Here is a 56907-nt window from a genome sequence, read left to right on the forward strand (position 1 = left end):
AGCCGACCGAGCCGTCCTCAAACAGGACCTGCATGTGGCCGTAGTTGTACATGTCCTGCGCGACCTCATCGGTCATGCGCAGTCCCATGCCGCGCACCTCGACGGCCCTGGCGTCGGTGATCTGGCACCAAACGTCGACATAATGCACGCCGCAATCGACGATCGGCGGGGTCGTCTGCATCAGCGCCTTGTGGACCTCCCATTTGTCGCCGGAGGACTGCTGGTTGAGGTTCATGCGGAACACGTAGGGCGGACCAAGCTTGCGGGCTTCGGCGATCAGCTGCATCCAGGACGGATGATGGCGGAGTATATAGCCGACCACCAGCTTGCGGTCATGCTTCCTGGCGGCCGCGACGACGCGCTCGGCATCGGCGACGGTGGTCGCCAGCGGCTTTTCGACGAAGACGTGGCAGCCAGCCTCGAAAGCCATGACGGCATAGTCCGCGTGGCTGTCGGAATAGGTGTTGATCGAGCAGAGTTCCGGCTTCGTCTGCCGCAATGCCTGCTCGAAATCCGAAAAGAGCGGATAGGCGTCGAGTTCGGAAGGCAGGTCGCGTTTGGTGCGATTGACGAGGCCGACTATCTCGAAGCCCGGATTGTCGTGATAGGCCAGCGCATGGCTCCGACCCATATTGCCGAGGCCGGCGACGAGGACACGGATGGGACGAATGGACGGGTTCACTTGACGGCTCCGGAGGTAATGCCGCGGATCAATTGCCGCGAGAAGATGACGTAGAGAACCATGACCGGAAGGATGGCGAGCGACAGCGCCGAGAGCACCGCATTCCAGTTGGTGACGAACTGGCCGATGAACATCTGGGCGCCAAGCGTGACCGTCTTGGTGCTTTCGCCGGGGGCGAGGATCAACGGGAACCAGAGGTCGTTCCAGATCGGGATCATGGTGAAAACTGCGACCGTCGCCATGGCGGGGCGCACCAGCGGCAGGACAAGGCGGAAGAAGATCGCGTATTCCGAAAGCCCGTCTATGCGGCCGGCATTCTTCAGATCGTCCGAGACGGTGCGCATGAATTCCGACAGGATGAAGATCGCCAGCGGCAGGCCCTGCGCCGTGTAGACGAGGATGAGCGATGTCAACGTGTTGACGAGGCCGGCCGCCACCATGCCCTGCAGGATCGCCACCGTACCTAGGCGGATCGGGATCATGATGCCGAGCGCCAGGTAAAGCCCCATCAGCGTATTGCCGCGGAAGCGATATTCGGACAGCGCGAAGGCGGCCATGGCGCCGGTGAGCAGAACCAGCGCGATCGACACGACCGTGACGATCAGGCTGTTCTGGAAATACCCGACGAAGTCGCCCTGGTTCAGCACGGTCTGGTAGCCGATCAGGCTGAAGGTCGACGGTGTCGGCAGCGCCATCGGCTCGCGGAAGATGGCATTGCGACTCTTGAACGAATTGACCAGAGTCAGGAAGACCGGGAACAGTGCCACCAGCGTATAGGCGATCAGCGCCAGGTGGATGAGCGCGGTGCGCAGCGGGGCGGAGCGGGCTTTCGACATGTCCGTCTCCTCAGAACTGGTAGCGGCGCATGCGCCGCTGGATGACGAAGAGATAGAGCGAGACGCCGGCGAGGATGATGAGGAACATCACGGCAGCGATAGTGGCGCCCATCGAGCGGTCGCCCATCTGGTTCTGGAACCCGAAGAAGGTGCGGTAGAGCAGCGTGCCCAGGATATCCGTCGAGCCGTTCGGGCCGGCGAGTGCCCCCTGCACCGTGTAGATCAGGTCGAAGGCGTTGAAATTGCCGACGAAGGTCAGTACCGAGACGATGCCGATCGAAGGCAGGATGAGCGGCAGCTTGATCTTCCAGAACTGGCCCCAGCCGGTAATGCCGTCGCACTCGGCGGCTTCCAGCACCTCGTCGGGAATATTCAGCAGCGCCGCATAGATCAGCATCATCGGAATGCCGACATATTGCCAAACCGAGATCAGCGAGACGGTGACGAGCGCCGTTTCCGGCTTGCCGAGCCAGGGCGCGAAGGCCCATTTCAAGCCCACCCAATCCATCATGCCGGGCGCAATGCCCCAGATCGGCGAGAGGATGAGCTTCCAGATGAAGCCGACGATGACGAAGGAGAGCAGCGTCGGCACAAAGATCGCCGAACGGTAGAAGGCGGCGAAGCGCAGGTTCGGCACCGACAGCATGGCGGCGATGGCAATGCCGACCGGGTTCTGCACGAGCATATGGATGATGAAGAAGATGACGTTGTTGCCAAGCGCGTTCCAGAAATCGGCGGAGAGCCTCGGATCGCTGAAGAGGACCCGGAAATTGTTGAAGCCGACGAAGGCAAGCTGGCCTTCGATCATGTTGAAGAGCGAGAGCCTCAGCGTTTCGATGAGCGGCAGGATCATCACCGCCGTATAAACGAGGAAGGCCGGCGCCAGGAAGACGAGGATATGCCAGCGGGCGGGCCGCTTCACCGCAACGATCTCGGTATCGGTCATGTCGGTATCGCTCATGGCGCGGGTTCCGGTCTTTAGTTACGGCGTGTTCAGGATGTTACGGCAATGCCCCTCATCCGGCTACCGCCACCTTCTCCCCGTTTTGACGGGGAGAAGGAATATGCCGCAACGGTTTCCTCCATCTCGAAGGTCGAGCGAGGCAGGTCCCCTCTCCCCGCAAGCGGGGAGAGGGTTAGGGTGAGGGGCAGATGGTGGGCGGGAGGCGCTTACTTCGCCGGCTTGTACCAGCTGTCGAGCCCCTTCTGGGTCTCTTCCGCCGCTTGCTCAGGCGTTTGCGTGCCGTTGATGACGTTGGCCGAAACGCGCCACATCTCGAGGTCGAGGTTCGGCTGGCCGCGGCCAACGATCGCCGCGCTCGGGCGGATCGTCGTCTTGCAGTTCTCGCGCCAGGAAACGAATTCCTGGGCAAGATCATCCGTCATTTTCACCGGCGTCGAGTTCAGGCTGAAGAAGCCGGGAAGCGCATTGGCGTAAAGCTCGGCGAATTCCGGCGAGGCGACCCAAGCGAGGAATTTCTTCGCCGCTTCCGGATTCTTGCCCTTGGCGTTGAGGCCGAGACCGATGTCGTTGTGGTCGGAGATGTAGCAGGTGTCACCTGCCTTCTTCACCGGCGGCGGGAAGGCGCCCATTTCGAAATCGGCCTGAGCCTTGAACGGCGCGATTTCCCACGAACCGGCCGGATAGATCGCGGCGCGGCCAAGCGTGAAGAGATTCTGGCTGTCCGGATAGGTCTGAGCCTCGAAACCATCGCCGAGATAGGGCTTCCACTTGGCGAGCGTCGCATAGGGCTCGACCCATTGCGGATCGGTGAGCTTCTCGGTGCCGGCGATCAGCGCCTTGCGGCCCTCCTCGCCCTTCCAGTAATTCGGGCCGATGTTGTAGTAGCCCATCGTGGCCGCTTCCCACTGGTCCTTGGTGCCCATGGCGAGCGGGATGTAATTGCCATCCTTCTTGAACTTCTCGAGCACGGCGAAGAATTCATCCTCGGTCTTCGGAACCTCAACGCCGGCTTCTTCGAAAGCCTTCTTGTTGTAGATGAAACCGTGAATGACCGATGCCATCGGCACGCAGAAGGTGGTCTTGCCGTCATCGGTGGTCCAGGCGGACTTGGCGACGTCGGAGAAGTTCGAAATGCCGGGCAGGTCGTTCAGCGAGGCGAGCTGGCCCTTCTGGAACATGGCGAGCGACAGGTCGAACGGACGGCAGGTGATGAGGTCTCCGGCCGTGCCTGCCTCCAGCTTGGCGTTGACGGCGGAATTGTATTCAGTCGGCGCCATCGGCGCAAAGGTTACCTTGATATCGGGGTTCTTCGCTTCGAAGGCCGGAATGATCTTCTCCTGCCAGATCGGCAGGTCATCGTTGCGCCAGCTCTCGATGGTGAGCTGGGCCGTCTGCGCAGACGCCATGCCCGCAGGCGCGAGCACGGTCGTTGCGAAAAGCATGCCTTTCAAAATGCGGGTCATGATGTTCTCCCTCTTTTTGCGCCGTCAAGCGCGCTTCATGGAACTTTTGCCTGCGTGCAGCTCATCAAGCGCGACACGCAGCACCTCGCCGGACCTGGCCAGCAGCGCGGTTGCCGCTTCCGGATCGGCCGCACCGGCCGCAAGCAGAACCGCCACCTTCACCGAGCCATCGGCAGCGCCAAACCAGGCGCGCGCTTCCTCGAACCCGATCCCTGCGATCTCCGCCACCATGCGGGCGGCACGGGCCTGCAGCTTGTCGTTATCGGCGCGCAGGTTGACCATGTGGCCGTCATGCACGTGGCCAAGCTTCACCGCCACCAGTGTCGAGAGCATATTGAACGCCATTTTCTGCGCCGTGCCGGCCCCCATGCGGGTGGAGCCCGCCACCACTTCCGGCGGCGTTTCAAGCAGGATCGACACATCGGCGCCATCGAACAGTCTTGCGCCGGCATTGTTGGCGATCGCCACCAGTTTCGCGCCGCGTGCCCTGGCCACTTCGGCGACAGCGACCGTATAGGGCGTCGAACCGCTGGCGGAGACGCAGAGGACGCAGTCTTCTCCTGAGATGACATCCGCATCGTGCCGCCCGAGTGCCGGATCATCTTCCGGTCCGCCGGGCAGATCGGTGACCGGGGAAAGTCCGCCGGCGAACAGGACAACCAGCTTCTCCGGCGCGATCCCGTAAGTTCCGGGCAATTCAAGAGCATCGGTCATGGCGACCAGACCGGCGCTGCCGGCACCGACGTAAACGAGCTTGCCGCCAGACTTCAACGTTGCAGCCATAAGACCAGCGGCTTCAGCGATAGCCGGAATGGCGTGGTCGACCGCTTTCGCGGCCTCCTGCTGAGCCGTCGCCAAAAGCCAAAGGATTTCGGCGGGCTCACGCATATCGAGCCCTTCCGCTTCCCCATGTCTTGTTTCGGTGGCGTTATTGCTCATCCGATTTCTCCCTCTAACCAAAATAATGCCAAAAAAATACCAATTGTCCAGAAAGAAAATTAACTTTTGTCACCAAATCAATAACGTTGTCTCGGAAAAAAGGAAATAATCTATCTATTTCAGAGTGATATCACATGACATTTCAGAAATCCGAAATCGTACTTGGTTATTGGTATTTTTTTGGTATTATCAATTTTCGGAGGTATCCATGATCGATTATTTTATCGGAATCGATGGCGGGGGAACCAGCTGCCGCGCGGCATTGGCTGACGGAGATGGTACTATTCTCGGTCGCGGCAAGAGCGGCGCGTCCAATATCCTTACCGATCCGGACACCGCGTTGAAACATATCGCCGAGGCGGCACAGCGCGCTTTCGAAGAGGCCGGGATCGAACCCGATCTCTCATCCGCATCCGCCATCCTCGGCCTTGCCGGCAACAATGTCGGAGACGCCGTGAGCTATGTGAAGGCGCGCTTGCCCTTCAAGCAGTCGGAGATCGTCTCCGACGGAGTGATCGCACTTCAGGGCGCGATCGGCGACGAGGACGGTGCGATCGGCATCGTCGGCACGGGAACCGTCTATATTGCGCGGCACGACGGAGAACTTCATTCGGTCGCCGGCTGGGGATTCCAGGTGAGCGATCTCGGCAGCGGCGCGCGGCTCGGCCAGCTTGCGCTGCAGGAAAGCCTGCTCGCCTACGACAACATCCGTCCGATGACCGGGCTCTCGAAAGCCATCCTTGCCGAATTCGGGAACAATCCGGAGAATGTGGTCGACTTCGCCCGGCTGGCGAAACCGGGTGACTATGGCCGCTACACGCCGAAGGTTTTCGAATACGCCCGGCATGGCGACCAAGCGGCGATCCGCATCCTGAAAACCGGCGCGGCCGGCATCGACGAGGCCCTCGACGCAGTGAACGCCGTCACTAGGGGTAAAGGCCGGCTCTGCCTGCTCGGGGGTCTCGCAGTGCTCTATCCCGAATACCTTGCCGAACGGCATCGCAGCCGGCTTTCCGAGCCGCTTGCCGACGCGCTGACGGGTGCCGTGGCGCTCGCGGTCAAGGCCTATGGCTCACCTTCGGAGGCGCGTGCATGAACGAGACGCTTGCCGCCATCCTTCCCCTCGACGGTCTGCAAAATGCCGGCACCGGGCCGCTTTACAGGAAATTGCGCCAGAGCCTGGAAGACGCGATCCGCACCGGCAAGCTCGGCCACGGCGACGCGCTGCCGGCCGAACGCGACCTTGCGGATTACGCCAATGTCAGCCGGGTGACGGTGCGCAAGGCGGTCGACGATCTCGTCAAGGATGGCCTGCTCACCCGCAGGCACGGTTCCGGCACATTCGTGGTCAAGCCGCTGTCACGTGTCGAGCAGCCGCTGACCCGGCTCACGTCCTTTACCGAGGACATGGCGCGGCGCGGGCTGGTGACCAAGTCCGAATGGCTGGAACGGGGCCTGTTCCACCCCTCCCCGGAAGAAATGATGATGCTGGGGCTTGCACCGGGAACGAAGGTGGCCCGCCTCGGACGCCTGCGCATCGCCAATGACATGCCGCTTGCCATCGAACGCGCCAGCATTTCCGCCGAATTCCTGCCGGACCCTTCCGCTGTCACCAATTCGCTCTACGCGGAACTGGAAAAAAAAGATGCCCGGCCCGTGCGCGCCATACAACGGATATCCGCCTGCAATATGAAGAACCCGGATGCCGGATTGCTGGCAGTGCCCGTGGGCTCCGCCGGGCTTTCGATCGAACGCGTATCCTATCTGGCATCCGGTCGCGTGGTGGAACTCACCCGCTCACTCTATCGCGGCGACGCCTATGATTTCGTGGCCGAGCTCTCGCTCGGCGAAAACTGACAAGGACTGAACCATGCAAACCCATATGCGGCAAGAGATCAACGAGATACCGGAGGCGACGGCCCGGTTGCTTGACAGGTCGGCAGCGGAGATCATTGCCGCCGGCCGGGCGCTCCGGGAGAAGGATCCCGCGTTCCTCATCACCATCGCCCGCGGCTCCTCCGACCATGCGGCGACCTTCATCAAATACGCGATCGAGCTTACCGCCGGTCGCCCCGTCGCTTCGCTCGGCCCCTCGCTTGCTTCGATCTACGGCGCGAAGCTGAAGCTTAAGGGCGGCGCGGCGATCGCGATTTCCCAATCCGGCAAAAGCCCGGACATCGTCGCCATGGCGGAAGCCGCAACCAGATCCGGCGCTGTCACGATCGCGCTCACCAATACGCTACCGTCGCCGATTGCCAGCGCTTCGAACCATGCGATCAACATCAATGCCGGACCGGAACTTGCGGTCGCGGCAACGAAATCCTTCGTCAATTCGATTGTCGCGGGCCTTGCGCTGCTTTCCGAGTGGGTGGACGACGAAGACCTCAAAGCTGCCATCCGCAACCTGCCGTCACATTTCGAAAAGGCGGTCAAGCTCGACTGGAACGAACTCGCCAAAGAGCTCGGCGACGCGGAATCTCTCTACATGCTTGGTCGCGGGCCGGCGCTCTCGATCGCCAGCGAAGCGGCGTTGAAATTCAAGGAAACCTCGAACATGCATGCGGAAGCCTATTCAGCTGCGGAAGTGCTGCACGGCCCCGTGGCGCTGGTGGAAAAGCGGTTTCCGGTCGTCACCTTCGCAGCGCGCGACGCAGCCGAGACCTCGGCCGTCGAGATTGCCGAGAACCTCGCCGCCAAGGGGGCGCTTGCCTTCGCCACCTCCGACAAGGTCAAGGCCGCTCGAAAGCTGCCTTTCGTCGCGACCGGCCATCCACTCACCGACGCGCTGGCGCTCATCCTGCCCTTCTATGGCTTCGTGGAAGCCTGGTCGCGCGCCAAGGGCTTCAACCCGGATGCGCCAGTCGCACTCAAGAAGGTGACCGAAACATTATGAGTACAGCCAAGGCCATCATCGGCGCCCGCATCTTCGACGGCGCTTCCTGGCATGAGAACGCCGCGCTCGTTTTCGGCAATGGCCGGGTCGAGGCGATTCGGCCTGTCGCAAATCTACCGGAAGGCATGGAGACGATCGATGCCGACAGCAGTCTGATCGTGCCCGGCTTCATCGACCTGCAGGTGAACGGCGGCGGCGGCGTGCTGCTCAACGAGGAGCCGACCGTCGCAGGGCTCAAGCAGATCTGCGCGGCGCACGCCAAGTTCGGCACGACCGGCCTGTTGCCGACCCTCATCACCGACACGTTCGAGATCACCGCCAGGACCGTCGAGGCAGGCAGGCAGGCCAAAGCGCAGAATGTGCCGGGCTTCCTTGGCCTGCATCTCGAAGGTCCGCATCTTTCCATCGCCCGCAAGGGGGCACATGACCCGAAGCTGATCCGGCCGATGGAGGAGAAGGACATCGAACTCACGCTCTCCTGCAGGGGCATATTCGATGCGATGATGGTCACCGTCGCGCCGGAGAACGTCACCCCGGAGCGGGCGAAGCGGCTTGCGGAGGCCGGCTTCATGGTGAGCCTCGGCCACACCGACACGACCTATGAAACAGCCAGGGCCTATGCCGAGGCGGGCGTGCGCACCGTCACGCATCTCTTCAATGCCATGAGCCCGCTCGGCCATCGCCAGCCGGGCGTCGTCGGTGCGGCGCTGGACATCGGCTCGCTCTACGCCGGGCTGATCGCCGACGGCATCCATGTCCATCCCGCCGCGATGGACATTGCTCTCCGGGCAAAAAACGGGCCGGGCAAGATCTTCATCGTCACCGATGCCATGTCGCCGATTGGTACGGACATGAAGAGCTTTACGCTAAACGGCCGCGAAATCCTGCGCCGGGACGGCCGGCTGACGCTTGCCGACGGTACGCTTGCAGGGGCCGACATCGACATGATCTCGTCGGTGCGCTTCGTGCATCAGACGCTCGGCCTGCCGATCGAAGAGGCATTGCGGATGGCCTCGACCTATCCGGCGGAAGCGGCATGGCTCTCCGACCGCAAGGGCGCACTGAAACCCGGCTTCGATGCGGATTTCGTTATCCTCACCGAGGATCTCGGCATGAAGAGCACCTGGATCGGCGGCACCATGGCTCATCAGGAATAAATTAGCCGGCTACCGGAAAGCGGATTTCCACCGTCAGCCCTCTGCCCTCGCGGCCGTCCGCGAGGGTCATTGCCGCGCCGTGGAGGCGGGCAATCTCCTCGATGATCGGCAGGCCGAGACCGCTGCCCGCCTTGTCCGTTTGCTCGCCACGCTCGAAGCGCTTCAATACGGAAGCCCGTTTCTCCGGCGGAATGCCGGGACCATTGTCCTCGACTTCCAGCACGGCCGTATCGCCTTCCTGTTTCACGCGGACAGTCACCTCCGCGCCGTTCCCCGCATAAAGCAGAGCATTGCCAATCAGGTTCTTCAGGAGCTCGCCGATCAGGAGCGGCTCCGCAAAGATCGCAACTCCGGACCCACCTTCGAACCCGAGATCGATGCCGGCTTCGGCGGCAAGCGGCACATGGTCCGCCGTCGCGCCCTGCACGAGGGTCGCCAGATCGACCTTCTGCATCGAGGCGGAGCGCTTCGCCGCATCAATCTTCGCCATCAGCAGGAGCTGGGCCAGGATGCGTTCCGCATCGGCAACCGCCTCATCCGCCTTGCGGACCGCTTCCTTCGCCCCGTCCAGTCCTGTAGCGCGGCCGGCCAGCGCAAGCTGCGTGCGGATGATGGCGAGCGGCGTTCGGAGCTGATGGCTGGCATTGCCGGTGAAATGCCTGAGAGCCTCCAGTGCCCCCTCGAGCCGCACCATGAAGGAGTTGACCGTATCGACAAGGCCCTGGACCTCGCTCGGCACCCGTTCGCTGATCGGATGCAGGTCGTCCGGGCTGCGCTCGGCGATCGCTTCACTGAAGCGGTAGAGCGGGCGGAGCGACAGGCTGACAGCAACCCAGACGATGACCGCTGCACCGGCGATCATGAAAAGCAGGCGCAATGCCGACCGGATCAGAATGGTCCTGGTCAATTGCTGGCGGGCGATCGTGGTTTCCGCCACGGTGACGATGAAGGGCACCGAGTTGATGCCGGTCGAGGCCGACCGGGCGAGTGCCGCCACACGGATCGGCTCACCCCGAAAAATGGCGTTCTCGAACGCCGCCGCCTGGCCCTCCCGGCGGGGAATCGAGGGCAGGTTCTGATAACCGGTGATGAAGGTTCCCGGCGGGCCATCCACCCGATAGAAGACGCGATCCTGCGCGGCCGACGTCAGCATCTCCAGCGCCACATAGGGGATATCAACTTCCAGCGAGCCGTCTTCGGCGACGATCACGCGCTCCGCGATCGCCAGCGCCGAGCCGGCCAGAACGCGATCGGAAACCTCGTTCGCCGTATCGACGGCCTCGTCCCAGGTGTCGACCATAGCGACGGTGCCGATCACCGCCGTCGAGATGAGAAGCCAGGCGAGCAGCCGCCGACGCAGCGAGTAGGCGGCCGTTGGCGTCATTGGCGGCGTCATGGTACGGGCGCCACGGTATCGAGATAGTAACCGATACCGCGGGCAGTCTTCACCGTCAGCCCATGCGGCGCAAGACGACGGCGCAGTCGACTGACATATTGCTCGATCGCATTGGCCGAAAGATCGTCGTCGAAGCCAGTCAGCGAGCGCATGATCGCGTCCTTGGAGACGACCTTGCCAGCGCGCAGGAACAGGAGTTCCAGGAGCGCCACTTCGCGTGCGGGAATATCGAGCGGAGCGCCATGGCTGGAGAATGTCCGGGAATTCAGGTCGAAGGTGACGCCGCCATAATTGACGATCGAGCTTCTCAAGCCCGCATGGCGGCGCAGGAGCACGCGGATACGCGCCTCGAATTCCGAGATGTCGAAAGGCTTGATCATGTAGTCATCGGCGCCGAGATCGAGACCCTTCACCCGCTCCTCCGGCGTGCCGCGAGCCGTCAGGATCATGACGGCAGCCTTGTTCTGCCTGGCCCGCATGGCGCGCAGCACGTCGAGCCCATCCATCTCGGGCAAATTCAGGTCGAGGATGACGAGGTCATATGTCTCCGCAGCGGCGACCGCTTCCGCAGAAGCACCGTCCGCCACCGCATCGACGGCATAGCCGCTGCCGCGCAGGATCGTCGACAGCCCTTCGGCCAACGCCTGATTGTCCTCGACCAGAAGGATACGCAACCGTTGTTCCCCTTTTTCTTCCAGTTTACAGGCGTAGGAAAGGGAAGTCACGGATGCGCTGGGAGCATGGTTATTGGCTCCGGCCGATATAGTCCATCTTGCCGATCGGCACGCCCTTGTGGCGCAGGATCGCGTAGGCTGTTGTGACGTGGAAATAGAAATTCGGGATGGCAAAGCCCAGGACATAATTACGGCCGGTGAAGGTCGTCGATCCGCTGCGGGTCTTCAACACCACCTCGGCCTCTTCACGGTCGGCCATCATGGCGGGATCGACACTTTTAAGAAAAGTCACGGTCTTTTCGATGCGGGCATGCAGGTCGGCGAAAGTCGCTTCGTTGTCGTCCATCGGCACGTTTTCGACCTGTCCGAGCCGGACGGGCACGAACTTGGCCGCGTCGCTGGCGCGCTGGATCTGCGCGATCAGCGGATACATGTCTTCGATCAGCCGGGCATTGAGAAGCTCCTTGTGCTCCAGGCCCTTTTCGTCGGCATAGGCCTCACCCTTCTTCAGGATTTCGGTGAGATTGCCGAAGGCGCGGATGAAGACCGGTACGGTGATATCGTAGAGCGAAAGTGACATGGTTCTGACCTCTGTTTGCAGCAAGGCGCCGGATCTTCCGGTGTGAAAAGAACCGCCCTCAGGTAATGAGGCCTGTGGGGAAAACAAGCCGGGTAAAAGCTGCAATCGGTGACCGTGACGCGAATGCCACGCGGCCACCGGTCTACTTGTCCCTGGAATCTCTGTAAGGCATTGTGGTCGTATGAAAAGATTCCTTCTCGCTTCGCTCTGCCTTGTCCTTTCGCCGGGTCTTGCGGCTGCCGGCACAACGTTGTTTCCCGCCCTTTCCGGCCGCAGCGACGCCCGGGTGCTGAGCGTCTATTCCTCCCTGGACGAACCGCTCGCCAAGCCGATGATTACCGGTTTCCAGCAGGCAAACCCGGATGTGGCGGTGCGCTACGAGGACATGCTGACCGGTGAAATCTACGACCGGATCGTCCGCGAGACGGATGCCGGCCAGAAAACCGCCGATTTCGCATTCTCTTCCGCCATGGACCTGCAGGTGAAGCTCGCCAATGACGGGTACGCGCAGCCGAGCGACCTGCCCATGAGCGGCCAGTGGCCGACCTGGGCGAACTGGCGCAACACGGCCTACGCGCTGACCTTCGAACCTGCCGTCTTCGTCTACCACAAGCCGAGCTTCAAGGATGCTCCACCCCCGTCGACCCGGGCGGAATTCGTGGAGTTCCTGCACAAGCAGGGCGACTCCGTCTACGGAAGGATCGGCACCTATGACATCGAGCGTTCCGGCGTCGGCTTCCTGTTCATGGCGCGCGACCAGGAACAGTTCGGCGATATCTGGTCGGTGATCCAGGCCATGGGTGCGGCAGGCGTCAAGCTCTACTCCACGAGCCAGGCGATCCTGGAGCGCATCGCGGACGGCCGCTTCCTGCTTGGCTACAACATCCTCGGCTCCTATGCCGCTGACTGGGCCTCGCGCCATCCCGACGTCGGCATCGTGTTACCGAAGGACTATACTGTCGTCATGTCACGGATCGGCCTCGTGCCGCAGGCCGCCACCGCGCCGGATCTCGGAAAGCGATATCTGCAATTCTTCATGTCGAAGGAAGGCCAGACGATCATGGCCCGCGAACTGCAGATCCCGGCCGTCAGCCCCGAAGTCGCCGGCAACAATACCGCAACCACATTGCGGGAGATGCTGGGCGGGCAGTTGAAGCCCGTTCCTGTCAGCCTCGGGTTGATGGTCTATCTGGACCAGGTGAAGCGGGCGCGACTGATTTCCCGCTGGAACGAGGCTCTCAGGCTGCAATAGCCACAAAATTCGACGGCGCACGGCCGATACCCCTTGCCAAACGTCAAACCCGCGAAAAATGTCAGGTAGATGTCAGCTTGATATGCTGGCTTATGTCTAATCGGCCCCCGTTTGGAGGCGGGGCTCCGATCAACGACGGGAGGGCGTCGGTAGCGGTTCTTGCTCACCGTCCCATCTTTTCGTTTCGACAGAAGAAACATTTGCGTCCGCTTCGGGCGCCAACGGAGGATCAACCCTTGAAACATTTCTTTCTCGCTTCCATTCTCGCGGGCGCGCTTGCCTTGCCGGCCGCAGCCGCCGATTACACGATCATGGCTCCAGCCGCACCGGGCGGCGGATGGGACCAGACGGCCCGCACCATGCAGACGGCGCTCCAGCAGGAAAAGATCGCCGGCAACGTGCAGGTCGTCAATGTACCGGGCGCCGGCGGAACGATCGGCATCGCCCAGTTCGCCAGCCAGCAGAAGGGCAACCCGAATGCACTCCTGGTCGGCGGCTATGTCATGGTCGGCGCGATCCTGACCAACAAATCGCCCGTCACGCTCAAGGACGTCACCCCGATCGCCCGCCTCACCGGCGAATATGAAGCAATCGTCGTTCCGGCCTCTTCCGACATCAAGACGATCGGTGATCTCGTCGCCAAGCTGAAGGAAAATCCCGGAGCCGTTTCCTGGGGTGGCGGTTCGGCAGGCGGCACCGACCATATCCTCGTCGGCCTGCTTGCCAAGGCGGCCGGCGTCGACCCGACCAAGATCAATTACATCGCGTTTTCCGGCGGCGGTGAAGCCCTTGCCGCCATTCTCGGCAGCCAGGTGACTGCCGGCGTTTCGTCCTACGGCGAGTTCGAATCGCAGATCAAGGCCGGCACGTTGCGCCTCTTGGCCGTTTCCTCCGACAAGAAGATCGAAGGCGCCGACGCCCCGACGCTGAAGGAATCCGGCTTCGACGTGGTTGTCCAGAACTGGCGCATGGTCGCCGCCGCTCCCGGCCTTTCCGACGAGCAGAAGAAGGCCGTGGCAGCCGACATCGAGAAGCTCGCCCAGTCCAAGACCTGGCAGGAAGCCCTGAAGACCAAGGGCTGGACCGATACCTATCTCGCCGGCTCGGCCTTCGATGAACAGCTCGCCAAGGACATTTCCGCCACAGACTTGGTCCTCAAGGACATCGGGCTGGTCAAATGAGCCCCGACCGCAACAAGACCGAGCAGCGCCGCCCCGATTGGGCGGCGCTTGCCGTTGCCGTAGTCCTGGCGGCAATCGCCGCCGTGATTTTCATCGATGTGTCGCGCTTGAAGGGTACGGGCGGCTATTCGCAGGTCGGTCCGGCGACGGTGCCCGACTGGATCGGCTTTGCGCTGATCGGACTTGCGATCTGGACGGTGATCGAGGCTTTCCGCGGCGATTTTCCGACGCGCGACAAACAGGAGATCGGTCCGGTCGTGTGGATCGTCGCGGGACTTGTCGCGCAGATGCTGCTTCTTCGCGTTGCCGGCTTCTCGATCGCGACCGGTATCCTGTTCGGCCTCACTGCCGCGGGCTTCGGCAAACGCAAACTGTGGATCACGATCCCGCTTGGCATCGTCGTCTGTCTCTTCATCTGGCTGATCTTCGCAGGCCTCCTGCAGCTTGCGCTGCCCGCAGGCCCGCTGGAACGGCTTTTTTGGTGATCGGGCCCGGAAAGTAGGACCATGAGCACATTCGAATTCCTCCTGCAGGGGCTTGCCTCCGCAGCGCAACCCATCAACCTGCTTTATGCGCTGATCGGCGTGACGCTCGGCACCGCAGTCGGTGTTCTGCCCGGCATCGGGCCGGCGCTGACCGTCGCACTGCTTCTGCCCGTCACATATCGTCTTGATCCGACCGGTTCGCTGATCATGTTCGCAGGCATCTATTACGGCGGCATGTATGGCGGATCGACCACCTCGATCCTGCTCAACACACCGGGAGAAAGCGCTTCGATCGTCACCGCGCTCGAAGGCAACAAGATGGCCCGGGCGGGACGTGGCGGACCGGCGCTTGCGACTTCTGCGATCGGCTCCTTCGTGGCCGGCCTGATCGCGACGCTGGCGCTCGCCTTCATCGCGCCTTACATCGTCAAGCTGGCGCTGGTCTTTGGCCCTCGCGAATATTTTGCCCTGATGGTGCTCGCCTTCGTGACGGTGTCCTCGGCCTTCGGAGATTCCACATTGCGCGGCCTCACCTCGCTGTTCATCGGGCTTGCGTTCTCCGTCGTCGGCATCGACCAGTTGACAGGCCAGAACCGGCTGTCCTTCGGCATCCCCGACCTTCTCGACGGGATCGAAGTCACGACCATGGCGGTCGCCATGTTCGCGATCGGGGAGACCCTGTTCATCGCCGCCCAGGGAAACAAGGGGCCGGAAACGGTGGAAGCCGTCAAGGGCTCCGTCTGGATGAGCGCCCAGGATTGGGCGCGGTCCTGGAAAGCCTGGCTGCGCGGCACCGCCATCGGCTTCCCTATCGGCGCCATGCCGGCGGGCGGAGCCGAAATCGGCACCTTCCTCTCCTACGCAACCGAAAAGCGCCTCAGCAAGCATCCGGAAGAATTCGGCAATGGCGCGATCGAAGGGGTTGCCGGCCCGGAAGCTGCCAACAATGCGTCTGCCGCCGGCACGCTTGTGCCGTTGCTGACGCTCGGCCTGCCGACGTCCGCGACCGCGGCGATCATGCTTGCCGGCTTCCAGCAATACGGTCTGCAGCCGGGCCCGCTGCTCTTCGTGACCAATCCGCAGCTCGTCTGGGGCCTGATCGCGTCGCTGCTCATCGCCAACCTGATGCTGCTGGTCCTCAACCTGCCGCTCGTCGGCCTTTGGGTGAAGCTGCTGACCATCCCGAAGCCATGGCTTTATGCCGGCATCCTGCTGTTTGCGACGCTCGGCACTATCGGTGCCAATCCGTCGGTTTTCGAACTCGGCATGCTTCTGACCTTCGGATTCCTCGGCTATGTCATGCGTGTGCTGGGTTACCCGATCGCGCCGGTCGTCGTCGGCTTGATCCTGGGGCCACTTGCCGAACAGCAGCTCCGCCGCGCGCTGGCGATCAGCCAGGGCGATGTCACGACACTGGTCCAGTCGCCGATTGCGGCCGTTCTGCTCATCCTGGCAGCGCTGGCTTTCATCATACCGCTGATCCTGCGCATACGCGGACGCGGCGAAGTGCTCTCGCAGATGGCAGCCAGCGAGGACTGATCACAACACGCTGCCGCTACATTCAACCCGGCTTCGGCCGGGTTTTTTATGCCGTATGCGGGATCAATGGCCGAAGACCGACCAGCCCGTGCGGGTCGTCAGCATTTCCAAAGCCAGCGAACCAAGAAGCGAATTGCCATTGTGATTGAGCCCCGGCGACCAGACGGCAACCGAGGCCCTGCCCGGTGCGACCGCGAGAATGCCGCCGCCGACCCCACTCTTGCCCGGCAGGCCCACCCGATAGGCAAAATCTCCTGAACCGTCGTAATGCCCGCAGGTGAGCATGAGCGCATTGATGCGCCTTGCCCGCTGTTTGGAGACGACCGTGTGTCCCGTCAGCGGATTGCGGCCGGAAGCAGCGAGAAAAAGACCGGACTTCGCAAGCTGCGTGCAGGTCATGGCGAGTGCGCAGTGATGGAAATAAACGCCGAGCACATGCTCGACCGGATGGTCCAGCTTGCCGAAGGAGCGCATGAAATTGGCAAGCGCGAAATTGCGGTAGCCTGTCGCCTGTTCCGACTTCGCCACGGTAGGGTCAATAGCGATCGAATCGTCATCGGCGAGATAACGCACGAAACGGACAATTTCCCCGATCGCCTCGCGCGGCGTGTGCCCCGCAAGCACCAGGTCGCTGACGGCGATCGCGCCCGCGTTGATAAATGGATTACGTGGCTTACCCTCTTCGTGCTCCAGCTGGACGATCGAATTGAAGGCAGAGCCCGACGGCTCGCGTCCGACACGGTTCCAGGTCGTCTCGCCATGCTTGCCGAGCGCCAGCGTCAGCGTAAAGACCTTGGAAATGCTCTGGATCGAGAAGGGGACATCGGCATCGCCAACTTTGAAGATCTCCCCATCCACCGTCACGATCGCCATGCCGAATTTCTTCGGATCGACATGGGCAAGCTGCGGAATATAGTCGGCGACCTTGCCCTCGCCGAGACGCGGCGCCAGCTTGTCGTGAATCTCGTCGACGATCGCCTGGAGGTCTGCCATCTATCACCCCGAATTCGTTACCAGCACCGGGTCTACTGATCGAAAGCGCTGCTGGAAAGGTGATTGCTGGCAGAAGTTTTCACGGCCCCAATCTCCGACCACAGCGATGCGATCGTGGCCGGAGCGACATCTGCCATGATGTCCCGCAGCCAGCCTTCATGGGCGGCAGCCATGGCAACGAAAAGCTTCGTACCCTCCGGCGTCAACCTGGCGACCGTAACGCGTCGGTCACCGTCCGGCGTTACACGCTGGACGAGGCCATCGGCCTCCAGACGTTCGACAAGACCGGTCACGTTGCCATTCGTCACCATCGTTCGCTTCGAAAGCTCGCCTAGGCGCAGGCCGTCGCTTTCGCGATAGAGCTGGGCCATGAGGTCGAATTGCGGCAGCGTCGCACCGAATTCGGTCCTGAGCCGTCGGCGGATTTCGTTGGTGATCAGCTTTGTGGTGGAAAGCATACGCAGCCAGAGCCGCGTCTCCGGCTTGTTGCGCCCATGCGGACCGTGGGCGATCAGTTCCAGATCGGCGCTTCCCGCTTCACCATCCATCGCTTACACTCCGAGATATCGATCCTGCAGTTCCGTCGTCAGTTCCTCAGCCTTACCGCTCCAGGCGCTTCTCCCGTTTTCCAGGATGACACAGCGATCCGCAACCGGCAAAAGCTCGGAAAGCGTCTTATCCACCACAAGGATGGAAAGCCCCTCCGCCTTCAGCCTCCGTATGGCTCTCCAGATATCCTGGCGTATGACCGGAGCAAGCCCCTCCGTCGCCTCATCGAGGATCAGGATGCGCGGATTGGTCATCAGAGCCCTGCCGATCGCCAGCATCTGCTGCTCACCGCCGGAGAGCGACCGCGCCATCTGGGCATACCGTTCCTGTAGGCGGGGAAAAAGCGCATTGACCTCGTCCAATGTCCATCTGCCCGGCCGAGCAGCAGCGACCAGGTTCTCATGCACTGTCAGGTTCGGAAAGCAGCGGCGGCCTTCCGGCACGAGGCCGATGCCGAGCTTCGCGACATGGTGCGGTCGCCTGCCCTTGAGGTCAGCGCCGCCGAGCCGGACCGCGCCGGCGCGAGGCGGATTGAGGTTGCATATGGCACGTATGGTCGTGGTCTTGCCCATGCCGTTGCGACCCATCAGCGCCACGGCCTCGCCCTCCGCCACAGACAGGTCAACGCCGAACAGCGCCTGGCTCGCGCCATAAAATGCTTCGATCCGGGAGACGTCCAGCAGCATCAGGCGTGATCTCCGAGATAGGCCGTGCGCACGGCCGGGTCGCGACGGATTTCCTCGACCGTGCCGGTGGCAATAATGCGGCCGTAGACGAGTACCGAAATGCGGTCGGCGAGTGCAAATACTGCATCCATATCATGCTCGACCAGCAGGATCGGCGCTTCCTGCCTGAGTGTGTCGAGGAACCGTGTCAACGATTTGGAGCCTTCCGGTCCCATGCCGGCCATGGGCTCGTCAAGCAGGAAGGCCCTGGAGCGAAGTGCCAGCGCCATGGCGATTTCGAGCTGCCGGCGTTCACCATGCGAGAGCTCGGCAGCGGGGATGCGGGCACGCGCCGTCAGGCCGACACGTTCCAGCATGGCCATAGCCGCGTCGATCAGCGACCCGTCACGCATTACCGGTTTAAGAAAGCGGAAGCTCGTACCCTCCCTCGCCTGCACCGCCAGCATGACATTACGGAGCGCGGAGAATTCCGGTGCCAGCGAAGAGACTTGAAAGGTACGCCCCAGGCCCAACCGGGCACGGCCTGCAACACCCAGGCCGCCAATATCCTGCCCGGCGAAGCGGATCGTGCCGCTATCCTGCCGGAGCGTGCCGCAGATCTGGTGAATGAGCGTCGACTTGCCGGCGCCATTCGGGCCGATCAGCGCATGGATTTCGCCCGGCCTGAGATCGAGCGTGACGCCGTCGGTCGCACGCAGTGCTCCGAAATTCTTGACCAGGTCGAAGATTTCGAGGACCGGCTCAACCATGTCTGGCCTTTCCGGCGAGAAGCCCCAGCAGACCGCCGCGGGCGAAGAGTACCACGACGAGCAGAATAAGACCGAGGAAGAACTGCCAGCGTTCCGTGATGCCCCCGAGCGCATATTCGAAGGCGACATAAAGCGCCGCACCCGCCAGCGGACCGAACAGCCGGCCAGTTCCTCCGAGCACGATCAGCACGATCAACTCCCCCGACATGTGCCAGGAGAGCATGGAGGGGCTGACAAAACGGTTGAGATCGGCAAACAGCGCGCCGGCAAGTCCGGTCATCATTGCCGAAATGGCAAAGCCTGTCAGTCGGATTCGATATGGCTGGATCCCGACCGTCGCGACACGCACCTCGTTCTGCCGCGCCGCCTGCAATGCGTTGCCAAAACGCGAGGCGCGGATCAACGCGAAAAGACCTATTCCGACCAGCAGCACCACGTAGCAGATCAGGAAGAAACCGAGCGGCCGCATCGTCATCACGCCCGGAAACTGGTTGCGGACAAGGATCGACAACCCGTCCTCCCCACCATAGGCCGGCCAGGAGACCGCGAAATAATAGACCATCTGCGCAAAGGCGAGCGTGATCATGATGAAGTAGACGCCTGATGTCCTGAGGCTGATCGCGCCGATCGCAAGGCCCAGAAGACCCGCGAGCAGGACCGCGACGATCCAGATCACCCACATCTGATTGGTGCCCGACAGACCGAAGAGCAGAGGCTCACCTGAGAAGCTATGCGTCGCCAGAATGCCGGCAACATAGCCTCCGATACCGAAGAAGGCCGCATGACCGAAGGAGACGAGGCCGCCCAGGCCCAATGCCAGATTGAGGCCGGTCGCGGCAAGAGCAAGAATCGCGACACGGGTTGCCAGCGTGACATAGAAAGGCTGGCCGGCCATGTTGGCCGCAAACGGCACGGCAAGCAACAGCACAGCAAGGATGAAGTTGACGAGGTTTTCGCGGTTCACGATACCGACCTCACGCATGCGCTGCCGGAAAGAGCCCGCGCGGCTTCACCGCGAGGATCACCGCCATGACGATATAGATGAGCATCGAGGCCACGGCGCCGCCAATCATGCCCGCCTGGGCCGGCGGCGCGAAGAATGCGAATATCTGTGGCAGCAGGAAACGGCCCATCGTGTCCGTGACGCCGACCAGAAGCGCGCCCAAGAGCGCCCCCTTGATCGAGCCGATGCCGCCGATGACGATCACCACGAAGGCCAGGATCAGCACCGGCTCGCCCATGCCCACCTGCACCGATTGCAAGGCGCCGACCATGGCACCGGCGAACCCGGCCAGTGCCGCACCAAGGGCGAAGACGACCGTATAGAGCGTGCGTATATCGACACCGAGCGCCCCGATCATCTCCCGGTCGCTTTCGCCGGCCCGGATGCGCATGCCGAGCCGCGTCTTCGAGATCAGCATGTAAAGCCCTATGGCGACGATCGCGCCGGCGGCGATAATGGCCAGCCGATAGACCGGGTATTGCGTGCCGCCGGGCAGTGTCACCGCCCCCTGCAGGAGCGGCGGAATATCGAGATAAAGCGGAAACGAGCCGAAGAGCCAGCGCGTGCCTTCGGAGAACATCAGGATCAGCGCGAAGGTGGCAAGCACCTGATCAAGATGGTCGCGATCGTAAAGCCTGCGGATCACCACGAGCTCGACGATCGCACCGGCCGCCGCCGCGGCGACGAGGCTGGCGATGAGCCCGATCCAGAACGAGCCGGTCCAGGCCGCCACGGCGGCGCAGGCGAATGCGCCGACCATGTAGAGCGAGCCGTGAGCAAGATTGATCAGGCCCATGACGCCGAAGATCAGCGTCAGCCCGGCGGCCATCAGGAACAGCATGACGCCGAGCTGCAGGCCGTTCAGCAACTGCTCGAGAGCAAGCGCAACGGTCACGGGGAAACCTTAGATCTTGCAGTCTTTAGCATAGGCGTCCTTATGATCGGTGAAGATCTTTTCCACCGTCTTGTTGGTGAGGACGCCATCCTGCTTCACCACTTCCGTGAGGTAGATGTCCTGGATCGGATGCTGGTTCGTGTTGAACTTGAAGTTGCCGCGCGGCGACTGGATATCCGCCTTCAGAAGTTCGGCGCGGAAAGCATCCGCATCCGTCACATCCGCCTTCGCAGCAGCCGACAGGATGAGCTGCGCGGCGTCATAGGCCTGAACTGCATAGATCGACGGCAGGCGGTTATATTCTTTCTGGAAGTCGGCGAGGAACTTCTTGCTGGCTTCGTTGTCGAAGTCCGGAGCCCACTGGCCGGACGCCTTGGCGCCCAGCGCCGCATCACCGATTGCCGGAAGCACGTCCTGGCTGAAAGAGAAGCCCGGCCCCATGACCGGAATCTTCACGCCCGACTGAGCAAATTGCTTCATGAAAGCAATGCCCATGCCGCCGGGAAGGAAGACGAAGATACCATCAGCGCCAGAAGCGCGCATCTGGGCAATTTCGGCGGCATAGTCGGTCTGGCCGACCTGGGTGTAGACTTCCGCGGCGAGCTCGCCCTTGTAATAGCGCTTGAAGCCAGTCAGCGAATCCTTGCCGGCCGGATAATTCGGGGCAAGGATGAACATCTTCTTGTAGCCCTTGTTGGCATATTCGCCCATCGCCTCATGAAGATTGTCATTCTGGTAGGCCGCGTTGAAATAGAGCTTGTTGCAGTTGGCGCCGGCCAGTGCCGCGGGAGCGGCATTCGTGGAGACGTAGAACTTGCCTTGCGCAACAGCACTCGGAGCAACCGCCATCAGGAGGTTCGACCAGACGATGCCGGTCAAAATATCCACCTGGTCACTCTGGATCATCTTGTCGGCGATCTGCACTGCGAGTTCCGGCTTCTGTGCATCGTCCTCGGTGACGACGGTAATGTCCTTGTTGCCGGAATTCTTGATCGCCAGCATGAAGCCGTCGCGTGTATCGATGCCGAGACCGGCGCCGCCGCCCGAAAGCGTGGTGATCATGCCGATCTTCAACGGCTCGGCAAAAGCAAGGCCCGAGGCGCTCAGGCTCAGGGTCAGCGTGGCTGCGGCAAGCAGTTTCTTCATGTGACGAACTCCCGTTTGTTGTTGTATGTCGTTCCCAGATTTTCCGGCAGCGGGGCAGCAGCCCGCCGAACGTTTCATTACCTTCCACATTTGCGTGGAAACTTCCACTCTGCATGCGCAGCGAAACGCAACCACCACGAAGTACGGTTAAGCTGAAAGTTTCCGCTTCAGCCGGAAGCGCTGGATCTTGCCGGATTCGGTCTTCGGCAGCGTGTCGGTGAAAACGATCGAACGCGGATATTTGTAAGGCGCAATGACGCTCTTCACATGCTCCTGCAGCAGCTTCACCATCGCATCGCAAGCCTCACTGCCGGGAACAAGCACGACATGCGCCTCGACGATCATGCCACGTCCGTCGTCCGGCACGCCGATCACGGCGCATTCCAGCACTGCCTCGTGCTTCAGGAGAGCCGCCTCCACTTCCGGGCCGGCGATATTGTAGCCGGCCGAGATGATCATATCGTCCGAACGTGCGGCGAAATGGAAATAGCCGTCCTCGTCCTGTACGAAAGAATCGCCGGTGAGGTTCCAGCCGTTGCGGACATAATCCTTCTGCCGATCGTCGGCGAGGTAACGGCAGCCGATCGGGCCCCTCACCGCCAGCCGGCCGATCGTGCCGCGCGGCACCTCGCTCATCTCGTCGTCGACAACGATCGCTTCATAGCCGGCGAGCGGCTTGCCCGTGCAGGCCGGCCTGGCATCGCCCAAGTGGTTCGAGATGAAGATATGCAGCATCTCGGTCGCACCGATGCCGTCCAGAATGGGTTTACCCGTCTTTCTCACCCATTCTTCGAAAACGGGGCCTGGCAAGGTCTCGCCGGCCGAAACGGCGATGCGCAGAGAAGAAAGGTCCGCACCTTCGTCCATCGCGGCCAGCATGGCGCGGTAGGCGGTGGGCGCGGTGAAGCTTATCGTCGCCTTGTAGGTCTCGATGATCTCGATCATCTTCGGCGGCGTCGCCTGCTCCAAGAGGGTAGCAGAGGCGCCGAAGCGCAATGGAAAGACCGCAAGTCCACCGAGGCCGAAGGTGAAGGCAAGCGGTGGAGAACCGACGAAAACATCGTCCGGCGTGACGTCCAGCACCTCCTTGGCATAGGCATCGGCGATGATCAGGAGATCGCGATGGAAATGCATGGTAGCCTTCGGTACGCCGGTGGAACCGGAGGTGAAACCGAGCAGGGCCACATCGTCCCGACCTGTCTTCACCGCATCATAGAGCACCGGCTTGTTCAGCGCCGCGCGATCGAGTTCCGCATCATGGTTGGCAGTGCCATCAAAACCGATCACCTGCTTGAGGAACCGGCTTTCCTTGGCGCAAGCGACCAGCTCGTCCATCAGGCGCGTATCGCAGAGCGCCAGGGAAATCTCCGCCTTGTCTATGATCTTGGCGAGCTCGCCGGCACGCAGCATCGGCATCGTGTTGACCACGACGGCACCGGCCTTAGTCGCCGCCAGCCAGCAGGCGACCATGGCTGGATTATTTGCAGAGCGGATCAGCACCCGATTTCCGGGTTTCAGGCCGTAGTCTTCAGTCAGCGCCAGGGCGATGCGGTTCGTCCAGTCGGAAAGTTCCTTGTAGGTGCGACGGCGGCCGTTGCCGATCAGAGCAGTATGATCGCCAAAACCCTTTTCCACCATACGGTCGGTAAGCTCAACCGCTGCGTTCATCCATTCCGGATACTCAAAGCCGTCGAGCTTGATTTCCGGCCAAAGATCCGGCGGTGGAAGGTTGTCGCGGGCAAACGTATCCAGATGGCCTGACGGTCCCAGCATTTTTCAGTTCCCAAGTTTCTTATCTATGCGGCTTTTTGCCTTTTGTTCAGAATTGCACCGCTTCCTTCCGGTTGCAAGAGAGAAATTTTAAGTTTGTAATAATTTTCCCGGCTGCCATTTTCCGCTCCGGACGGGTTCCAAGCATGCGATGGCGATGCCAATATGCGGCTGGGGATCATAACCGCATTGAGGGGAGAAAACGAAGATGCGCCACCGGATCAGCGACTGGGACAATGCCTATGCCAACGGCATCAACATTCCCCAGGGCGACCGCTGGCCGGCGGCATGGGTGGAGCCTGCACAGCAATATCGTGAAGCGCTTTCCGCCGAAGGGCGTGCCAAACTCGGCCTTGTCTATGGCGGAAAGCCCCGCAACCGCTTCGATCTTTTCCTGCCAGAGTCCAGGCCTGCCGGCCTGATGGTCTTTGTCCATGGCGGCTTCTGGATCGGGCTCGACAATAGCTACTGGTCGCATTTCGCCAAGGGCGCGGTGGAACGCGGTTATGCCGTCGCCATGCCGTCCTACACACTTGCCCCCGAAAGCCGCATCGCCGACATCACGATTGAAATCGGCAGGGCGATCGAAGCCGCTGCCGAAGAGGTCGAGGGACCGATCCGACTGATCGGCCACTCCGCCGGAGGCCAATTGGTGACGAGAATGATCACGATCACCTCCCCATTGCCGGAAGCAATACGCAGTCGCATTGCGAATGTCGTCTCGCTCTCCGGCGTGCACGATCTGCGCCCGCTCATGAACACGAAGATGAACGACAAGCAGCGGATCGACCGGGAAGAAGCCTATCGCGAAAGCCCTGCCCTTCTGGAGCCGATACCAAACGCAAGGGTAACCTGCTGGGTGGGCGCTGCGGAACGTTATGAATTCGTCCGCCAGAATGCACTGCTCGCAAGCATATGGAAGGGCCTGGGCGCTGAGACCGAAGCCGTCGAGGAACCAGACAAGCACCATTTCAACGTGCTAGACGGGATGACGGATCCCAATCATCCGTTGATGGAAGCGCTTTTCTCCTAGAGGGATGCGGCGGCGCGAGCCGCCTGATCGTAGTGTCCGGAAAGCGCACGAAGGCGGGCTGCCACTTCCGAAAGCGATTCCGCCGAGACTTCCGTGGCGAGCACCGAACGGACCAGCAGGCTTTCGCGCATCGCCTTGTAGCGGGCGCAGGCCTCGGCACCTGCTTCCGTCGCCATGACCAGCTTTTCCTTGCCGCGGCGCCCGGATTTGATCAGCTTGAGCCGCTCAAGCTTCTTTAACGCGTAAGTGACGACATGCGTATCCTCGATGTTGAGGACCAGTGCGATGTCGGCCAGTGTCTTAGGCTTGTTGCGGCTGTTGATGTTGTGCAACACGAGGATGTCGATCGGGGAAAGATCCGGCACGCCGGCTGCCGCCATGCAGCGAACCATCCAGCGATTGAAGGCATGGTTCAGCATGATCATGCCGAACTCGATCTCGGAAAGCGCCGGCAGGGCGCCGCTCGCCAGATGCCCGGAGGAAACGATCGGGCCCAAATAGTCCTTTTCCAATGACATGACTTCTCCTCCCGGCAAATGAAAACGCCGCAAGCGACTGCTTGCGGCGCCCTCAAATCACATCTTCTTGTAGGCGTCCAGAATGGCGGCGCCGTCGGCGCCTGCCTTCTTCGACCAGTCCTCGGTCAGCTTGGCGCCGACATCGGCAAGACCCTTCTTGAGCTCGTCGCTGGGTTCGACCACCTGCATGCCGTTCTGCTTGAGTGCGTCCATGTAGCTCTTTGTTTTCTCGGCTGCGAGGGACCAGCCACGGGTTTCGGCCGCCGCCGCCGCATCGGCAACCGCCTTCTGAACAGCCGGGTCCAGCGCTTCGAACGCGGCCTTGTTGACGAAGATGACGTTCTTCGGAATCCAGGCCTGGGTGTCGTAATAATGGGTGAGCGATTCCCAGATCTTTGAATCGACGCCGGTGGCGCTCGACGTCATCAGGCCGTCGACGACGCCGGTGGCGAGCGCCTGTGGCAATTCGGCGGCCTGGACGGTGACCGGCTGGGCGCCGACGAGCTCGGCGATGCGCGACGTGCCGACATTGTAGGCGCGCCACTTCAAACCCTTGAGGTCGGCAACGCTGTTGACGTCCTTCTTGGTGTAGATGCCCTGCGGCGGCCATGGCGTCGAATAGAGAAGCTTCAGCCCTTGCGCATCGAGTGCCTTTTCGACGGTCGGCCTGGAAGCCTCCCAGAGCTTCTTCGCCTGATCGAAACTGGTGGCCAGGAACGGCACGACGTCGATGCCGAAGACCGGATTCTCGTTCTCGTGCAGGGAGATCAGCACTTCGCCGGCCTGGGCCTGACCGGTCTGAACCGCGCGCTTGATGTCCGGAGCCTTGAAGAGTGAGGCACTCGGATGAACGGTGATCTTCAGCGCGCCGTTGGTTGCCGTTTCCACGTCCTTGGAAAACTGCATCAGGTTTTCGACGTGGTAATTGGCCGGCGGATAGGCCGAGGGCAGGACCCAGGCAGTCTGGGCCAGAGCCGAGCTGACACCGGCGATGAGGGCGGCAGCCGTGAGGCCGACGCGGGTAATGGCTTTGAAGTGCACTGTCATGTTTTCATTCCCCTTTTTAAGAAATTAACCCGGAAAAGCCATTTTCGGCAGGACCAGCACGATATCCGGGAAGATCGTGAGGATGGCGACCGTCGCCAAAAGCAGGAAGAAGAACGGCAATGCGGCGCGCGCAACCGTCAGGCTGTCTCTACCGCTCATCGTCTGGAGCACGAAGAGATTGAAGCCGACCGGCGGGGTGATCTGAGCCATTTCCACCATCAGGACCAGAAAGACGCCGAACCAGATCAGATCGAAGCCGGCCTGCTGGATCATGGGCAACACCACCACAGTCGTCAGGACGATCATCGACAGGCCGTCGATCGCGCAGCCGAGCAGCACATACATGACGGTGAGCACCGCAATCAGCGCATAAGGACTCAGGTGGAAGCTATCGACCCAGGAGGCCAGCGCATTCGGAATCCCGGTATAGCCCATGGCAATCGACATGTATCCCGCACCCGTCAGAATCAGCATGATCATCGCCGTCATACGTGCAGCACCCATCACGCTTTCCCAAAAACTCTTCCAGGAGAGCGCACGTTGCCAGAGCGCGATCGCGAGAGAACCGAGCACGCCCCAGGCCGCACATTCGGTGGCTGTCGCCCAGCCAAGAACCAGCGTTGCGAAGATCACGACGATCAAAAGCGCCAGCGGAATGAGGTTGAGCGTCTGCTTCAGCTTGTCGAGAAAGCCGAGGGTCGGTGCCGGGGGCGGAGATTTGTCGGGGTTCATCAGCGACCAGATGACGATCGCTCCCATATAGAGCGCCATGACGATGACCGCCGGGAGCAGGCCGGCCAGGAACATCTGGATGATGGAAACATTCGCAGCGACGGCGTAGACGATCATGGTGATCGACGGCGGCACGAGAAAGCCGAGCGTACCGGCGCCTGCCAGCGAACCGAGGCAGATCATCTCGTCGTAGCCGCGCTTCTTCAATTCCGGCAGGGTGATCTTCGCGACCATGGCTGTCGTTGCGGCGGACGACCCGGAGACTGCGCCGAAAAGCCCGCAGCCGAGAACATTGACATGCACCAACCTTCCCGGAATGCGGTTCAGCCAAGGAGAAAGCCCCCTAAACATTTCATCGGACAATCTCGTCCTGTAGAGGATCTCCCCCATCCAGACGAAAAGCGGCAGGGCGGCGAGAGACCAGGAGGAGCTGCCCGCCCAGGCGTTGGTCGCAAGCGCCGCGCCGATCTGTATTCCCGCCGGAGCGAACTGCATGGCGATGAAACCGCAGATCAGCAGCGAAATCCCGATCCAGACGCCACCGACGAGGAAGAGCAGCAGGGCGCCGAGGATGAGCGCCGATATTTCGACAAGGTTCGAGGCGTCCATGATCAGGCCCCGCTTTCCATGATCCGCTCGATCATCTCTTCCTCGGATTTCGGAGCCGGTTTCTCGTAGCGCGGTACGCCACCAAAAAGCAGATGGATCAACTCGTCCACGAAAGCGATTGCGAGGACGACCATCCCGATGGCCATGCCGAGCTGCGGTATCCATAACTGCACGGCGATGACGCCCTGAGAGATGTCGTTGAATTTCCAGGACGTCCAGACCATATCCACCGCGTACCAGGCGAAATAGAGCATGGCGGCTGCGCCGATCGCCGTGCAGGCGATCTCGATGACCTTGCGCGCGACACCGCTGAACCTGTCGATGAGAAGGCCCATGCGAATGAGCTCTCCGGAGCGAAACGTGTGGGCAAGGCCCAGGAAGGCCGTGGCCGCCATGCACCAGGAGGCGAAGTCGTCGCCGGCTGGGACATCCAAGCCGATTGGCCGGCCAGCCGACAGCGATAGCATGATGACGAAAATAGCGATCAGAAAAAGCCCGGCCAGCCAGCCGGAAACGAGATAGAGCCCGTCAAGCGTTTGACGGAGCCATTCAGGAAAGATGCTATGGCGAGCATTAGCGGTGGACACGTGACGTCCTCCCCGCTGCGCGGTGGCAAAGGATCATGGTCGGCTCCCCTCGGTTGCCGGTTTTGCAGGTGGAGCTCTTTGCTGGCTTCCTTGCCTGTTGGAAAGGCATGATGCTTCAAAAGATATTTTCCTGTCAACTAATCATTGACGTTTTATCGACGAAATGTTTTCGTTATTGCAAATCAAGCTTTCAACGAGGGGCAGAACATGGCCGATGGCAAGTGGGACTTCTGGATCGACCGCGGCGGCACCTTCACCGACATTGTCGGGCGCAGACCTGACGGATCGCTGATCGCCCACAAGGTGCTATCGGAAAATCCTGAGGCCTATCACGACGCAGCCGTGCAGGGTATCCGCGAGCTCCTGGGTATTCCGGCCGGCGTTCCGATCCCCTCGGAGGTGATCGGCGCGGTGAAGATGGGCACCACCGTCGCCACCAATGCGCTGCTCGAACGCAAGGGCGAACAGACCCTGCTCGTCACCACGCGCGGCTTCCGCGATGCCCTGGCGATCGGCTACCAGGCCCGCGCCGACATCTTTGCAAAGAAGATCATCAAACCTGAACTGCTCTATTCGGCCGTCGTCGAGGTCGACGAACGCGTCCGTGCCGACGGCACCGTCGAAGCGGAGCCGGACGAGAAGGCCATCCGCAAGGAGCTTCAGGCGCAGTTCAATGCCGGCATCCGCGCCGTCGCGATCGTCTTCATGCACGCCTATCGTTACCCGGCTCATGAACAGCTTGCCGCACGGATCGCCCGTGAGATCGGCTTCACCCAGCTTTCGGTCAGCCACGAGGTCTCGCCGCTCATCAAGCTGGTCGGGCGCGGCGATACGACGGTGGTCGATGCCTATCTCTCGCCGATCCTGCGCCGCTATGTCGACCAGGTCGCGGGCGAGCTTGGCGCCAACGAGGAAACCGGCCCGCAGCTCATGTTCATGCAGTCTTCCGGCGGGTTGACTGCCGCCCGGCTCTTCCAGGGCAAGGATGCGATCCTTTCCGGTCCCGCCGGCGGCGTGGTCGGGGCGGTCGAAACCTCGCGGCTTGCCGGTTTCGAGCGGATGGTCGGCTTCGACATGGGCGGCACGTCCACCGACGTCTCCCATTATGACGGAGAGCTCGAACGCTCCTTCGAGACGGAAGTGGCCGGCGTTCGCATGCGCGCGCCGATGATGTCGATCCATACGGTCGCGGCCGGCGGCGGCTCGATCCTGCATTTCGAGAACGGCCGCTTTCGCGTCGGGCCGGATTCGGCGGGCGCCAATCCTGGCCCCAAGGCCTATCGGCGCGGTGGGCCGCTGACCGTCACCGACGCGAACGTCATGCTCGGCAAGCTTTCACCCAAACTCTTCCCGGCGATCTTCGGACCGAACCGCGACCAGCCGCTCGACGCCGACGCGGTGCATGCCGCCTTCGAGGAGATGGCCAGGGTGATCGGCGACGGCCGCTCGCCGGAGGAGGTGGCCGACGGTTTCCTGTCGATCGCGGTCGAGAACATGGCGAATGCGGTCAAGAAGATCAGCGTCCAGCGCGGCTACGACGTCACCCATTACGTGCTGACCTGCTTTGGCGGCGCCGGTGGCCAGCATGCTTGCCTGACGGCCGATGCGCTCGGCATTTCCACCGTTCTGATCCACCCGTTCTCCGGCATTCTTTCCGCCTATGGCATGGGGCTTGCCGATATCCGCGCCACCCGCCAGCGGACGATTTCGCTCGGGCTTTCGGCAGCGCTCGAAATGCTTTCTCCGATCCGCGAGGAACTTACGGCAAGCGTGCTTGAGGAAATGGCCTCGCAGGGCGTCTCTGACTCCGAAACCGACGTGTTGCATCGCGCTCATCTACGCTATCATGGCACGGATACGACCTTGGCCGTAACTCTCGATGGTGCGCCCGAGATGATCGCCGCTTTCGAGACGGCGCACAGGAAGCAATTCGGCTTCATCTTCGAGAATCGTGAGATCATTTTCGAAGCCTATGAAGTGGAAGCGATCGGCGGCGGCGCCTCTTCCGCCGAGCCGGAATTTCCGCTCGAAAGCTCCATGCCGGCTGCGAGCGAGAAGACGAAATTCTTTTCGGGCGGCGCATGGCGTGAGGCTCCCGTCTATCGCCGATCCGACATCAAGCCGGGTGCCAGAGCGAACGGCCCCTGCCTCGTCGTGGAGCCCCACCAAACGATCGTCGTCGAAGACGGCTGGGCCTTCGAGATCACCAAATTGAACCATGTGGTGCTGAAACGCGTCGCCGAGCTTTCCCGCGCGATGCCGATCGGCACGCAAGCCGATCCGGTGCTGCTTGAAGTGTTCAACAATCTCTTCATGTCGATCGCCGAGCAGATGGGCGTCACGCTGCAGAACACCGCCTCCTCGGTCAATATCAAGGAACGGCTCGACTTCTCCTGCGCCGTCTTCGACGAAAACGGCGCGCTGGTGGCGAACGCCCCGCACATGCCGGTGCATCTCGGCTCCATGGACCGATCCGTCGAGACGGTAATCGCTGTAAACAAGGGAAAAATCCGCCCTGGCGACGTCTTCGCTCTCAACGCGCCCTATAACGGCGGCACGCACCTGCCGGATATCACCGTCGTCACGCCGGTTTTTGACGAGAAGGCGCAAGAGGCGGGGAGCGCCGAAGGCGCGACAGGGAACAAAGAACCGAAGATTCTCTTCTACGTCGCCTCGCGCGGCCACCACGCCGATGTCGGGGGCACTGCGCCGGGCTCCATGACGCCTCTTGCGACGACGGTGGACGAGGAAGGCGTTCTTTTCGACAACGTTCTCCTGGTCGACCGCGGCCGCTTCGACGAGGCAGGCATTACAAGGCTCCTCTCGGACCACCCCTACCCCGCCCGCAACGTCGCCCAGAACGTCGCGGACCTGCGTGCGCAGATCGCCGCCAACGAAAAGGGTGTGCACGAGATGCGCAAGATGATCGCGCAATTCGGTCTCGACGTTGTGAAGGCCTATATGGGCCATGTGCAAGACAATGCGGAAGAAAGCGTCCGCCGGGTCGTCGCAAAGCTTAACGACGCGGAGTTCTCCTATCCGACCGACCAGGGCAGCGTCATCAAGGTCAGGATCACGGTGGACCGGGACAAGCGCGAAGCGACCGTCGATTTCACCGGCACCAGCCCGCAGAAAAAGAACAATTTTAATGCCCCGGAGCCGGTGACGCGCGCCGCCGTGCTCTACGTCTTCCGGGTGATGGTGGAAAGCGCGATCCCGATGAATGCCGGCTGCCTCAGGCCGATCCGCATCGTCGTGCCGGAAGGCTCGATGCTGAAACCGCAATATCCGGCGGCCGTCGTCGCCGGCAATGTGGAAACCAGCCAGCACGTCACCAATGCGCTCTTCGGCGCGCTGGGCGCGATGGCCGCGAGCCAGGGCACGATGAACAACCTCACCTTCGGCAATGCGACCTACCAGTATTACGAGACGCTGTGCTCCGGCTCGCCCGCCGGCCACTTCAACGACGGCACCGGCTTTGCCGGCACGGACGCCGTGCATGTGCACATGACCAATTCCCGCCTCACCGATCCGGAGATCCTGGAAACCCGGTATCCGGTGTTGCTCGAAGACTTCCACATCCGGCCGAACTCGGGCGGCAAGGGCAGGTTTTCCGCCGGCAACGGCACCGAGCGCACCATCCGCTTCCTGGAGAGAATGGATTGCGCCATGCTTTCCTCGCACCGCACGATCCGGCCGCACGGTCTTGACGGCGGCGAGGCGGGCGAGCTCGGCCAGACCCTGGTGCGGCGCCTGGACGGGACGATCGAAGAGCTCGCCGGCTGCGACCAGACGGTGATCGAGGCCGGCGAAGCGGTGATCGTCGTCACGCCGACCGCGGGGGGCTATGGCAAAGCGGGCTGATTTGTCCTAACCCGCAGGGGATGACGAAACAGATCGCGATCATCGGCGGCGGACCGGCAGGATTGATGGCGGCGGAAGTTCTTTCCGCTGCCCATTATGCTGTGACTGTCTATGATGCCATGCCGACCTTCGGTCGGAAATTCCTGTTGGCCGGCAAGTCCGGGCTCAACATCACCCATTCGGAGGATTTTGCGCGGTTTGCGGAGCGCTTCGGCGCGGCGTCCGCTCGCCTGCGGCCTGCCCTTGAAGCCTTCAAGCCGGACGATATCCGGGCCTGGGCGCTCGGCCTTGGCACGGAGACCTTCGTCGGCACGTCCGGCCGCGTCTTTCCCAAGGTCATGAAGGCCTCGCCGCTTTTGCGCGCCTGGATAAGGCGCCTGGAAGCGCAGGGCGTCCAGTTGAAGAGACGGCACCGCTGGACAGGCTTTGCGAACGATGGCTATCGCTTCGAAACCCCGGAAGGAGTGACGGTGATCCACCCGGATGCGGTGCTGCTGGCGCTTGGCGGCGCAAGCTGGCCGCGCCTCGGTTCCGACGCAGCCTGGGTGCCCTGGGTCGAGCAGAAAGGCGTCACGATCGCCGATCTCCAACCGGCCAATTGCGGTTTCGACGTCGCCTGGAGCGAGCCGTTTCGAGAGCGTTTTGCCGGCGTGCCGCTGAAATCCATCTCCGCATCATCCGATGCCGGCACGATACAAGGTGAGTTCGTCATTTCCAGGCAGGGGATAGAAGGCAGCCTTGTCTATGCTCACGCAGCAGCATTGCGAGACCGCCTCGAACGGGAAGGCCATGCCGCGCTGACGGTCGACCTGGCACCCGGACGTTCGGCCGAGCGCCTGGCGCTGGACCTTGCCCGGCTTAATTCCAAAATGAGCTTCTCCAACCGGCTGCGCAAAGGCGCGGGGCTCGAAGGCGTAAAGACTGCCCTGCTGCGAGAACTCGCGCCGGAAGCGAACCGCATGGCGCCAAAGGAACTGGCCCTATTCATCAAGGCGCTGCCCATTCCGCTCGTCCGGCCGCGTCCGATTGCCGAGGCAATATCCTCAGCGGGCGGGATCGCGTGGAGCAATCTTGATGAAAACTACATGCTGAAGCCCCTACCGGGTCTTTTTGTCGCAGGCGAGATGCTTGATTGGGAGGCCCCGACTGGTGGTTATCTACTCACCGCCTGTTTCGCCACGGGCCGCGCCGCAGCAAAGGGTATCGAAGCCTGGCTTCGCTGACGACCGAGCTGACGCACCGGGCAGATTTGCGATTTTTTCAATTTGTCCGGAATCATGTCGGATTGACCTCCCGACCATGGTTCACGCAGATTTTTGGGGCGGAAAGGGCCTCCATGTCCAGAACCAGACGACGCCACATCATCAAACAAAGACGGACAATCACAGGCCTTGCGCTTGTCGCGGCAATTTCCTTTGTCGCCGGCATGACGGATGCGATCGGCCTGCTTCTCTCCGGCGACTTCGTGTCGTTCATGACCGGCAACACCACGCGCGCCGCGCTTTCCTTCGCGGACGGCAACTATTCCCATGCGATCATCCTCTTCTGCGCGCTTTGGGTCTTCATCGCCGGCAATGCATTCGGTATCGTGCTGGCGCATACCGTCTCGGCCCGCCGCACTTTCGTCGTGCTCTCGGGCGTCGCAATCATCCTGGCTGCCGCGTCGGTGCTGCCCGAGACAAGTTTCCCGCGGCTGCAATTCTATCTGGTCGTGCTTTCCATGGGCATGATCAACGCGACGGTAGAACATATCGAAGGATTGCCGATCGGTCTCACCTATGTCACCGGGGCGCTTTCCCGCTTCGGCCGGGGCATTGGCCGATGGCTCGTCGGCGACCGCAACCCCGCCGGCTGGCTCATTCAGACGGTGCCCTGGACGGGCATGGCCTGCGGCGCAGTGACGGGCGCCCTGCTGACGAAATATGTCGGCAACCACGCACTCTGGATCGTCGCCATGCTGACCGTGGCGATCGCCCTGACAACGGTGCTCATGCCCCGCCCCCTGCATCTCCATTTTCACCAGCAGCCGATGGTGCCGGCCAGACGCCGCTCTTGACGGGAGAGCCGGCCGGCCGCCATAAATGTGCCGATGTTCCTGATTTCCAAGTTCTTCTGGCTGGCGGCGCAGCCCTTGTCGATCGCCTTCGGCCTGGCTGCGCTTGCAACCCTGCTGGTCTTCGCCGGCCGGCCAAGGCTCGCGGGCACACTCTCGCTTCTAGCAGCCCTCGTGCTGTTCGTCACGCTCTACACGACGACCGGCACCGCTGCGCTACAGGTCCTGGAGGCGCGGTTTCCGAAACCCCGGCAGGAGCCTGCCGATCTTACCTGCATGATCGTGCTCGGCGGCGCGCTTGAGACCGAGGTGACGACCAGCCGCGGCGGCATGGAATTCAACCAGGCTGCCGATCGCTTTGTCGAGACCTTGCGGCTCGCCTTGCACCATCCGCAGGCGCGCATCCTGATTTCCGGCGGCGACGGCTCCATCAGCGGTGTCTATGAGGGGGAGGCAGAAGCTTCGGAACGGTTCTTCTCCGCTTTCGGCATCCCGGCCGACCGACTCGTGAAGGAGAATACGTCCCGGACAACCTATGAGAACACGGTCAACACCGCCGGACTCCTGAAGAGCCGGGGGCTCGAAAACTGCCTGTTGATCACGTCGGCCTATCACATGCCCCGTTCGGTCGGCCTGTTCCGCAAGGCCGGAATTCAGGTCGTGCCCTGGCCGGTGGATTATCGGACGAGCGGCATTGCCGGCCTGTCGCTGGATTTCACCCAGCCTTCGCTCAACGCGCAGCTCACCACCACCGCCGCACGGGAATGGATGAGCCTGACGGCCTATTATCTGACCGGACGCATCGGCGACGTGTTTCCGCAGTGATCACTTCTTGGAGATCGTGACGAAGCGACCGCCGCGCACGCGCACGCGCATCTCGCAGGGCACCGCATCGGTGCGGTCGCAGAAGCGCGGATGCATATTCAGCAAAAACACCATGTTGCCGAAATATTTGACGAAGTCATAGCTGTAGATTTGTGCCGTGGCGATCATGAAATAACCGCCCTCCCTGGCTTGCAGATAGAAGTTATAGGGGCAGCCATCGCTGTTGCAGCCCGGTCCTCTTTTTCCGTCGCAGACCAGTTTGCTGTGGTCGGAGACCAGATCGATGATCCCATCGTTGTTGATGTCGAACCGTTTGATGAAGTCCGGTTCGAACTGCGCCATCTTGCACTCGCTCCGGAAGTGATCCTTCTCGTAGATCTCCGGATCGCTGATGAGCTGCTGCTGCGCGAAGGCAAGGGTCGGCACCAGGATCAGCACAACAACCCGGACCCATACGATCAGGAACCTTTTCACGGGATCACCTCCGCAAATTCATCTGTTCACGGCGTATGCGCACCGGTGACGGGTGCGATCGCCGGTGATTATGCTAAGGAGGAGCACTTGCGCGACGCTGACCACACGGGCCGCAACGCTGGGGGATTTGCATGTCCTTGCTGATGATTCTCGACTATGCCGGGATCGCGCTTTTCGCAGCGACAGGCGCACTTGCCGCCTCGCGAAAAGAGCTCGATCTGATCGGCTTCCTGTTCTTTGCGGCCGTTACCGGGCTTGGAGGCGGCACGCTGCGGGACATCATCCTCGACCGCATGCCGGTCTTCTGGGTTCTCGACCCGACTTATATCCTGATATGCGTGATTGTGGGCGCTTTTCTGTTCAGCACGGCGCACCGGGTGGAATGGCGCTATCGTCTGCTGATCTGGCTCGACGCGATCGGGCTTGCCGCCTACAGCGTGCTGGGAGCGGCAAAGGGGCTCGCCGCCACAGGCTCGCCAACGATCGCAATCGTCGCCGGCACATTGACCGCCACCTTCGGCGGCATCCTGCGTGACCTGCTTGCCAACGAACCTTCCGTCCTGCTTCGGCCGGAAATCTACATCACCGCTGCACTTGCCGGCGCCGGCGGCTTTACCGCCGCTGACGCATTTGGCCTGCCTCTTTATGCCAGCTCCGGCCTCGGCGTGGCCATCGCCTTCGCGCTGCGCGGCGGCGCCATCCATTACGGTTGGACCTTGCCGCGTTACAAGCCCCGGCCCGGCCGGCCTCCGGACGAAGCAATCAAAGGGAAAAAGATGAAGTAACCCGTATCAGGACTTCTTTTCGCGCAGGCGGATGATCACATCCACATGAGCAACTTCCATGCCTTCCGGCGCTTCGGGGAGATTGCCGATTTCCAGATTGCTGACCGGAATATCGAGCACCTCGTTGCGGCCTTCCACGAAGAAGTGATGATGATCGGAGATATTGGTGTCGAAGTAAGTCTTGGTGCTTTCGACCGCGAGTACGCGAATAAGACCGGCCTCGGTGAACTGATGCAGCGTGTTGTAGACGGTTGCCAGCGAGACGAGAACGCCGGCCGCAGCCGCTTCCTCGTGCAGTTCCTCGACTGTCAGATGACGGTCGCCTTTGGCGAATAACAGATCGGCAAGCGCGACGCGCTGTCGCGTCGGACGCAGGCCGCAATGGCGCAGTCTCGTCTCGATATCGATCGTGGCTTCTGCCATATTGCCTGTCAGCTCCCACCGTTCACGCGCATGTCAGGTATCTTGACTTTCGCATATAACTTTTGCGGCCAGCACTTTCAATAGTTTCCGGAGGATACTGGCCGGGAGATCGGCAAAAACGCGCAAATTCCCTCACAAGCCTCTGGTTTGCGCCCATAGCTTCCTATATGCGAACCTGAACGACGAATGTTCCCGCACTTGGCTATCCCCAGGGCGAAGTGAAAGGTCATCGTCACGCTTCAATTTGGACCGATCTTGCAATAGTGGTTCTGAAACAGAAGGTTCAACGGGGGAAACGGAAATTTATGGCAACCAGACAGTCCAGCTTCTCTTACGAAGAAATCCTCACCTGCGCCCATGGCCAGATGTTCGGCCCGGGCAACGCGCAGCTTCCGCTGCCGCCCATGCTGATGTTCCACCGCATCACCGAGATATCGGAAACCGGCGGCCCCAACGACAAGGGTTTCATCCGTGCTGAGTTCGACATAACGCCGGATCTCTGGTTCTTCCCCTGCCATTTCGAAGGCGACCCCGTCATGCCGGGCTGCCTCGGGCTCGACGCCATGTGGCAGTTGACCGGCTTTTATCTTGGCTGGCTCGGCGAGCCCGGGAAGGGGCGCGCCATATCCACTGGAGAAGTGAAGTTCACCGGCATGGTTACTCCCTCAACCAAGTTGGTGGAATATGGCATCGACTTCAAACGCGTCATGCGCGGCCGTCTCGTGCTCGGAATTGCCGACGGCTGGATGAAGGCGGACGGCGAGGTGATCTACCGCGCCAGCGATCTGAGGGTCGGCCTGTTCCAGGAAAAGGCGGCCTGACACCGGCCTCGCGCCGAAGGCAGAACAGAGAGAAAAGGTTTTGATGAGATGAGACGGGTAGTTGTCACGGGTCTCGGTATCGTATCCTCGATCGGGAGCGATGCCGCCGAAGTCACCGAATCGTTGCGCCAGGCGAAATCCGGCATTTCATTCTCCCCCGATTTTGCCGAGCATGGCTTCAAGTGCCAGGTCTGGGGCAAGCCGACACTTGATCCGACTGACCTCGTCGATCGCCGCGCCATGCGTTTCCTCTCCCAGGGAGGCGCCTGGAACCATGTGGCCATGAAACAGGCGATCGCCGATTCCGGCCTGGAAGACAAGGATGTCGGCGGGAATGAACGCACCGGCATCATCATGGGATCGGGTGGCCCGTCCACCCGGACGCTGATCGAGGCGGCCGAAATCACCATCAAGAACAACAGCCCCAAGCGCATCGGTCCCTTTGCCGTGCCGAAGGCCATGTCCTCGACGGCATCCGCCACGCTTGCCACCTGGTTCAAGATTCACGGCGTGAACTATTCGATCTCGTCCGCCTGCTCCACCTCGGCGCACTGCATCGGCAATGCGGCGGAGATGATCCAATGGGGCAAGCAGGACGTGATGTTCGCCGGCGGCCACGAAGATCTCGACTGGACCATGTCGAACCTGTTCGACGCCATGGGCGCCATGACGACCAAGTTCAACAACCGGCCGGAAAGCGCCTCGCGCGCCTATGATGTCGACCGCGACGGTTTCGTCATCGCCGGTGGCGCGGGCGTGCTGGTCCTGGAAGAGCTGGAACACGCGAAGGCCCGCGGGGCGAAGATCTACGCCGAGCTTGTCGGCTACGGTGCAACCTCGGACGGTTACGACATGGTCGCGCCGTCGGGAGAAGGTGCGGTGCGGTGCATGCGGCAGGCGCTTGCGACCGTGAAGGGCGACGTGGACTATATCAACACCCACGGCACCTCGACGCCGGTCGGCGATAGCAAGGAGATCGGCGCGATCCGCGAAGTCTTCGGCGACAAGATCCCTCATGTCCAGTCGACCAAGTCGCTCACCGGGCATTCGCTCGGCGCCGCCGGCGCGCAGGAATCGATCTACAGCCTTCTGATGATGCAGGAAGGCTTCATCGGCGAAAGCGCCCATATCGAAAACCTGGATCCGGAATTCGAGGGCGTGCCGATCGTGCGCAAGCGCATCGATAATGCCAAAATCGACATTGCTCTTTCCAATTCATTCGGGTTCGGCGGCACCAACGCCACGCTCGTCTTCCAGCGCTATAATGGATAATTCCATGACGGGAATCATGCAGGGGAAACGCGGCTTGATCATGGGGGTCGCCAACAATCACTCGATCGCCTGGGGGATATCCAAGGCGGTTGCCGCACAGGGCGCGGAACTCGCCTTCACATACCAGGGCGAAGCTCTCGGCAAGCGCGTGAAGCCGCTTGCAGCCGAACTCAGCTCTGATTTCGTCGTCCCGTGCGATGTCGAGGATATCGCTTCGGTCGATGCCACCTTCGCGGCGATCAAGGAGCGCTGGGGCACGCTGGATTTCCTCGTCCACGCCATCGGCTTTTCCGACAAGAACGAGCTCAAGGGTCTTTACGCCGACACGACGCGTGAAAACTTCAGCCGTACCATGATCATTTCCTGCTTCTCGTTCACCGAAGTCGCCAAGCGTGCCGCAGAATTGATGCCGAATGGCGGCTCGATGCTGACGCTGACCTATAACGGGTCCCAGCGCGTCATCCCGAACTACAATGTCATGGGCGTCGCCAAGGCGGCTCTCGAAGCATCGGTTCGCTATCTTGCTGCCGATTACGGCCCGCGCGACATCCGCGTCAACACGATCTCGGCCGGCCCTGTCCGGACGCTGGCGGGTGCCGGCATTTCCGATGCGCGCGCCATCTATTCCTGGAACCAGCAGAACGCCCCGCTGCGTCGCACCGCGACCATCGAGGATATCGGTGGCTCAGCCCTCTATCTTCTGTCCGACCTCTCGCGCGGCGTTACCGGCGAAGTCCACTACGTCGACGCCGGCTACAGCATCACGTCGCTTCCGACGCTCGACAAACTGCGCAAGGCAGATGCGGAATAGGACTTTCGGATTTTCGGACTATCAATAAAAAGACCCTGCCGGCATCGGCAGGGTCTTTTTTGCGTTTATTTCTTCGCCCAGAGAACCTTGAAGCGGGCGTTGCGGCAGGTTTCGCCATGCTCGCGGAATTCCGAAGCGAGAACCGGTTCATAGGGCAGGCCGCGATTGGCGACCAGCATCAGCCGGCCGCCAAGCTTCAGCGCAGATGCGGCGCTACGAATCATCGCCTTGCCGAGCTCCGGATCGGCCGCCTGCGCTTCATGGAACGGCGGATTCATGACGACAAGGTCGTATTTCTCCTTCACCGGCTCGCCGCCGAGATCCTGCCAATAGAAGCGGGCGTTAAGCTTCGGGCAGTTGCGCGCGAGGTTGAGCTTGGCGAATTCCAGCGCCCTGTGATCAGCCTCGTAGAGATCGATGCGGTTCAGGCGCGGCGATCTCTCCGCCAGCATCACGGAGAGATAGCCCCAGCCGGCGCCGAAATCGGCGGCATTGCCGTCGAAATCCGTCGGCAAGCGACCGGCCAGCAGTTCCGAGCCTGGATCGACACGATCGTGGGAGAACATGCCGGGTGCCGCCTCAAAGCGATCCTCGACCGTCACCGGCATCTTCTTCAGGGCCGTGATCGCCGCATCGGCATTCTGCGGACGGACAAGCCAGATCGCGACACCATGGTATTTCGGCGTGTAGTCGATCTGCAGCCCGAGCTTCAGGAGCGTATTGCGAAGCGGCTGGATGCCATCCTCCTTGCCGCCGGCAATGACGATGACGCCGCTTGGCTTCACGCGTTGCAGGGCTTCTGCCACGCGATCCTCGTTTTCGCTGCGATGCTTGCCACAAAGTACCAGCGCCCCGTCATAATTCTCGCCCTCCGGCTCCGGAACCGCGCCTTCTCCCAAGGCCCGGAAGAGCGGCCGGAACGGCTGCACGGCGGTGATTTGGGCGCCAAACTCCTCCGGCAGGGCACTGCCGGCTTCCGCGCCGAGAAAAATCACGCGCGTGCCCTCGCCCGGCATGGGCACGGCTTCGGTTGCGAAGGGATGAAACAGGGTCTTCAAGGCGTCGCGGCTCATGTCGGCTCTCTCGGCAATTCCCGGATATCGGATACAGAAAAGGCGCGGAAGAACTTCCGCGCCTCGATTTTTTCCTGAGCGGAAGGAAGCTTACTCGGCGGCTTCGCCGTCAGCCTTCTTTTCCTTCTTCTCCTGCGGGAGTTCCTGACCGGTCGCCTGGTCGACAACCTTCATCGACAGACGAACCTTACCACGTTCGTCGAAGCCCATCAGCTTGACCCAGACCTTGTCGCCTTCCTTGACGACATCGGTCGTCTTGGCGACCCGATCAACGGCGAGCTGCGAGATATGAACGAGGCCGTCGCGGGCGCCGAAGAAGTTCACGAAAGCACCGAAATCGGCGGTCTTGACGACCGTGCCCTCGTAGATCTGGCCGACCTCCGGTTCAGCGACGATCGAATGGATCCACTTGCGGGCAGCTTCGATCTCCTTGGCGGAGGAAGAGGCGATCTTGACGGTGCCGTCGTCCTCGATGTTGATCTTGGCGCCGGTCTTTTCGACGATCTCGCGGATGACCTTGCCACCCGAACCGATGACTTCGCGGATCTTGTCGACCGGGATGTTCATCACTTCGATGCGCGGCGCGAACTCGCCGAGCTGGCCGCGGCTTTCGGTGATGGCCTTGGCCATTTCGCCGAGGATATGCTTGCGACCGCCCTGGGCCTGATTGAGGGCGACCTTCATGATCTCTTCGGTGATGCCGGCGATCTTGATGTCCATCTGGAGCGAGGTGATGCCGTTTTCCGTTCCGGCGACCTTGAAGTCCATGTCGCCTAGATGGTCTTCGTCACCCAGGATGTCAGAAAGAACCGCGAAACGGTCGCCTTCGAGTATGAGGCCCATAGCGATACCGGCAACCGGCTTGGCGAGCGGAACGCCGGCGTCCATCAGTGCGAGCGAGGTGCCGCAGACGGTCGCCATCGAGGACGAGCCGTTGGACTCGGTGATCTCGGAGACAACACGCAGCGTGTAGGGGAACTGCTCGGGCGTCGGCAGCATCGGATGGATGGCGCGCCACGCAAGCTTGCCATGGCCGATTTCACGGCGGCCCGGAGAACCCATGCGGCCCGTTTCGCCGACCGAATAGGGCGGGAAGTTGTAATGGAGCATGAACTGCTCCTTGTACATGCCCGTCAGGCTGTCGACATACTGCTCGTCTTCGCCGGTCCCGAGGGTCGCGACGACGATCGCCTGCGTCTCGCCGCGGGTGAAGAGAGCGGACCCATGGGTACGCGGCAGGAGGCCGACTTCGGCGACGATCGGGCGAACCGTCTCGAGATCGCGGCCATCGATGCGGCTCTTGGTATCGAGAATGTTCCAGCGGACGATCTTGGCCTGCAGGTGCTTGAAGATCGCGCCAACCTCTTCAGCCGTGTACTTCAGTTCCGCAGTGCCTTCGGGCAGGAAATGAGCCTTGACCTTCGCCTTGACGGCATCAACGGCGGCATAGCGGTCGGCCTTCTGGGTGATCTTGTAGGCTTCGCGCAGTTCGGCCTCGAAGTGCTGCAGCATTTCGGCTTCGAGTTCGGAATAGTCCTCCGGCTGGAAGTCGCGGGGTTCCTTGGCGGCAACTTCGGCGAGTTTGATGATCGCGTCGATGACCGGCTGGAAACCACGATGGCCGAACATGACGGCCCCGAGCATGACTTCTTCGTTCAGTTCCTTGGCTTCCGATTCGACCATCAGAACGGCATCGGACGTGCCGGCGACGACAAGGTCGAGGCTCGACTCGTCCATCTCATCGAGATGCGGGTTCAGAACGTATTCACCGTTGATGTAACCGACGCGGGCGCCGCCGATCGGGCCCATGAACGGGATGCCGGAAAGCGTCAGGGCCGCGGAGGTCGCCACCATGGACAGTACGTCCGGGTTGTTTTCGAGGTCGTGCTGAACGACGGTTACTACGACCTGCGTATCGTTCTTGTAGCCTTCCGGGAAGAGCGGGCGGATCGGGCGGTCGATCAGGCGGGAAACCAGGGTTTCATTCTCGCTCGGACGGCCTTCACGCTTGAAATAGCCGCCCGGAATCTTGCCGGCGGCGTAGGTCTTTTCCTGATAGTTGACGGTGAGCGGGAAGAAATCCTGGCCCGGCTTCGGTGCCTTGGCGGAAACGACGGTCGCGAGAACCACGGTCTCGCCATAGGTCGCGAGGACTGCGCCGTCAGCCTGGCGGGCGATCTTGCCCGTTTCCAGCTTCAGCGGGCGGCCTGCCCATTCGATTTCGACAGAGTGAGTATTGAACATGTCTTGTCCTTCAATGCGGAAACATGCGCATCGCAACATCCGGCGCAGCGCATGATCAACCGCAATCAATGTGACGCATCATGGGCAAGACAACGGGAGGCTTTACAGCGACAGTTTCCCTTTTGGAGAAACTTGGCCAAAGCCACTGTGGGCTTCGGCCGAAAGCATCCGGCAATCCTGCCCCATGACAGGTCAACGGTTGGTTGGCAGATCCGGCCCATCCGGGTCCGCCGTCGCCTCGTACCGCGTCAATCTGGTGCGCGGCTTGAGTATTTCATCGGGCAGAGCCCGAAAAGACAACCGGCGGGCACTGTTTCCAGGCCCGCCGGAGGATTTCTTAGCGGCGAATACCCAGGCTGCCGATCAGCTTGGTGTAGCGCGCTTCGTCCTTCTTCTTGAGGTAGTCAAGAAGCGAGCGACGGCTCGAAACCAGCGTCAGAAGACCGCGGCGGGAATGGTTGTCCTTCTTGTGGTCCTTGAAGTGTTCGGTCAGATTGTTGATGCGCTCCGTGAGGATCGCGACCTGTACTTCCGGGGAACCGGTGTCGCCCTCGGAGGTCGCGTATTCCTTGATAAGCTCAGCCTTGCGCTCGGCAGTGATCGACATCGGACGATCCTTTCTATTGAAGAGGAATTAGGGACGCCAAAAGCCGGGATGTCGTCCAGCCTTGGCCGTGAAAAGCAAAAGGACCGCTTGGAGCGCCCTTCATGCTGGCGGTGCCTATAAACCATTCATGTCTGGATTGGAAGAGCCGATGTTTTCGCTCACCCAAACACCCGCTTCGGGCGGAATTCACCCTGGCCGATCTCGCCGATGGCAATCAGTTTTCCGCGCGCCGTTGCATAGGCCTCGGTCTCAGCCACCGGAGCGTCGCGTCCCCGCAGAATCACAGGATTGCCCATCTTCAGCCGATGCGCCTGATCGTCGGTCACCGACAAGTGTGGCAGATTGGAGAGCGCCTCAGCCGTATCAATGAGGAATTCGTCGAGCGCAGCGAGCCGCTCGTCACGGTCCTCGATCTGTTCAAGCGCCACGAGATCGGCGAGCGGCACCATGCGGTCCTCGGCGAACGGCGCCACAAAGGTACGGCGAAGCTCGGATATATGGCCGTAGCAGCCGAGCTCACGGCCAAAGTCACGAGCCAGCGCCCGAACGTAGGTGCCCTTGCCGCATTCCACTTCGAAATGCGCCTTGTCGGCCGCAACGCCAAGCAGCGTCAGGCGAAAGATCTCCACCTCGCGGGAAGGGATTTCCACAGTCTCACCATCGCGGGCAAGATCATAGGCGCGTTCGCCGGCGATCTTGATCGCCGAAAACTGCGGGGGAATTTGCGTAATCAGGCCGGTATATTTCGGCAGGAGACCGCGGATCGCCTGCTCCGTCGGACGCGTGTCGGATGTGGCGGTCACTTCGCCTTCCAGATCGTCGGTCGAACGCTCTTCACCCCAGGTCACGGCAAATTCATAGATCTTGCGTCCGTCCATGACATAGGGAACGGTCTTGGTCGCATCGCCGAGCGCGATCGGCAGCATGCCGGAGGCAAGCGGATCGAGCGTGCCGGCATGGCCCGCTTTCTGGGCGTTGAACAGCCACTTGATCTTGGAAACGGCTTCGGTCGAGCCGAAATCCACCGGCTTGTCGAGGATCAGCCAGCCGGAAACCGGCCGGCCCTTGGGTTTACGTGGTTTGGACATGCTTTCTCTTGGCTATTTCTTGTCTTCGGCGTCACCGTCAAGGTCCCGCTGGACCTCGGGTGAACGGAGCAGATCATCGATCTTCTTGTAATTGTCGAAGCTTGTATCGTCGCGGAAGCGCACTTCCGGCATGTATTTCATCTGCCGGAGCTGGCCGCCCAACCGGCCACGGATGAATTTCGCATGACGGTTGAGGGCATCGATAACGGCCGCATGGTCGGGCAGGCCAAGGGGTGTCACATAGGCTGTGGCGATCTTCAGGTCCGGCGACATGCGCACTTCGGAGACGGAGATCACCGTCCTTTCGATCAGGTCGTCGCGCACTTCGCCGCGCTGCAGGACCTGGGTTATGGCGGCGCGGACCTGTTCGCCAACGCGAAGCATGCGCTGGGAGGGCGCCGAGGATGTGGCTTTGGTCATCTTGTTTCTCTTTATAGAACGCTGCCGGGGTTCGTCCCGACCGAGCGCTACCTCAAGCAAGGCGGTCCAAATGACCGAGACGCGGCCAAAGGTCAAGGCTCGAACTGCAGTTTATCATAATACGGAACGCGATCCGACAGGGGCTTAATGCGGTTTTCGATACATGGCGGATCGCGCAGGTCCAACTGGTCGAAACCTGCTGCCTGATGGATCTCGCCTCAGAACAGCGCGTCCTCGATATCCTCGTCGGACAGGAGCGCGGCGACGGCCGGCGCCTCCACCGGCGGCGCGGTGCCGAGCACTTCGGCATGCACCTCGCGCTCCGCGACCATGGTATAGAGACGGGCGATGCGGCTGCCGAGATCGGCCAGGGGCCTTTCGATTCCCGGTAGACCGACCACGTCCTCCTTAAGCGCGAGGTCATCGGCACAGGCACGCAGCACCTCGCCAAGTTCGGCATTGAAGTTCAGGCGTGACAGCGAGGCATCCATCTCTCCGACCGCCGTCCTGCTCTGTTCGCCGAGCGCGGACATCTGCTCATCCATGCGGTCGCCGACGGCGCGGATGTTTTCGAGCGCGTTCTCCAGGCGCTGATCGAGGGAGCTTTCGCCTTCCTCGCCCTGAACGTCGTTCAGCTTGTTGGAGGCGGCTTCCAGCGTCTGAAGTTCGGCAAGGATCTTCTCGGCCGTCTCGTCGAGCTGCGCTGCGAAATTGCGCAATTCGGCGGTCACGACATTGATAGCCTTGCCTTCCTCGCCAATCTTGCCGCAGCGGAGGTTGGTGTTGAGCGCCATATAGTGGATGTCGGTACGCACCGCCCTGACAACACCGATACCATCCAGAAGTTCACGCACGATGCCACCAATCGAGTGGCTGAGCTCACCGGCTTCCCGGGCGACACTCTCGATTTCCTGCACGGTACCGCGGGCGGTTGCCACGCCGTTTTCGAGTTCGCGGATCGCGTTGTCGTTTCCACCGCTGTCGGAATCCGTCATCGTCTTGCGCAAAGCCTCTATTTCCGACAGGTCGGAACGAAAGCTTGCAACGGTGGCGACGATTTTCGCCGTATCGCGATCGAAGTCGGAAATCGAATGATCAAGCTGCAGCGACACGAGTTTGCGGATGATCAGTGACAGGCTCTCGCGCTGTTCGGTCCGCAGTACCGCTCCTTCGGGCGACTCCAGATATTCCGAAAGAATCTTGAAGCTGGACTGACAATGCTCGATGCGCTGGCGGGTGATATCGCCGACCTGCATGGCCGAAAGCGTGGCAGCGAGCTTCGTCTGGATACCGCCGGCAACGGCGCGCACCCTGGCGGCGCGCTCGACAAGCAACTTGCGGTGCTGACCGATCTCCGCTGCACCATTCGACAATCCGGCGACGATTTGCGGTATCTTCTCGTCATATCTCGCAAGGATCGCCTTTCCCTTGGCCATCACCGGGCCGAGGCCGTGACCGAGCGTGCCGAGCTTGCTGGCGAGATCGTTGACCTGTCGCGTACCCTCCTGGATCCGTTCCAGAATCTCTTCCGCAAAACCGGAAAAATCGGCGATGCCGGCACCGGTGATCTTGGCGGTCACGGCAAAGGTGCGCAGATAGCGCAGCGTCTCCTGCATTTCCTCGATCTCAGGTTCGAGCTTACGCTCGGCGCAGGCGATTTCCTGGAAACCAGCCTGGCGAGCGGCCTCGAGTTCGGTCAGATGCGACAGCCGGTCCACCGTACTCTTCAGCTCGGCCATCGTGGCATTTGCCGTTCCTTCATCCAGCGAACCGGTCAACTGGTCCAGAGAGGCGATCAGCTTGTTCAGCACATCAAGGATTGCCAGAAGCGCAGCACCGCCGTCCAGAAAGCGCTCTTCTATCCGCGAGCGCGCCGTTTCCATCCGGTCGGCAAAATGCAGGACGCCTGCCATGTCTTCTGCGACGTTTAAAATGGATGCCCTGACAGCCACTCTGCCTCACCTTTCAGGCCCCGCAGGGACCTCACCTTTCGCAATAACGACGAATGATCCGACTGGATTGTTTTGGAACAGCTCCGCACCAGCAAATCGTGGCACGGTTCCGTTCTGTGCGGGACTGACCTAGAGGCTGAGGGGTTAATTCCAGCAAAACGCGCCTTTGGTTTTGCGACTTGTGGTTAATTTTTCAATCAAAGACGCGATGCAAAATGCAACTTATTATAATTGCGTCGTGAGAAATCACCACAGCCGCTTAAGACCTCATTAACGATGCAAGTCCACAGTTTCGCGGGTATTTCAGCCGCTGCGGAATTATATTGAGGTCAGATGTCTACTCCCGATTTTAAAGAAGACCCATTTCAACTGCCGCAGAACTTAACAGTTCGCACGATCAGTGCCGTCAGGCAGGAAATACTCCAGCTGATCGACAAGAATAAATCCACCACCATCGAGATCACGGATGACTGTCAGGTCGACATCAGTTTTATTCAGCTGATGGAAGCTGCGCGCATCTATGCCGGTTCGGCCGGAAAACACATCGCGCTCACCCGGCCTGCCAGTGGTCCGGTGCTGGATATCCTGAAACGAGGCGGCGTTCTCGAAGGAATGTCCGACGACGACGCGAAATTCTGGCTTCATCAAAGGGGAACTCAATGACCGCCAGCATCCTCACAGTCGATGATTCCGCCAGCATCCGCCTGACGACGCGCGTCGCCCTCAGCAATGCCGGATACCAGGTCACCGAAGCCGTAGACGGTATGGACGGCATCGCCAAGCTCAATGCGGGCCAGTTCGATCTCATCGTCACCGATCTCAACATGCCGAACATGGACGGGCTCACGATGATTCGCGAGCTGCGCAAGATGCCGGCACATATGGGCGTCCCGGTGATCTTCCTGACAACGGAGTCCGACAGCGACCTGAAGCAGCAGGCAAAAGCCGCCGGCGCCACCGGCTGGCTCACCAAGCCGTTCGATCCGGAAAGCCTGGCCAAGATCGTCCGGAAGGTGCTTGGCAAATGAGCTTTCCCGATCCTATCGCGGTTTTCAGAACGGAAGCAGCCGAGCTTCTGGAACAGATTGAGGCCGGACTTCTCGATCTCAACGTAAACCTCGGCGATAAGGACCAGGTGGATGCGGTCTTTCGCGGCCTCCACACCTTGAAGGGCTCGGGAGCCATGTTCGGCTTCGATGCGCTCGCCGCTTTCACCCATCATTGCGAAACGGCCTTCGACCGCGTCCGCAAGGGTGAGGTGCCGGCAACGCAGGAACTGGTCACTGCAGTCCTCGAAGCCAAAGACCATATGCGCGCCCTGATCGAGACGCCAGCGGGCGACCATGAGGCAGCGAGCGAGGTGCTTCTCGCCAATCTGCGCGCTGCCGTCGAAGGCGCCAAGAACCCGGGCGCGGCACAGACAGCTGGAACCGTACCGGCCAAAACCCTCTTCAAAATCCGCTTCAGCCTTCCGCAGAATGCGATGGCGAACGGCACCAATCCCCTGCCGCTTCTCGACGAGCTGCGGGAACTCGGCGAGTGCAAAATCGTTGCCGACCGCTCGGCGATCCCATCGCTCGATCTCCTTACGCCGACCGACCTACATATTTCCTGGGATGTGGAACTCCTGACCGCTCAGCCGCGCTCGGCGATCGAGGATGTCTTCATCTTCGTGATGGACGAGATGCAGCTTGACATCACCGCCGTCGAGGCTACAGCGCCCGCCGCAAGGGCATCGGTCAAATCGGAAGCCGCTCCCTCGCCGCAGCCGGTTGCCGCCACACAGGATATGGCAGCTGCGGCGCGCGCGCCAACGCCGGCGTCCGCCCTCACCGCTCCCGCCGACACGAAGCCGAACAAGGCATCCGAAAACGTCCGGGTACCGGCCGAAAAGCTCGACGAGCTGATGGACCGGGTCGGCGAACTCGTCATCGCCCAGTCCCGACTCAGCCAGCTTGCGGGCGGCAGCGGCGACCTGCAGCTGCGCGCCGTCTCCGAAGACGTCGAGCGCCTTTCCGGCGAGTTGCGCGACACCATGATGGTGCTGCGCATGGTTCCTGTGGCGCACCTGTTCAGCCGCTTCCGCCGGCTGGTGCATGACCTCGCGCACGAGACGGGCAAGACGATCGAACTCATCACCGAAGGCGAAAGCACGGAAGTCGACAAGAGCGTCATCGAGCGCCTTGCCGACCCGCTGGTGCATCTGGTGCGCAATTCCTGCGACCACGGCCTTGAAACACCGGAAGAGCGCCGTGCGGCCGGCAAACCGGAAGCGGGCCGCATCCTGCTTTCCGCCCGCCAGCAGGCCGGCGAGGTCATCATCACCATCAAGGACGATGGCCGCGGCATCAACAAGGATCGCGTCCGTGCCAAGGCGGAAGCTTCCGGCCTCATTCCATCCGGCGCCAGCCTCACCGATAACGAACTCTACCAGCTCATCTTCCAGCCCGGCTTCTCGACGGCGCAGCAGGTTACCAACCTTTCGGGCCGCGGCGTCGGCATGGACGTGGTCAAGCGGACAATCGACGCGCTGCGGGGCACGATCAACGTCGCCAGCCATCCGGGCCAGGGTTCCGAAATCTCGCTCGCGATCCCGCTGACGCTTGCGATCATCGACGGCCTGCTCGTCCGGGTCGGCGCCGGCCGCTACGTCATCCCGCTGTCGGCGGTCGAGGAATGCCTGGAGCTTTCCATTGAGGAGGACATGCGCTCGCGCGGCCGCAGCTTCATCTCGCTGCGCGACAGCCTCGTCCCCTTCCTGAGGCTCCGTGACCTTTTCCGCACCGGCACAAAGCCGGATCCCTTCCAGAAGGTGGTCGTCATCTCGACCGGCGCCGAGCGGGTGGGACTGGTGGTCGACCAGATCATCGGCGACCATCAGACGGTCATCAAGGCCATGTCGAAACTGCACCATGATGTCGCGACCTTCTCGGGCGCCACTATTCTCGGTGACGGAGACGTGGCGCTGATCCTCGACGTCGGCCATCTCGTGGCCGAAGGCCAGCAACAGGAGGCGCATTTGCGCGCGGCAGGATGAACGAGGCAGTCAGAAAGATTTCCGAAGACCTTTGGGACGGCCGCGACGAGCTGGAAGTCCTGACATTCGACATCGCCGGCGAGATGTTCGCGCTGGAAGCCTTCATCGTGCAGGAAATCCTCGATCTCCTGCCGGAGACCGTCGTTCCGGGCGCCAAAGCCTTCGTCGGCAGTGTCATCAATTTCCGTGGCAAGGTCATTCCGCTCGCCGATATCCGGCTCGCATTCGGCATGGAAGCGACCAAGCCAACCATCGACAGCCGGATCATCGTCATCGAACTCGATATCGACGGGGAACCGGTGCTGGCAGGCATCCGCACCGACAAGGTGCACGAAGTGACGACCCTCCTGCGTGCAGCGGGCGAGCCGCCGCCGAGCGTCGGCATGCGCTGGCGGCCGGACTTCATCGACTGCCTGGTCAAGCGGGGAACCGAATTCATCATCATCCCCAATCTTCAGGCGATTTTCTCTGCTCAACACGATCATCCTGCGGCTGTGGGCAGCCACAGCTAACGACCTTCACGAGGGATTTGAAATGCGCGCGACGATCAAATTGAAGCTGGCTTTAGCGTTCGGTTTCGTCATCATCATGCTACTGGCGACAGCCGCTTACGGTATCTTCAGCCTCAGCACTCTCAACGATACGCTTGAACAGGTCATCACGGGCCCGGCCGAACGCCTCAAGCTCGCGCAGACGCTCAACAACGAGCAGCTCCAGCAGATTCGCCAGCAGAAGAACCTGCTGATAGCGGAAAGCGCCAGCGAAATGCAGGACTACATTTCGAAGAGCGACGAGGCTCGCCGGGCCTTCGACCAGACTTTCAAGTCGGTTTTCGCTCTTGCGACCGAACAGGGCAAAGCGAACTGGGCGAAACTCGAAGGTTTTACCGCCGAGTTCCGAAAGCAGGATGATCGCATCCGCAGCCTGATGCTGGGCGGCGATGCCGCGGGCGCACTCAGGGTTTCGACCAACGAAGCCCGCACCGTCACCAACGACATCGATGCGCTGCTGACCCAGGTCGTCAATCTTGAGGAATCCCGGCTGAGTGAAGCGGACGAGCAGGCCGACGTCGACTATGGCCAGACCCGTACGATCATGATCTCGGTCGCCGGTATCGCTTTCGCCATCGCCGTCCTCGCGGCGATCTGGATCGCATTGTCGATCAACAAAGGCCTGCGCAATGCGGTGACCGCCGTACAGCGCATTGCCGAGGGGGATCTTACCAAATTTGCGACGATCACCAGCAAGGACGAGATCGGAGAACTGCTCGGTTACGTCAATACGATGATCGAACGCCTGCGCGGCGTAGTCGGCGATGCACTCACTGCAGCCGACAACGTTTCCTCCGGCAGTCAGGAACTTTCGGCGAGCTCCGAGCAGCTCTCGCAAGGTGCCACCGAACAGGCTTCTTCGGCCGAAGAGGCCTCCGCATCCATGGAACAGATGGCCGCCAACATCAAGCAGAACGCCGACAACGCCGCACAGACCGAAAAGATCGCCCGCCAGTCCTCCAGGGACGCCGAAGCTTCCGGCCAGGCCGTCAATCGTGCCGTCGGCGCCATGCGCACGATCGCCGAGAAGATCTCCATCGTGCAGGAAATTGCCCGCCAGACCGACCTTCTCGCGCTGAACGCCGCGGTCGAGGCTGCTCGCGCCGGCGAGCATGGCAAAGGTTTTGCAGTCGTCGCGTCCGAAGTGCGCAAGCTTGCGGAACGCAGTCAGGCCGCAGCAGCCGAGATCAGCGCTCTCTCCGGGGACACGGTTCAAGTTGCCACGGAAGCCGGCGAAATGTTGAACAGGCTGGTTCCGGATATCCAGAAGACGGCCGAGCTCGTCTCCGAAATCTCCGCGGCCTGCCGCGAGCAGGATATCGGCGCCTCACAGATCAACGAGGCGATCCAGCAGCTCGACAAGGTGACTCAGCAGAATGCCGGCGCGTCGGAGGAGATGTCGGCCACCTCGGAAGAGCTCGCCTCGCAGGCGGAGGAATTGCAGGCCTCGATCGCCTTCTTCAAGGTCGACCAGAATGGCGGCAACAAGCTGGCAAAGCGGGCTGCGGCTGCTGTTACCGCCTCGAAGCCGGCAACAAGGCCGGCGCACCGCCCGGCAACACCTCAGCTCCACAAGCCTGATCATTCGGTGCAAAGCCAGCAGGCCCGTGCCAAGGGCTTTGCCCTCGACATGTCGATGGGCGGCCCCGACGCGGACGACGAAAACTTCCGCGAAAGCGCCTGAGACCTTTAACAGAATTCACCCAGGGCCGCTCAAACGGCCCCGGGATGGCCAGGTGCATGTAGCGCATGGCTGTCCGACTGGCCCGGACGATCGCAGAAGAGTGAATGTATCGGTCTTCCTGCTTCGAACCGCTTTCCGGCAAGACGAAAGGAAAGCACGACTGATGCGTTCATTGCCTTTGGGGATAAGGTTATGCGATTTACGATCAAGCTCAAACTAGGACTGGCGTTCGGCTTTCTTGTCAGCATGCTGATCGGTACCGCCGGCTACGGACTCTACAGCCTGGGTACCGCCAATGAAGCCATGACCTACGTCACGGAGGTCGCGGCAACCCGGCTCGACAAAATCCAGCAAATGAACATCCTGTCGCTCAATCGCATCCGAGCGCAGAAGAATATGCTGCTGGCCACATCTCCGGCGGAAATCGAAAAGTTCTATACCGACGGCGATAAGCTGGAACAGGCATTCCTCGCATTGCTGGACGAACTCGCTTCGACCGCGACAGCCGATCAGAAGCAATTCTGGGACACGACACGCGCACTGGCATCAGCCAACCACGGCGCAAACGAAAAGGTCGATGCGGCCGTCAAAAGCGGCAACATGCAGCACGCGCTCGACCTCTCCTCCGGAGAAAGCCGCAAGGCGATCACTGAGCTTACCGCCCAGCTCGAGGAGGCGGTGCAGATCAACCGCGACCGGATGCAAAAATCGAGCGACGAGGCGGAAGCCAATTACTGGGCCACACGTTCGCTCATGATCGTGATTTCCGTTATCGCGGTCATCACGGCGGCGGCAACCGCCATCTGGATTGCGCTGAGCATCAATTCCGGCCTTCGCAAGATCATGGCCGTCGCAGAGGCGGTCTCCATCGGCGACCTCAACCAGAACGTCGAGATCAAGACGAATGACGAGATCAAGGACCTGGTCGACACGATCAACGTGATGACCGGCAACCTGCGCAACACCGCCAGCATTGCCGACCAGATCGCCAACGGTAACCTGACCGTCACGCCAAAGCCGCTGTCGGACAAGGACACCCTCGGCCTGGCGCTCGAAAGCATGGTGGAGCGTCTGCGCGGCGTCGTTGCCGATGCCCTCTCCGCGGCCAACAACGTCTCGTCGGGCAGCCAGGAGCTCTCAGCAAGTTCGGAGCAGCTTTCGCAGGGTGCCACCGAACAGGCTTCCTCAGCGGAAGAAGCCTCCGCTTCGATGGAGCAGATGGCGGCAAACATCAAGCAGAATGCCGACAACGCCGCGCAGACGGAAAAGATCGCGCGCCAGTCTTCCCGCGATGCGGAAACCTCGGGTGAGGCCGTCGGCCGCGCCGTTACGGCCATGCGCACGATCGCCGAAAAGATCTCCATCGTCCAGGAGATCGCCCGGCAAACCGACCTTCTCGCCCTGAATGCCGCCGTCGAGGCCGCTCGCGCGGGTGAACACGGCAAGGGTTTTGCGGTCGTCGCCTCCGAGGTTCGCAAGCTTGCCGAACGCTCTCAGGCCGCCGCAGCGGAGATAAGCTCCCTTTCCGGCGACACCGTACAGGTTGCGACGGAAGCCGGAGAGATGCTCAACAAGCTCGTTCCCGCGATCCAGAAGACAGCCGAGCTCGTTTCCGAGATTTCCGCCGCCTGCCGCGAGCAGGACGTGGGTGCCTCGCAGATCAACGAGGCGATCCAGCAGCTCGACAAGGTGACTCAGCAGAATGCCGGCGCATCCGAGGAGATGTCTTCGACCTCCGAGGAGCTCGCCGCTCAGGCCGAGGAGTTGCAGGCTTCGATCGCTTTCTTCAAGGTCGATAGAGCCGGTTCGCAGGAGCGGTCTTCATCTACCGGAAGAGTGCTCGCCGCCCAGCCTGTGGCGCGGCCCGCAACGAAGTCCTCCGCGTCCAGAGCCGCCGACCATTCGATTAAAGCGCAGCAGGCCCGAGCCAAGGGCTTTGCCCTCGACATGTCGGTCGGCGGTCCGGATGCGGATGACGATCATTTCAGGGAGAGCGCATGATGGCAGGCATATCCTCTGAAGCTCAATTCGTGACTTTTTCCCTTGGCGATGAGGTTTTCGCGGTCCCTGTCGAAGTGGTCCGCGAAATCCTCGACCACGAGGAACCGTTCAAGATCCCGCACGGTCCGGAATATCTTCTGGGTCTACGCGATGTGCGCGGCCAGGGAGTGCCGGTGATCGACCTGCGCCTGCGGCTCGGCATGTCGAAGACCGTCAAGACACCGCATACACGTATCCTGGTGCTCGATGTGCCCGTCGCCGAGCGCATGCTCGCTCTCGGACTTGTGGCAGACCGGGTTTTCGAGGTTGTGCCGTTCCGCAACGACCAGGTCGAGACCGCCCCGGATATCGGCGTGCGCTGGCGCTCCGATTACATCGCCGGCGTCGTCAGGCGGGATAGCGGTTTTGTCGTCATCATCGACCTCGCGCGGCTGTTCTCCGATTCCGGATCGGTTCTCGCCGATGTCGGACCACAGGCTCAGGTGGCCTAGGCGATAGGAAAGCCCGGTGGCTGGCAAGAATGCATACGGAGATGCTCGGGTGAACATGATGGTGAGGAGTCAGCCGCTCGATGACCGGCTGAGCAAGCGCAATTTCGAGCTTCTATCGAAATACATATACAATTACAGCGGCATAAAGATGCCGCAGACGAAGATGACCATGCTGGAAGGGCGGCTTCGCCGTCGTCTGCGCGTCACCGGCTTGCCGACCTTCGACAGCTATTGCGATTATCTCTTCAAACATGGCGGTATCGAAGCCGAAGCAATCTTCCTCATTGACGCCGTCACGACCAACAAGACCGACTTCTTCCGTGAGCCGAAGCATTTCGACTACATGATGCAGAGAGCGCTTCCGGATATTTTGCAGACCTTTGGCGAACGGCGCATCCGCACCTGGAGTTCTGCATGCTCAACCGGTGCCGAACCTTATACGATAGCCATGGTGATGTCCGATTTTCTCGCCGCGAATGCCCCGGAGCGGGATTATTTCGTGCTCGCCACGGACCTCTCCACCGACGTGCTGCAGAGGGCCCAGCGCGGAATTTATCAGAACGATCTTCTTCAGCCGGTTCCGGCGGCGATGATGCAGAAATACGTGATGCAGCCCTCCGACAACCGGCGGCAGGAAATGCGCATCAGCCCGAAACTGCGCTCGCGCGTCGGCTTTGCCCGGCTGAACCTCATGGATCAGGCGTATCCGGTCGGCGATCCGATGCACATCATCTTCTGCCGCAACGTGCTGATCTACTTCGACAAGCCAACCCAGAACCACGTGCTGACGCGGCTCTGCAACAACCTCCTCCCCGGGGGCTACCTGTTCATCGGCCACTCGGAAACCGTTACCGGTTTCGATCTGCCGATCAGGCAGGTGGCAAACACCGTCTTCAAGCGGATATGATATCATGGGCGGCAAGATCCGCGTTCTGATCATCGATGACTCAGCAAGCGTCCGCCAGACCTTAGCCGCGATCCTGTCCGCCGATCCCGATATCGAGGTGATGGGGGTCGCCAACGATCCGTTCATGGCAGCGCGGAAAATCCGAGAGGAAATTCCGGACGTCATAACGCTCGATGTGGAAATGCCGCAGATGGACGGCATCACCTTCCTGCGCAAGCTGATGGCGCAGCATCCCATTCCGGTCGTGATGTGCTCATCGCTGACCGAGAGCGGTTCGGAAACGCTGATGCAGGCGCTGGAGGCCGGTGCGGTCGACATCATCCTGAAGCCGAAGATCGGCGCCGCCGACCACCTTGCCGAATCTGCCGATCGCATCCGCACTGCCGTGAGGGGAGCAGCACGCGCACGTGTCGGCAAGCTGCGCGCATCCCGCGCGGCAGGAGAAAGCACGACGGCGAAGCTGACAGCGGATGCAGTCCTGCCACCGCCGAAGGTCGGCGCCATGGCGAAAACGACGGAAATGGTCGTCTGCGTCGGCGCCTCCACCGGCGGCACCGAGGCGCTTCGCGAGCTTCTCGAAGCCTTGCCGGCCAATTCGCCGGGCATCGTCATCGTTCAGCATATGCCGGAGAGGTTCACCGCCGCCTTCGCCAAGCGCCTCAATGGGCTCTGTGAGGTCGAGGTCAAGGAAGCGGCGGACGGCGACCCCGTGCTGCGCGGCCACGTGCTGATTGCGCCCGGTGACAGGCATATGCTGCTCGAACGGCGCGGCGCACGCTACGAGGTCTCGATCCGCAGCGGCCCGCTCGTCAGCCGCCATCGCCCCTCGGTCGATGTGCTGTTCCGTTCCGCCGCGCGATCCGCGGGCGCCAACGCGATGGGTGTGATCATGACCGGCATGGGCGATGATGGCGCGCGCGGCATGAACGAGATGCATCAGGCGGGCGCCTATACGGTGGCGCAGGACGAGGCGACGTCGGTCGTCTTCGGCATGCCCAAGGAAGCAATCGCCCATGGCGGAGTCGACAAGGTCGTCCCGCTTGAGCAGATCGCCCGGGAAATCCTTGCAGCCGATCGCCGCCGGTGAAATCTGGCAGCGTGAAATTCATGCCTCGTTAACCATGTTTGGCAAGAATGAGGTAACGCATCATGAGGATGCGGTGAGA

The 56907-nt window shown here is 61.5% G+C and carries 54 protein-coding genes (1 of these 54 running past the window's edge); 26 read left to right on the forward strand and 28 right to left on the reverse strand.

The annotated features are described in order from the left end of the window. The 5 genes from J2046_RS06770 to J2046_RS06790 form a co-directional block, all read right to left on the reverse strand. Positions 1-682, reverse strand: the 5' portion of a protein-coding gene (locus J2046_RS06770) for a Gfo/Idh/MocA family protein (protein ID WP_210050449.1). It extends 383 nt beyond the left edge of the window; the window shows 682 of its 1065 coding nt (coding positions 1-682); the start codon lies at positions 680-682; its stop codon lies beyond the left edge, outside the window. After that, on the reverse strand, positions 679-1518 hold the full coding sequence (locus J2046_RS06775) for a carbohydrate ABC transporter permease (protein WP_037151726.1): 840 nt from the start codon (positions 1516-1518) through the stop codon (positions 679-681). Before J2046_RS06775 ends, J2046_RS06770 begins: the two co-directional genes overlap by 4 nt. A gap of 10 nt (positions 1519-1528) precedes the next feature. Further along, complete coding sequence (locus J2046_RS06780; protein ID WP_210050450.1) at positions 1529-2479, reverse strand: carbohydrate ABC transporter permease; 951 nt, start codon at positions 2477-2479, stop codon at positions 1529-1531. A 209-nt stretch (positions 2480-2688) separates the two neighbouring features. Next, positions 2689-3945, reverse strand: a complete 1257-nt coding sequence (locus J2046_RS06785; RefSeq protein WP_210050451.1) for an ABC transporter substrate-binding protein — start codon at positions 3943-3945, stop codon at positions 2689-2691. Positions 3946-3969: 24 nt separating this feature from the next. Beyond that, positions 3970-4884, reverse strand: a complete 915-nt coding sequence (locus J2046_RS06790; RefSeq protein WP_210050452.1) for an N-acetylmuramic acid 6-phosphate etherase — start codon at positions 4882-4884, stop codon at positions 3970-3972. A 208-nt stretch (positions 4885-5092) separates the two neighbouring features. On the opposite strand from J2046_RS06790, the gene J2046_RS06795 reads away from it, so the two are divergent. From J2046_RS06795 to nagA, 4 genes are read left to right on the forward strand one after another with little or no spacing between them, the layout of a single operon-like run. Further along, positions 5093-5980: a glucosamine kinase nucleotide-binding domain-containing protein gene (locus J2046_RS06795; RefSeq protein ID WP_210050453.1), complete on the forward strand. Its 888-nt coding sequence runs from the start codon at positions 5093-5095 to the stop codon at positions 5978-5980. Beyond that, positions 5977-6741 (forward strand): GntR family transcriptional regulator, encoded by a 765-nt coding sequence (locus J2046_RS06800; RefSeq protein WP_210050454.1) that lies wholly within the window; start codon positions 5977-5979, stop codon positions 6739-6741. The genes J2046_RS06795 and J2046_RS06800 overlap by 4 nt, the downstream gene beginning before the upstream one ends. A gap of 13 nt (positions 6742-6754) precedes the next feature. Continuing rightward, positions 6755-7777 (forward strand): SIS domain-containing protein, encoded by a 1023-nt coding sequence (locus tag J2046_RS06805; protein WP_210050455.1) that lies wholly within the window; start codon positions 6755-6757, stop codon positions 7775-7777. Next, a complete protein-coding gene (nagA, locus tag J2046_RS06810) occupies positions 7774-8934 on the forward strand; it encodes an N-acetylglucosamine-6-phosphate deacetylase (protein WP_210050456.1) in 1161 nt (386 codons plus the stop codon). The genes J2046_RS06805 and nagA overlap by 4 nt, the downstream gene beginning before the upstream one ends. Position 8935: 1 nt before the next feature. Here nagA and J2046_RS06815 read toward each other — a convergent pair whose 3' ends face one another. The 3 genes from J2046_RS06815 to J2046_RS06825 form a co-directional block, all read right to left on the reverse strand. Beyond that, positions 8936-10318: a sensor histidine kinase gene (locus J2046_RS06815; RefSeq protein WP_210050458.1), complete on the reverse strand. Its 1383-nt coding sequence runs from the start codon at positions 10316-10318 to the stop codon at positions 8936-8938. An 8-nt stretch (positions 10319-10326) separates the two neighbouring features. After that, on the reverse strand, positions 10327-11004 hold the full coding sequence (locus tag J2046_RS06820) for a response regulator (protein ID WP_037151750.1): 678 nt from the start codon (positions 11002-11004) through the stop codon (positions 10327-10329). Between the two features lie 70 nt (positions 11005-11074). Then, positions 11075-11584: a DUF1993 domain-containing protein gene (locus J2046_RS06825; protein WP_210050459.1), complete on the reverse strand. Its 510-nt coding sequence runs from the start codon at positions 11582-11584 to the stop codon at positions 11075-11077. 181 nt (positions 11585-11765) lie between these two features. Between J2046_RS06825 and J2046_RS06830 the strand changes: the two genes are divergently transcribed. The 4 genes from J2046_RS06830 to J2046_RS06845 all read left to right on the forward strand — a co-directional run bounded on the left by J2046_RS06830 (position 11766) and on the right by J2046_RS06845 (position 16041). Beyond that, positions 11766-12836 carry an ABC transporter substrate-binding protein gene (locus J2046_RS06830; RefSeq protein ID WP_210050461.1) on the forward strand — a complete coding sequence of 357 codons (1071 nt, stop codon included), beginning with the start codon at positions 11766-11768 and terminating at the stop codon, positions 12834-12836. A 236-nt stretch (positions 12837-13072) separates the two neighbouring features. Further along, entirely contained in the window at positions 13073-14017 is a 945-nt protein-coding gene (locus J2046_RS06835; RefSeq protein WP_210050463.1) for a Bug family tripartite tricarboxylate transporter substrate binding protein, read from the forward strand. Then, positions 14014-14502: a tripartite tricarboxylate transporter TctB family protein gene (locus J2046_RS06840; protein ID WP_210050465.1), complete on the forward strand. Its 489-nt coding sequence runs from the start codon at positions 14014-14016 to the stop codon at positions 14500-14502. Before J2046_RS06835 ends, J2046_RS06840 begins: the two co-directional genes overlap by 4 nt. Before the next feature lie 21 nt (positions 14503-14523). Beyond that, on the forward strand, positions 14524-16041 hold the full coding sequence (locus tag J2046_RS06845; protein ID WP_210050466.1) for a tripartite tricarboxylate transporter permease: 1518 nt from the start codon (positions 14524-14526) through the stop codon (positions 16039-16041). Positions 16042-16104: 63 nt separating this feature from the next. Here J2046_RS06845 and J2046_RS06850 read toward each other — a convergent pair whose 3' ends face one another. The 8 genes from J2046_RS06850 to J2046_RS06885 form a co-directional block, all read right to left on the reverse strand. Further along, on the reverse strand, positions 16105-17034 hold the full coding sequence (locus tag J2046_RS06850; RefSeq protein ID WP_210050467.1) for a glutaminase: 930 nt from the start codon (positions 17032-17034) through the stop codon (positions 16105-16107). A gap of 32 nt (positions 17035-17066) precedes the next feature. Further along, positions 17067-17582: a MarR family winged helix-turn-helix transcriptional regulator gene (locus tag J2046_RS06855; protein WP_210050468.1), complete on the reverse strand. Its 516-nt coding sequence runs from the start codon at positions 17580-17582 to the stop codon at positions 17067-17069. A gap of 3 nt (positions 17583-17585) precedes the next feature. Next, positions 17586-18269 (reverse strand): ABC transporter ATP-binding protein, encoded by a 684-nt coding sequence (locus tag J2046_RS06860; protein WP_411828476.1) that lies wholly within the window; start codon positions 18267-18269, stop codon positions 17586-17588. Next, the gene (locus J2046_RS06865; protein WP_210050469.1) at positions 18269-19018 is read right to left on the reverse strand and encodes an ABC transporter ATP-binding protein; all 750 of its coding nucleotides are present in this window, start codon (positions 19016-19018) and stop codon (positions 18269-18271) included. The genes J2046_RS06860 and J2046_RS06865 overlap by 1 nt, the downstream gene beginning before the upstream one ends. Continuing rightward, positions 19011-20000 carry a branched-chain amino acid ABC transporter permease gene (locus tag J2046_RS06870; RefSeq protein ID WP_210050470.1) on the reverse strand — a complete coding sequence of 330 codons (990 nt, stop codon included), beginning with the start codon at positions 19998-20000 and terminating at the stop codon, positions 19011-19013. Before J2046_RS06870 ends, J2046_RS06865 begins: the two co-directional genes overlap by 8 nt. Then, entirely contained in the window at positions 19993-20916 is a 924-nt protein-coding gene (locus J2046_RS06875) for a branched-chain amino acid ABC transporter permease (RefSeq protein WP_210050471.1), read from the reverse strand. Before J2046_RS06875 ends, J2046_RS06870 begins: the two co-directional genes overlap by 8 nt. A 9-nt stretch (positions 20917-20925) precedes the next feature. After that, positions 20926-22062: an ABC transporter substrate-binding protein gene (locus J2046_RS06880; protein ID WP_210050472.1), complete on the reverse strand. Its 1137-nt coding sequence runs from the start codon at positions 22060-22062 to the stop codon at positions 20926-20928. A 147-nt stretch (positions 22063-22209) separates the two neighbouring features. Continuing rightward, positions 22210-23835 (reverse strand): AMP-binding protein, encoded by a 1626-nt coding sequence (locus J2046_RS06885; protein WP_210050474.1) that lies wholly within the window; start codon positions 23833-23835, stop codon positions 22210-22212. Positions 23836-24040: 205 nt separating this feature from the next. On the opposite strand from J2046_RS06885, the gene J2046_RS06890 reads away from it, so the two are divergent. Then, on the forward strand, positions 24041-24865 hold the full coding sequence (locus J2046_RS06890) for an alpha/beta hydrolase (RefSeq protein WP_210050475.1): 825 nt from the start codon (positions 24041-24043) through the stop codon (positions 24863-24865). Here J2046_RS06890 and J2046_RS06895 read toward each other — a convergent pair. From J2046_RS06895 to J2046_RS06910, 4 genes are read right to left on the reverse strand one after another with little or no spacing between them, the layout of a single operon-like run. Continuing rightward, positions 24862-25383 carry a winged helix DNA-binding protein gene (locus J2046_RS06895; protein ID WP_210050476.1) on the reverse strand — a complete coding sequence of 174 codons (522 nt, stop codon included), beginning with the start codon at positions 25381-25383 and terminating at the stop codon, positions 24862-24864. The two genes, J2046_RS06890 and J2046_RS06895, sit on opposite strands and share 4 nt — an antisense overlap. Positions 25384-25440: 57 nt before the next feature. Continuing rightward, positions 25441-26430, reverse strand: coding sequence for a TRAP transporter substrate-binding protein (locus J2046_RS06900; protein ID WP_210050477.1), 990 nt, complete (start codon positions 26428-26430; stop codon positions 25441-25443). 24 nt (positions 26431-26454) lie between these two features. Continuing rightward, the gene (locus tag J2046_RS06905; RefSeq protein ID WP_210050478.1) at positions 26455-27771 is read right to left on the reverse strand and encodes a TRAP transporter large permease; all 1317 of its coding nucleotides are present in this window, start codon (positions 27769-27771) and stop codon (positions 26455-26457) included. A gap of 2 nt (positions 27772-27773) precedes the next feature. Continuing rightward, a complete protein-coding gene (locus J2046_RS06910; RefSeq protein ID WP_325169729.1) occupies positions 27774-28358 on the reverse strand; it encodes a TRAP transporter small permease in 585 nt (194 codons plus the stop codon). Positions 28359-28565: 207 nt separating this feature from the next. Between J2046_RS06910 and J2046_RS06915 the strand changes: the two genes are divergently transcribed. The 4 genes from J2046_RS06915 (at position 28566) to J2046_RS06930 (ending at position 35100) form a co-directional block, all read left to right on the forward strand. Then, entirely contained in the window at positions 28566-32222 is a 3657-nt protein-coding gene (locus J2046_RS06915) for a hydantoinase B/oxoprolinase family protein (protein ID WP_210050479.1), read from the forward strand. A gap of 20 nt (positions 32223-32242) precedes the next feature. Further along, on the forward strand, positions 32243-33445 hold the full coding sequence (locus tag J2046_RS06920) for a TIGR03862 family flavoprotein (protein WP_210050480.1): 1203 nt from the start codon (positions 32243-32245) through the stop codon (positions 33443-33445). Between the two features lie 113 nt (positions 33446-33558). After that, entirely contained in the window at positions 33559-34278 is a 720-nt protein-coding gene (locus J2046_RS06925) for a YoaK family protein (RefSeq protein WP_210050482.1), read from the forward strand. Between the two features lie 33 nt (positions 34279-34311). Continuing rightward, positions 34312-35100, forward strand: a complete 789-nt coding sequence (locus J2046_RS06930; protein WP_210050483.1) for a YdcF family protein — start codon at positions 34312-34314, stop codon at positions 35098-35100. Here the strand turns inward: J2046_RS06930 and J2046_RS06935 are convergent, their stop codons facing one another. Next, on the reverse strand, positions 35101-35574 hold the full coding sequence (locus J2046_RS06935) for a hypothetical protein (protein WP_210050485.1): 474 nt from the start codon (positions 35572-35574) through the stop codon (positions 35101-35103). It abuts the gene before it with no gap. A gap of 131 nt (positions 35575-35705) precedes the next feature. Between J2046_RS06935 and J2046_RS06940 the strand changes: the two genes are divergently transcribed. Continuing rightward, positions 35706-36359 (forward strand): trimeric intracellular cation channel family protein, encoded by a 654-nt coding sequence (locus J2046_RS06940; RefSeq protein ID WP_210050487.1) that lies wholly within the window; start codon positions 35706-35708, stop codon positions 36357-36359. A 6-nt stretch (positions 36360-36365) separates the two neighbouring features. Here the strand turns inward: J2046_RS06940 and irrA are convergent, their stop codons facing one another. Beyond that, complete coding sequence (gene irrA, locus J2046_RS06945) at positions 36366-36782, reverse strand: iron response transcriptional regulator IrrA (RefSeq protein ID WP_210050488.1); 417 nt, start codon at positions 36780-36782, stop codon at positions 36366-36368. Between the two features lie 305 nt (positions 36783-37087). Here irrA and fabA point away from each other — a divergent pair, with 305 nt between their 5' ends. Genes fabA through fabI form a run of 3 tightly spaced genes read left to right on the forward strand, consistent with a single transcriptional unit; the run spans position 37088 to position 39686 of the window. Next, positions 37088-37603 (forward strand): 3-hydroxyacyl-[acyl-carrier-protein] dehydratase FabA, encoded by a 516-nt coding sequence (gene fabA / locus J2046_RS06950; protein WP_037151814.1) that lies wholly within the window; start codon positions 37088-37090, stop codon positions 37601-37603. 48 nt (positions 37604-37651) lie between these two features. Next, positions 37652-38875, forward strand: a complete 1224-nt coding sequence (fabB, locus tag J2046_RS06955; protein ID WP_210050490.1) for a beta-ketoacyl-ACP synthase I — start codon at positions 37652-37654, stop codon at positions 38873-38875. 4 nt (positions 38876-38879) lie between these two features. After that, positions 38880-39686, forward strand: coding sequence for an enoyl-ACP reductase FabI (gene fabI, locus J2046_RS06960; protein WP_210050491.1), 807 nt, complete (start codon positions 38880-38882; stop codon positions 39684-39686). Between the two features lie 65 nt (positions 39687-39751). Here the strand turns inward: fabI and J2046_RS06965 are convergent, their stop codons facing one another. From J2046_RS06965 to J2046_RS06990, 6 genes are all read right to left on the reverse strand, one after another. Next, positions 39752-40759, reverse strand: coding sequence for a class I SAM-dependent methyltransferase (locus J2046_RS06965; RefSeq protein WP_210050492.1), 1008 nt, complete (start codon positions 40757-40759; stop codon positions 39752-39754). A 90-nt stretch (positions 40760-40849) separates the two neighbouring features. Next, on the reverse strand, positions 40850-43003 hold the full coding sequence (gene pnp / locus J2046_RS06970; protein WP_210050493.1) for a polyribonucleotide nucleotidyltransferase: 2154 nt from the start codon (positions 43001-43003) through the stop codon (positions 40850-40852). Positions 43004-43340: 337 nt separating this feature from the next. Further along, positions 43341-43610: a 30S ribosomal protein S15 gene (gene rpsO, locus J2046_RS06975; RefSeq protein WP_037151827.1), complete on the reverse strand. Its 270-nt coding sequence runs from the start codon at positions 43608-43610 to the stop codon at positions 43341-43343. Positions 43611-43768: 158 nt separating this feature from the next. After that, positions 43769-44698, reverse strand: a complete 930-nt coding sequence (gene truB / locus J2046_RS06980) for a tRNA pseudouridine(55) synthase TruB (protein WP_210050494.1) — start codon at positions 44696-44698, stop codon at positions 43769-43771. A 12-nt stretch (positions 44699-44710) separates the two neighbouring features. Then, on the reverse strand, positions 44711-45118 hold the full coding sequence (rbfA, locus tag J2046_RS06985) for a 30S ribosome-binding factor RbfA (RefSeq protein ID WP_210050495.1): 408 nt from the start codon (positions 45116-45118) through the stop codon (positions 44711-44713). A 218-nt stretch (positions 45119-45336) separates the two neighbouring features. Beyond that, positions 45337-47070 (reverse strand): type VII secretion target, encoded by a 1734-nt coding sequence (locus tag J2046_RS06990; protein ID WP_210050496.1) that lies wholly within the window; start codon positions 47068-47070, stop codon positions 45337-45339. Between the two features lie 333 nt (positions 47071-47403). On the opposite strand from J2046_RS06990, the gene J2046_RS06995 reads away from it, so the two are divergent. The 9 genes from J2046_RS06995 to J2046_RS07035 all read left to right on the forward strand — a co-directional run bounded on the left by J2046_RS06995 (position 47404) and on the right by J2046_RS07035 (position 56828). Then, entirely contained in the window at positions 47404-47733 is a 330-nt protein-coding gene (locus tag J2046_RS06995; RefSeq protein WP_210050497.1) for an STAS domain-containing protein, read from the forward strand. After that, the gene (locus J2046_RS07000; protein WP_210050498.1) at positions 47730-48098 is read left to right on the forward strand and encodes a response regulator; all 369 of its coding nucleotides are present in this window, start codon (positions 47730-47732) and stop codon (positions 48096-48098) included. Before J2046_RS06995 ends, J2046_RS07000 begins: the two co-directional genes overlap by 4 nt. Continuing rightward, positions 48095-50107: a chemotaxis protein CheA gene (locus J2046_RS07005; protein ID WP_210050499.1), complete on the forward strand. Its 2013-nt coding sequence runs from the start codon at positions 48095-48097 to the stop codon at positions 50105-50107. The genes J2046_RS07000 and J2046_RS07005 overlap by 4 nt, the downstream gene beginning before the upstream one ends. Next, complete coding sequence (locus J2046_RS07010) at positions 50104-50619, forward strand: chemotaxis protein CheW (protein WP_210050501.1); 516 nt, start codon at positions 50104-50106, stop codon at positions 50617-50619. The genes J2046_RS07005 and J2046_RS07010 overlap by 4 nt, the downstream gene beginning before the upstream one ends. A gap of 22 nt (positions 50620-50641) precedes the next feature. After that, positions 50642-52342: a methyl-accepting chemotaxis protein gene (locus J2046_RS07015; RefSeq protein ID WP_210050503.1), complete on the forward strand. Its 1701-nt coding sequence runs from the start codon at positions 50642-50644 to the stop codon at positions 52340-52342. A gap of 192 nt (positions 52343-52534) precedes the next feature. Further along, positions 52535-54343, forward strand: a complete 1809-nt coding sequence (locus J2046_RS07020) for a methyl-accepting chemotaxis protein (RefSeq protein ID WP_210050504.1) — start codon at positions 52535-52537, stop codon at positions 54341-54343. Continuing rightward, positions 54343-54834: a chemotaxis protein CheW gene (locus tag J2046_RS07025; RefSeq protein ID WP_210050505.1), complete on the forward strand. Its 492-nt coding sequence runs from the start codon at positions 54343-54345 to the stop codon at positions 54832-54834. Before J2046_RS07020 ends, J2046_RS07025 begins: the two co-directional genes overlap by 1 nt. A gap of 55 nt (positions 54835-54889) precedes the next feature. Next, a complete protein-coding gene (locus J2046_RS07030; RefSeq protein ID WP_210050859.1) occupies positions 54890-55741 on the forward strand; it encodes a CheR family methyltransferase in 852 nt (283 codons plus the stop codon). Between the two features lie 4 nt (positions 55742-55745). Then, positions 55746-56828, forward strand: coding sequence for a protein-glutamate methylesterase/protein-glutamine glutaminase (locus J2046_RS07035; RefSeq protein ID WP_210050506.1), 1083 nt, complete (start codon positions 55746-55748; stop codon positions 56826-56828). Positions 56829-56907: the final 79 nt, after the last annotated feature.

Source organism: Neorhizobium petrolearium, assembly GCF_017873175.1.
In the GTDB taxonomy this organism is placed as follows: Bacteria; Pseudomonadota; Alphaproteobacteria; order Rhizobiales; family Rhizobiaceae; genus Neorhizobium; species Neorhizobium petrolearium.

Bases quoted from the DNA above. Each gene is read 5' to 3' on its own strand.
- J2046_RS06775 (WP_037151726.1), bottom strand. From the start codon at position 1,518: ATGTCGAAAGCCCGCTCCGCCCCGCTGCGCACCGCGCTCATCCACCTG.
- J2046_RS06780 (WP_210050450.1), bottom strand. From the start codon at position 2,479: ATGAGCGATACCGACATGACCGATACCGAGATCGTTGCGGTGAAGCGG.
- J2046_RS06785 (WP_210050451.1), bottom strand. From the start codon at position 3,945: ATGACCCGCATTTTGAAAGGCATGCTTTTCGCAACGACCGTGCTCGCG.
- J2046_RS06790 (WP_210050452.1), bottom strand. From the start codon at position 4,884: ATGAGCAATAACGCCACCGAAACAAGACATGGGGAAGCGGAAGGGCTC.
- J2046_RS06795 (WP_210050453.1), top strand. From the start codon at position 5,093: ATGATCGATTATTTTATCGGAATCGATGGCGGGGGAACCAGCTGCCGC.
- J2046_RS06800 (WP_210050454.1), top strand. From the start codon at position 5,977: ATGAACGAGACGCTTGCCGCCATCCTTCCCCTCGACGGTCTGCAAAAT.
- J2046_RS06805 (WP_210050455.1), top strand. From the start codon at position 6,755: ATGCAAACCCATATGCGGCAAGAGATCAACGAGATACCGGAGGCGACG.
- nagA (WP_210050456.1), top strand. From the start codon at position 7,774: ATGAGTACAGCCAAGGCCATCATCGGCGCCCGCATCTTCGACGGCGCT.
- J2046_RS06815 (WP_210050458.1), bottom strand. From the start codon at position 10,318: ATGACGCCAACGGCCGCCTACTCGCTGCGTCGGCGGCTGCTCGCCTGG.
- J2046_RS06825 (WP_210050459.1), bottom strand. From the start codon at position 11,584: ATGTCACTTTCGCTCTACGATATCACCGTACCGGTCTTCATCCGCGCC.
- J2046_RS06830 (WP_210050461.1), top strand. From the start codon at position 11,766: ATGAAAAGATTCCTTCTCGCTTCGCTCTGCCTTGTCCTTTCGCCGGGT.
- J2046_RS06840 (WP_210050465.1), top strand. From the start codon at position 14,014: ATGAGCCCCGACCGCAACAAGACCGAGCAGCGCCGCCCCGATTGGGCG.
- J2046_RS06845 (WP_210050466.1), top strand. From the start codon at position 14,524: ATGAGCACATTCGAATTCCTCCTGCAGGGGCTTGCCTCCGCAGCGCAA.
- J2046_RS06850 (WP_210050467.1), bottom strand. From the start codon at position 17,034: ATGGCAGACCTCCAGGCGATCGTCGACGAGATTCACGACAAGCTGGCG.
- J2046_RS06855 (WP_210050468.1), bottom strand. From the start codon at position 17,582: ATGGATGGTGAAGCGGGAAGCGCCGATCTGGAACTGATCGCCCACGGT.
- J2046_RS06860 (WP_411828476.1), bottom strand. From the start codon at position 18,269: ATGCTGCTGGACGTCTCCCGGATCGAAGCATTTTATGGCGCGAGCCAG.
- J2046_RS06865 (WP_210050469.1), bottom strand. From the start codon at position 19,018: ATGGTTGAGCCGGTCCTCGAAATCTTCGACCTGGTCAAGAATTTCGGA.
- J2046_RS06870 (WP_210050470.1), bottom strand. From the start codon at position 20,000: ATGCGTGAGGTCGGTATCGTGAACCGCGAAAACCTCGTCAACTTCATC.
- J2046_RS06880 (WP_210050472.1), bottom strand. From the start codon at position 22,062: ATGAAGAAACTGCTTGCCGCAGCCACGCTGACCCTGAGCCTGAGCGCC.
- J2046_RS06885 (WP_210050474.1), bottom strand. From the start codon at position 23,835: ATGCTGGGACCGTCAGGCCATCTGGATACGTTTGCCCGCGACAACCTT.
- J2046_RS06890 (WP_210050475.1), top strand. From the start codon at position 24,041: ATGCGCCACCGGATCAGCGACTGGGACAATGCCTATGCCAACGGCATC.
- J2046_RS06895 (WP_210050476.1), bottom strand. From the start codon at position 25,383: ATGTCATTGGAAAAGGACTATTTGGGCCCGATCGTTTCCTCCGGGCAT.
- J2046_RS06900 (WP_210050477.1), bottom strand. From the start codon at position 26,430: ATGACAGTGCACTTCAAAGCCATTACCCGCGTCGGCCTCACGGCTGCC.
- J2046_RS06905 (WP_210050478.1), bottom strand. From the start codon at position 27,771: ATGGACGCCTCGAACCTTGTCGAAATATCGGCGCTCATCCTCGGCGCC.
- J2046_RS06915 (WP_210050479.1), top strand. From the start codon at position 28,566: ATGGCCGATGGCAAGTGGGACTTCTGGATCGACCGCGGCGGCACCTTC.
- J2046_RS06920 (WP_210050480.1), top strand. From the start codon at position 32,243: ATGACGAAACAGATCGCGATCATCGGCGGCGGACCGGCAGGATTGATG.
- J2046_RS06925 (WP_210050482.1), top strand. From the start codon at position 33,559: ATGTCCAGAACCAGACGACGCCACATCATCAAACAAAGACGGACAATC.
- J2046_RS06930 (WP_210050483.1), top strand. From the start codon at position 34,312: ATGTTCCTGATTTCCAAGTTCTTCTGGCTGGCGGCGCAGCCCTTGTCG.
- J2046_RS06940 (WP_210050487.1), top strand. From the start codon at position 35,706: ATGTCCTTGCTGATGATTCTCGACTATGCCGGGATCGCGCTTTTCGCA.
- irrA (WP_210050488.1), bottom strand. From the start codon at position 36,782: ATGGCAGAAGCCACGATCGATATCGAGACGAGACTGCGCCATTGCGGC.
- fabA (WP_037151814.1), top strand. From the start codon at position 37,088: ATGGCAACCAGACAGTCCAGCTTCTCTTACGAAGAAATCCTCACCTGC.
- fabB (WP_210050490.1), top strand. From the start codon at position 37,652: ATGAGACGGGTAGTTGTCACGGGTCTCGGTATCGTATCCTCGATCGGG.
- fabI (WP_210050491.1), top strand. From the start codon at position 38,880: ATGACGGGAATCATGCAGGGGAAACGCGGCTTGATCATGGGGGTCGCC.
- J2046_RS06965 (WP_210050492.1), bottom strand. From the start codon at position 40,759: ATGAGCCGCGACGCCTTGAAGACCCTGTTTCATCCCTTCGCAACCGAA.
- pnp (WP_210050493.1), bottom strand. From the start codon at position 43,003: ATGTTCAATACTCACTCTGTCGAAATCGAATGGGCAGGCCGCCCGCTG.
- rpsO (WP_037151827.1), bottom strand. From the start codon at position 43,610: ATGTCGATCACTGCCGAGCGCAAGGCTGAGCTTATCAAGGAATACGCG.
- truB (WP_210050494.1), bottom strand. From the start codon at position 44,698: ATGTCCAAACCACGTAAACCCAAGGGCCGGCCGGTTTCCGGCTGGCTG.
- rbfA (WP_210050495.1), bottom strand. From the start codon at position 45,118: ATGACCAAAGCCACATCCTCGGCGCCCTCCCAGCGCATGCTTCGCGTT.
- J2046_RS06995 (WP_210050497.1), top strand. From the start codon at position 47,404: ATGTCTACTCCCGATTTTAAAGAAGACCCATTTCAACTGCCGCAGAAC.
- J2046_RS07000 (WP_210050498.1), top strand. From the start codon at position 47,730: ATGACCGCCAGCATCCTCACAGTCGATGATTCCGCCAGCATCCGCCTG.
- J2046_RS07005 (WP_210050499.1), top strand. From the start codon at position 48,095: ATGAGCTTTCCCGATCCTATCGCGGTTTTCAGAACGGAAGCAGCCGAG.
- J2046_RS07010 (WP_210050501.1), top strand. From the start codon at position 50,104: ATGAACGAGGCAGTCAGAAAGATTTCCGAAGACCTTTGGGACGGCCGC.
- J2046_RS07015 (WP_210050503.1), top strand. From the start codon at position 50,642: ATGCGCGCGACGATCAAATTGAAGCTGGCTTTAGCGTTCGGTTTCGTC.
- J2046_RS07020 (WP_210050504.1), top strand. From the start codon at position 52,535: ATGCGATTTACGATCAAGCTCAAACTAGGACTGGCGTTCGGCTTTCTT.
- J2046_RS07025 (WP_210050505.1), top strand. From the start codon at position 54,343: ATGGCAGGCATATCCTCTGAAGCTCAATTCGTGACTTTTTCCCTTGGC.
- J2046_RS07030 (WP_210050859.1), top strand. From the start codon at position 54,890: ATGATGGTGAGGAGTCAGCCGCTCGATGACCGGCTGAGCAAGCGCAAT.
- J2046_RS07035 (WP_210050506.1), top strand. From the start codon at position 55,746: ATGGGCGGCAAGATCCGCGTTCTGATCATCGATGACTCAGCAAGCGTC.